Source organism: Rhizobium sp. NPDC090275, assembly GCF_044772225.1.
GTDB lineage: Bacteria > Pseudomonadota > Alphaproteobacteria > Rhizobiales > Rhizobiaceae > Rhizobium.
Genome location: NZ_JBIVYL010000014.1, coordinates 55,709 through 110,745, shown reverse-complemented (window position 1 = coordinate 110,745; position 55,037 = coordinate 55,709). Strand labels below are relative to the sequence as shown.

General features: G+C 62.2%; 59 protein-coding genes and 2 riboswitches (2 of these 61 running past the window's edge). Of the genes, 26 read left to right on the top strand and 33 right to left on the bottom strand.

The genetic code is table 11. The annotated features are described in order from the left end of the window. From ACIQUB_RS27950 to ACIQUB_RS27920, 7 genes are all read right to left on the bottom strand, one after another. On the bottom strand, positions 1–1,072 hold the 5' portion of the coding sequence (locus ACIQUB_RS27950; protein WP_113236619.1) for a multidrug effflux MFS transporter. 209 nt of this gene lie to the left of the window's left edge; the window shows 1,072 of its 1,281 coding nt (coding positions 1–1,072); it begins with the start codon at positions 1,070–1,072; the stop codon falls past the left edge of the window. Between the two features lie 46 nt (positions 1,073–1,118). After that, on the bottom strand, positions 1,119–2,324 hold the full coding sequence (locus ACIQUB_RS27945; protein WP_113236620.1) for a multidrug effflux MFS transporter: 1,206 nt from the start codon (positions 2,322–2,324) through the stop codon (positions 1,119–1,121). A gap of 142 nt (positions 2,325–2,466) precedes the next feature. After that, on the bottom strand, positions 2,467–2,802 hold the full coding sequence (grxD, locus tag ACIQUB_RS27940) for a Grx4 family monothiol glutaredoxin (RefSeq protein ID WP_018902196.1): 336 nt from the start codon (positions 2,800–2,802) through the stop codon (positions 2,467–2,469). A gap of 273 nt (positions 2,803–3,075) precedes the next feature. Then, positions 3,076–3,309 carry a BolA/IbaG family iron-sulfur metabolism protein gene (locus ACIQUB_RS27935; protein WP_018902199.1) on the bottom strand — a complete coding sequence of 78 codons (234 nt, stop codon included), beginning with the start codon at positions 3,307–3,309 and terminating at the stop codon, positions 3,076–3,078. Between the two features lie 20 nt (positions 3,310–3,329). Further along, positions 3,330–5,564 carry a phosphoribosylformylglycinamidine synthase subunit PurL gene (purL, locus tag ACIQUB_RS27930; protein ID WP_113236621.1) on the bottom strand — a complete coding sequence of 745 codons (2,235 nt, stop codon included), beginning with the start codon at positions 5,562–5,564 and terminating at the stop codon, positions 3,330–3,332. Positions 5,565–5,687: 123 nt separating this feature from the next. Further along, on the bottom strand, positions 5,688–6,254 hold the full coding sequence (locus ACIQUB_RS27925; protein ID WP_018902201.1) for an acyloxyacyl hydrolase: 567 nt from the start codon (positions 6,252–6,254) through the stop codon (positions 5,688–5,690). Positions 6,255–6,396: 142 nt separating this feature from the next. Further along, on the bottom strand, positions 6,397–7,815 hold the full coding sequence (locus ACIQUB_RS27920; protein ID WP_113236622.1) for a PLP-dependent aminotransferase family protein: 1,419 nt from the start codon (positions 7,813–7,815) through the stop codon (positions 6,397–6,399). An 81-nt stretch (positions 7,816–7,896) separates the two neighbouring features. Between ACIQUB_RS27920 and ACIQUB_RS27915 the strand changes: the two genes are divergently transcribed. Further along, positions 7,897–8,148 carry a DUF1127 domain-containing protein gene (locus ACIQUB_RS27915; protein ID WP_113236623.1) on the top strand — a complete coding sequence of 84 codons (252 nt, stop codon included), beginning with the start codon at positions 7,897–7,899 and terminating at the stop codon, positions 8,146–8,148. 23 nt (positions 8,149–8,171) lie between these two features. Here the strand turns inward: ACIQUB_RS27915 and ACIQUB_RS27910 are convergent, their stop codons facing one another. The 7 genes from ACIQUB_RS27910 to ACIQUB_RS27880 all read right to left on the bottom strand — a co-directional run bounded on the left by ACIQUB_RS27910 (position 8,172) and on the right by ACIQUB_RS27880 (position 14,035). Next, the gene (locus ACIQUB_RS27910; protein WP_112941608.1) at positions 8,172–8,570 is read right to left on the bottom strand and encodes a hypothetical protein; all 399 of its coding nucleotides are present in this window, start codon (positions 8,568–8,570) and stop codon (positions 8,172–8,174) included. Positions 8,571–8,618: 48 nt separating this feature from the next. Then, positions 8,619–9,290: a phosphoribosylformylglycinamidine synthase subunit PurQ gene (gene purQ / locus ACIQUB_RS27905; protein WP_113236624.1), complete on the bottom strand. Its 672-nt coding sequence runs from the start codon at positions 9,288–9,290 to the stop codon at positions 8,619–8,621. Further along, complete coding sequence (locus ACIQUB_RS27900; RefSeq protein WP_113236625.1) at positions 9,287–9,544, bottom strand: hypothetical protein; 258 nt, start codon at positions 9,542–9,544, stop codon at positions 9,287–9,289. The genes purQ and ACIQUB_RS27900 overlap by 4 nt, the downstream gene beginning before the upstream one ends. A gap of 19 nt (positions 9,545–9,563) precedes the next feature. Beyond that, positions 9,564–9,806, bottom strand: coding sequence for a phosphoribosylformylglycinamidine synthase subunit PurS (purS, locus tag ACIQUB_RS27895; RefSeq protein WP_018902207.1), 243 nt, complete (start codon positions 9,804–9,806; stop codon positions 9,564–9,566). A gap of 46 nt (positions 9,807–9,852) precedes the next feature. After that, the gene (gene purC, locus ACIQUB_RS27890) at positions 9,853–10,617 is read right to left on the bottom strand and encodes a phosphoribosylaminoimidazolesuccinocarboxamide synthase (RefSeq protein ID WP_018902208.1); all 765 of its coding nucleotides are present in this window, start codon (positions 10,615–10,617) and stop codon (positions 9,853–9,855) included. A 229-nt stretch (positions 10,618–10,846) separates the two neighbouring features. Next, complete coding sequence (locus tag ACIQUB_RS27885) at positions 10,847–13,078, bottom strand: putative bifunctional diguanylate cyclase/phosphodiesterase (RefSeq protein WP_402934356.1); 2,232 nt, start codon at positions 13,076–13,078, stop codon at positions 10,847–10,849. Between the two features lie 402 nt (positions 13,079–13,480). Further along, positions 13,481–14,035 (bottom strand): alpha/beta hydrolase, encoded by a 555-nt coding sequence (locus ACIQUB_RS27880; protein WP_026283685.1) that lies wholly within the window; start codon positions 14,033–14,035, stop codon positions 13,481–13,483. Between the two features lie 154 nt (positions 14,036–14,189). On the opposite strand from ACIQUB_RS27880, the gene ACIQUB_RS27875 reads away from it, so the two are divergent. Together ACIQUB_RS27875 and ACIQUB_RS27870 are read left to right on the top strand one after the other, a co-directional pair. Beyond that, positions 14,190–14,993 (top strand): DUF2189 domain-containing protein, encoded by an 804-nt coding sequence (locus ACIQUB_RS27875; protein ID WP_113236627.1) that lies wholly within the window; start codon positions 14,190–14,192, stop codon positions 14,991–14,993. Between the two features lie 71 nt (positions 14,994–15,064). After that, complete coding sequence (locus ACIQUB_RS27870) at positions 15,065–15,565, top strand: low affinity iron permease family protein (protein WP_289726509.1); 501 nt, start codon at positions 15,065–15,067, stop codon at positions 15,563–15,565. Between the two features lie 9 nt (positions 15,566–15,574). Here the strand turns inward: ACIQUB_RS27870 and purB are convergent, their stop codons facing one another. The 4 genes from purB to ACIQUB_RS27850 all read right to left on the bottom strand — a co-directional run bounded on the left by purB (position 15,575) and on the right by ACIQUB_RS27850 (position 19,290). Further along, positions 15,575–16,882, bottom strand: coding sequence for an adenylosuccinate lyase (purB, locus tag ACIQUB_RS27865; RefSeq protein WP_113236629.1), 1,308 nt, complete (start codon positions 16,880–16,882; stop codon positions 15,575–15,577). Positions 16,883–16,964: 82 nt separating this feature from the next. After that, the gene (locus ACIQUB_RS27860) at positions 16,965–17,453 is read right to left on the bottom strand and encodes a hypothetical protein (RefSeq protein ID WP_402934290.1); all 489 of its coding nucleotides are present in this window, start codon (positions 17,451–17,453) and stop codon (positions 16,965–16,967) included. A 37-nt stretch (positions 17,454–17,490) separates the two neighbouring features. Next, positions 17,491–18,168, bottom strand: a complete 678-nt coding sequence (gene rpe / locus ACIQUB_RS27855; RefSeq protein ID WP_113236630.1) for a ribulose-phosphate 3-epimerase — start codon at positions 18,166–18,168, stop codon at positions 17,491–17,493. A 39-nt stretch (positions 18,169–18,207) separates the two neighbouring features. Continuing rightward, complete coding sequence (locus ACIQUB_RS27850; protein WP_402934289.1) at positions 18,208–19,290, bottom strand: branched-chain amino acid ABC transporter substrate-binding protein; 1,083 nt, start codon at positions 19,288–19,290, stop codon at positions 18,208–18,210. Here ACIQUB_RS27850 and ACIQUB_RS27845 point away from each other — a divergent pair. Genes ACIQUB_RS27845 through ACIQUB_RS27835 form a run of 3 tightly spaced genes read left to right on the top strand, consistent with a single transcriptional unit; the run spans position 19,289 to position 20,280 of the window. Next, entirely contained in the window at positions 19,289–19,450 is a 162-nt protein-coding gene (locus ACIQUB_RS27845) for a hypothetical protein (protein ID WP_155947887.1), read from the top strand. The two genes, ACIQUB_RS27850 and ACIQUB_RS27845, sit on opposite strands and share 2 nt — an antisense overlap. A gap of 4 nt (positions 19,451–19,454) precedes the next feature. Next, on the top strand, positions 19,455–19,949 hold the full coding sequence (locus ACIQUB_RS27840; RefSeq protein WP_113236632.1) for a flavin reductase: 495 nt from the start codon (positions 19,455–19,457) through the stop codon (positions 19,947–19,949). Between the two features lie 13 nt (positions 19,950–19,962). After that, entirely contained in the window at positions 19,963–20,280 is a 318-nt protein-coding gene (locus ACIQUB_RS27835) for a TfoX/Sxy family protein (RefSeq protein ID WP_113236633.1), read from the top strand. A 25-nt stretch (positions 20,281–20,305) separates the two neighbouring features. Here the strand turns inward: ACIQUB_RS27835 and ACIQUB_RS27830 are convergent, their stop codons facing one another. The 4 genes from ACIQUB_RS27830 to ACIQUB_RS27815 form a co-directional block, all read right to left on the bottom strand. After that, positions 20,306–20,725, bottom strand: coding sequence for an NUDIX domain-containing protein (locus ACIQUB_RS27830; protein WP_113236634.1), 420 nt, complete (start codon positions 20,723–20,725; stop codon positions 20,306–20,308). Positions 20,726–20,729: 4 nt separating this feature from the next. Next, positions 20,730–22,244 carry a DEAD/DEAH box helicase gene (locus ACIQUB_RS27825; protein ID WP_018902221.1) on the bottom strand — a complete coding sequence of 505 codons (1,515 nt, stop codon included), beginning with the start codon at positions 22,242–22,244 and terminating at the stop codon, positions 20,730–20,732. A gap of 158 nt (positions 22,245–22,402) precedes the next feature. Continuing rightward, positions 22,403–23,710: a peptidoglycan DD-metalloendopeptidase family protein gene (locus ACIQUB_RS27820; RefSeq protein WP_113236635.1), complete on the bottom strand. Its 1,308-nt coding sequence runs from the start codon at positions 23,708–23,710 to the stop codon at positions 22,403–22,405. 125 nt (positions 23,711–23,835) lie between these two features. Continuing rightward, a complete protein-coding gene (locus tag ACIQUB_RS27815; protein ID WP_113236636.1) occupies positions 23,836–24,309 on the bottom strand; it encodes a peroxiredoxin in 474 nt (157 codons plus the stop codon). Between the two features lie 118 nt (positions 24,310–24,427). Here ACIQUB_RS27815 and ACIQUB_RS27810 point away from each other — a divergent pair, with 118 nt between their 5' ends. Further along, positions 24,428–27,826: a DUF3971 domain-containing protein gene (locus ACIQUB_RS27810; protein WP_113236637.1), complete on the top strand. Its 3,399-nt coding sequence runs from the start codon at positions 24,428–24,430 to the stop codon at positions 27,824–27,826. 446 nt (positions 27,827–28,272) lie between these two features. Here ACIQUB_RS27810 and tyrS read toward each other — a convergent pair whose 3' ends face one another. Then, on the bottom strand, positions 28,273–29,529 hold the full coding sequence (gene tyrS / locus ACIQUB_RS27805; protein ID WP_113236638.1) for a tyrosine--tRNA ligase: 1,257 nt from the start codon (positions 29,527–29,529) through the stop codon (positions 28,273–28,275). Positions 29,530–29,659: 130 nt separating this feature from the next. Here tyrS and ACIQUB_RS27800 point away from each other — a divergent pair, with 130 nt between their 5' ends. Together ACIQUB_RS27800 and ACIQUB_RS27795 are read left to right on the top strand one after the other, a co-directional pair. Continuing rightward, positions 29,660–30,784 carry an anhydro-N-acetylmuramic acid kinase gene (locus ACIQUB_RS27800; protein WP_113236639.1) on the top strand — a complete coding sequence of 375 codons (1,125 nt, stop codon included), beginning with the start codon at positions 29,660–29,662 and terminating at the stop codon, positions 30,782–30,784. Beyond that, positions 30,781–31,308 (top strand): GNAT family N-acetyltransferase, encoded by a 528-nt coding sequence (locus tag ACIQUB_RS27795; protein ID WP_113236640.1) that lies wholly within the window; start codon positions 30,781–30,783, stop codon positions 31,306–31,308. The genes ACIQUB_RS27800 and ACIQUB_RS27795 overlap by 4 nt, the downstream gene beginning before the upstream one ends. Here ACIQUB_RS27795 and ACIQUB_RS27790 read toward each other — a convergent pair. Next, entirely contained in the window at positions 31,305–31,982 is a 678-nt protein-coding gene (locus ACIQUB_RS27790; protein ID WP_018902229.1) for an alpha/beta hydrolase, read from the bottom strand. The two genes, ACIQUB_RS27795 and ACIQUB_RS27790, sit on opposite strands and share 4 nt — an antisense overlap. A 204-nt stretch (positions 31,983–32,186) precedes the next feature. Between ACIQUB_RS27790 and ACIQUB_RS27785 the strand changes: the two genes are divergently transcribed. The 13 genes from ACIQUB_RS27785 to ACIQUB_RS27725 all read left to right on the top strand — a co-directional run bounded on the left by ACIQUB_RS27785 (position 32,187) and on the right by ACIQUB_RS27725 (position 43,509). Beyond that, the gene (locus ACIQUB_RS27785) at positions 32,187–33,353 is read left to right on the top strand and encodes a cysteine desulfurase family protein (protein ID WP_113236692.1); all 1,167 of its coding nucleotides are present in this window, start codon (positions 32,187–32,189) and stop codon (positions 33,351–33,353) included. 164 nt (positions 33,354–33,517) lie between these two features. Beyond that, positions 33,518–34,987, top strand: coding sequence for a Fe-S cluster assembly protein SufB (gene sufB, locus ACIQUB_RS27780; protein ID WP_113236641.1), 1,470 nt, complete (start codon positions 33,518–33,520; stop codon positions 34,985–34,987). Between the two features lie 622 nt (positions 34,988–35,609). Then, positions 35,610–35,951: a GIY-YIG nuclease family protein gene (locus ACIQUB_RS27775; RefSeq protein ID WP_113236642.1), complete on the top strand. Its 342-nt coding sequence runs from the start codon at positions 35,610–35,612 to the stop codon at positions 35,949–35,951. Between the two features lie 45 nt (positions 35,952–35,996). Continuing rightward, positions 35,997–36,752: a Fe-S cluster assembly ATPase SufC gene (gene sufC / locus ACIQUB_RS27770; RefSeq protein ID WP_018902233.1), complete on the top strand. Its 756-nt coding sequence runs from the start codon at positions 35,997–35,999 to the stop codon at positions 36,750–36,752. Positions 36,753–36,776: 24 nt separating this feature from the next. Beyond that, positions 36,777–38,051, top strand: a complete 1,275-nt coding sequence (gene sufD / locus ACIQUB_RS27765) for a Fe-S cluster assembly protein SufD (RefSeq protein WP_113236643.1) — start codon at positions 36,777–36,779, stop codon at positions 38,049–38,051. 12 nt (positions 38,052–38,063) lie between these two features. Next, entirely contained in the window at positions 38,064–39,305 is a 1,242-nt protein-coding gene (locus tag ACIQUB_RS27760; RefSeq protein WP_113236693.1) for a cysteine desulfurase, read from the top strand. A 12-nt stretch (positions 39,306–39,317) separates the two neighbouring features. Continuing rightward, the gene (locus ACIQUB_RS27755) at positions 39,318–39,698 is read left to right on the top strand and encodes an SUF system Fe-S cluster assembly protein (protein ID WP_018902236.1); all 381 of its coding nucleotides are present in this window, start codon (positions 39,318–39,320) and stop codon (positions 39,696–39,698) included. 48 nt (positions 39,699–39,746) lie between these two features. Further along, a complete protein-coding gene (locus ACIQUB_RS27750; protein ID WP_018902237.1) occupies positions 39,747–40,022 on the top strand; it encodes a hypothetical protein in 276 nt (91 codons plus the stop codon). Between the two features lie 101 nt (positions 40,023–40,123). Further along, positions 40,124–40,309 (top strand): type II toxin-antitoxin system RelE/ParE family toxin, encoded by a 186-nt coding sequence (locus tag ACIQUB_RS27745; protein WP_113236645.1) that lies wholly within the window; start codon positions 40,124–40,126, stop codon positions 40,307–40,309. A 92-nt stretch (positions 40,310–40,401) separates the two neighbouring features. Then, positions 40,402–40,794, top strand: a complete 393-nt coding sequence (sufA, locus tag ACIQUB_RS27740) for a Fe-S cluster assembly scaffold SufA (RefSeq protein ID WP_113011327.1) — start codon at positions 40,402–40,404, stop codon at positions 40,792–40,794. Positions 40,795–40,956: 162 nt separating this feature from the next. Beyond that, positions 40,957–41,577: a LysE family transporter gene (locus ACIQUB_RS27735; protein WP_113236646.1), complete on the top strand. Its 621-nt coding sequence runs from the start codon at positions 40,957–40,959 to the stop codon at positions 41,575–41,577. Positions 41,578–42,334: 757 nt separating this feature from the next. Next, a complete protein-coding gene (locus ACIQUB_RS27730; RefSeq protein ID WP_402934354.1) occupies positions 42,335–43,009 on the top strand; it encodes a VIT1/CCC1 transporter family protein in 675 nt (224 codons plus the stop codon). 17 nt (positions 43,010–43,026) lie between these two features. Then, positions 43,027–43,509, top strand: a complete 483-nt coding sequence (locus ACIQUB_RS27725; RefSeq protein WP_113236647.1) for a GNAT family N-acetyltransferase — start codon at positions 43,027–43,029, stop codon at positions 43,507–43,509. A gap of 26 nt (positions 43,510–43,535) precedes the next feature. Here the strand turns inward: ACIQUB_RS27725 and ACIQUB_RS27720 are convergent, their stop codons facing one another. Together ACIQUB_RS27720 and ACIQUB_RS27715 are read right to left on the bottom strand one after the other, a co-directional pair. Then, positions 43,536–45,389 (bottom strand): ABC transporter ATP-binding protein, encoded by a 1,854-nt coding sequence (locus ACIQUB_RS27720; RefSeq protein WP_113236648.1) that lies wholly within the window; start codon positions 45,387–45,389, stop codon positions 43,536–43,538. Between the two features lie 74 nt (positions 45,390–45,463). Beyond that, positions 45,464–45,652 (bottom strand): hypothetical protein, encoded by a 189-nt coding sequence (locus ACIQUB_RS27715; protein ID WP_113236649.1) that lies wholly within the window; start codon positions 45,650–45,652, stop codon positions 45,464–45,466. Positions 45,653–46,010: 358 nt separating this feature from the next. Between ACIQUB_RS27715 and ACIQUB_RS27710 the strand changes: the two genes are divergently transcribed. Beyond that, positions 46,011–46,361, top strand: a complete 351-nt coding sequence (locus tag ACIQUB_RS27710; RefSeq protein ID WP_113236650.1) for an HNH endonuclease signature motif containing protein — start codon at positions 46,011–46,013, stop codon at positions 46,359–46,361. Here ACIQUB_RS27710 and ACIQUB_RS27705 read toward each other — a convergent pair. The 6 genes from ACIQUB_RS27705 to ACIQUB_RS27680 form a co-directional block, all read right to left on the bottom strand. After that, the gene (locus ACIQUB_RS27705) at positions 46,348–46,620 is read right to left on the bottom strand and encodes a DUF982 domain-containing protein (RefSeq protein WP_113236651.1); all 273 of its coding nucleotides are present in this window, start codon (positions 46,618–46,620) and stop codon (positions 46,348–46,350) included. The genes ACIQUB_RS27710 and ACIQUB_RS27705 overlap by 14 nt on opposite strands. Before the next feature lie 41 nt (positions 46,621–46,661). Next, positions 46,662–47,309, bottom strand: a complete 648-nt coding sequence (locus ACIQUB_RS27700) for an alpha/beta hydrolase (RefSeq protein WP_113236652.1) — start codon at positions 47,307–47,309, stop codon at positions 46,662–46,664. A gap of 366 nt (positions 47,310–47,675) precedes the next feature. Continuing rightward, positions 47,676–50,540, bottom strand: coding sequence for an aminomethyl-transferring glycine dehydrogenase (gene gcvP, locus ACIQUB_RS27695; protein ID WP_113236653.1), 2,865 nt, complete (start codon positions 50,538–50,540; stop codon positions 47,676–47,678). Next, on the bottom strand, positions 50,540–50,902 hold the full coding sequence (gcvH, locus tag ACIQUB_RS27690) for a glycine cleavage system protein GcvH (protein ID WP_113236654.1): 363 nt from the start codon (positions 50,900–50,902) through the stop codon (positions 50,540–50,542). The genes gcvP and gcvH overlap by 1 nt, the downstream gene beginning before the upstream one ends. Positions 50,903–51,247: 345 nt before the next feature. Continuing rightward, positions 51,248–52,384, bottom strand: coding sequence for a glycine cleavage system aminomethyltransferase GcvT (gene gcvT / locus ACIQUB_RS27685; RefSeq protein ID WP_402934271.1), 1,137 nt, complete (start codon positions 52,382–52,384; stop codon positions 51,248–51,250). A 71-nt stretch (positions 52,385–52,455) separates the two neighbouring features. Continuing rightward, a riboswitch (glycine riboswitch) is annotated at positions 52,456–52,536 on the bottom strand. 3 nt (positions 52,537–52,539) lie between these two features. Further along, a riboswitch (glycine riboswitch) is annotated at positions 52,540–52,627 on the bottom strand. 113 nt (positions 52,628–52,740) lie between these two features. Next, complete coding sequence (locus tag ACIQUB_RS27680) at positions 52,741–53,010, bottom strand: hypothetical protein (protein ID WP_018902329.1); 270 nt, start codon at positions 53,008–53,010, stop codon at positions 52,741–52,743. Positions 53,011–53,212: 202 nt separating this feature from the next. Between ACIQUB_RS27680 and ACIQUB_RS27675 the strand changes: the two genes are divergently transcribed. Continuing rightward, positions 53,213–53,371: a hypothetical protein gene (locus ACIQUB_RS27675; RefSeq protein ID WP_162737418.1), complete on the top strand. Its 159-nt coding sequence runs from the start codon at positions 53,213–53,215 to the stop codon at positions 53,369–53,371. Between the two features lie 23 nt (positions 53,372–53,394). Here ACIQUB_RS27675 and ACIQUB_RS27670 read toward each other — a convergent pair whose 3' ends face one another. Continuing rightward, positions 53,395–53,799 carry a hypothetical protein gene (locus ACIQUB_RS27670; RefSeq protein WP_113236656.1) on the bottom strand — a complete coding sequence of 135 codons (405 nt, stop codon included), beginning with the start codon at positions 53,797–53,799 and terminating at the stop codon, positions 53,395–53,397. A 205-nt stretch (positions 53,800–54,004) separates the two neighbouring features. Between ACIQUB_RS27670 and crcB the strand changes: the two genes are divergently transcribed. Continuing rightward, positions 54,005–54,382, top strand: coding sequence for a fluoride efflux transporter CrcB (gene crcB, locus ACIQUB_RS27665; protein ID WP_113236657.1), 378 nt, complete (start codon positions 54,005–54,007; stop codon positions 54,380–54,382). 112 nt (positions 54,383–54,494) lie between these two features. After that, positions 54,495–55,037, top strand: partial view of an RluA family pseudouridine synthase gene (locus tag ACIQUB_RS27660; protein WP_018902332.1) — the 5' portion only. The gene runs 450 nt beyond the window's last position; 543 of the gene's 993 nt are visible here — the first part of the coding sequence; it begins with the start codon at positions 54,495–54,497; its stop codon lies off the right edge, out of view.

Genomic DNA, 55,037 nt, shown 5'->3' with positions numbered 1-55,037 from the left:
AGGTCGCGGTACCAGCGAGGTTGCCCATCGGCTCCAGGCTGATCGCCGTGAAGTTGGTAGCGATCACGGCGAACATCATCAGCAGGATCGTGAACAGCGTGTAGGCCAGCGTGAAGCTTGGTGTGCCGCCGAGCGCCTTGAAGAAGCCGATCGCCGAGATGATGGTGAAAAGGATCATCGCGACGTGCGAGATACGGCGCATGCCGAACTTGCGCACGAAGAAGCCGTTGGCGAAGTTGGCGACCGCGATACCACCGGCAGTGGCGGCAAAGGCGATGGGAAGCCAATCGCCAAGGCCGTAGACCTCGCCGAAGACCTGCTGGACGGAGATCACGTAGGCGCTGATGACGGCGGTGAACATGGTCAGGCCGATCATGTAGCCGCAGGTGATCTTGTTGGTCAGAACCGTCTTGAAGCCGTCCACCACATTGCCGAAGGAGAGTGGGATACGCTCTTCGCGCGGCAGCGATTCCTTCAAACGAAGGGATGCCCAGATGAACAGGATGGCGCCGACGATGCCGAGCAGGATGAAGATCCAGTGCCAGTTGGCATAGGTGATGATCAACTGGCCGACGGAGGGAGCGACGATCGGCACGATCATGAAGACGATCATGACATAGGACATGACGCGCGCCATCTCGCGGCCACCGAAGCAATCGCGAACGACGGCCATGGTGGTGATGCGGACGGCCGCACCGCCGAGGCCCTGAATGAAGCGCATGACGAGCAGCATTTCGAAGCTGCCGGTGGCGGCGGCGCCGAACATGGCGAGCACATAGACCGCGAGGCCACCGAGCATGATGTTGCGGCGGCCGAATGTGTCCGACAGGCTGCCGAAAATGATCTGCGAGACGCCGAAGCCGAGGAAGAAGACGCCGATAACGAGCTGCGCGTCGTTGGCGTTGGCAACGTTGAGCGCATGGCCCATGGCGGGCAGGGCAGGCAGCATGCTGTCGATCGCCATGGCGACGCTTGCCGTCATGATGGCGATGGTGATGACGAATTCGAGGAAGCCCATGCCGATGCGGCTGGATCCCTGGTTTTCGGTGTGCGGCTTATGGGGCGGCGTCATATGATTGTCCTGAAATATAGATGTGTCTCAACCGTCGCATGCATGCTCAAACAGCCGGATTATGCGGCTGGAAGAGCTTTCCTTTCTCGGCGATCAGCACGAAAACGAGGCCAATGATAGAGACCGTGAAATAGCCGGCGACCATGGGAAGTGCGGTGCCGTTGAAGGCTTGGCCAATGCCGGCGCCGATCAATGCGCCGCCGACGGTGCTCATGAAGCCTAGGACCGACGAGGCGGTGCCTGCGACGTGACCGAGCGGCTCCATGGCAAGCGAATTGAAGTTCGAGCCGATCCAGCCGAAATTGAACATCGCCAGACCGAAGAAGCCGATGAACAGAAAGAACGGCATCGGATGCGGGCCGAATATCAGGGCTAGCAGCCAGACCGTGTTGATGGTGATGAAGGCAAGGAGAGCTCCATGCGACAGGCGGCGCATGCCGAACTTGCCGACAAGGCGCGAGTTCAGGAATGACGACATCGACATGAAGACCGCGACGCCGGCGAAGGCGAAGGGAAAATAGACGCCCAAGCCATAGATGCCGACATAGATCTGTTGCGCCGAGTTGATGAAGCCAAACAGCGAGCCGAAAATGAAGGTGCTGGCGATCGTGTAGCAGAGCGCGATGCGGTTCGTCAGAACCAGCTTGAAGCCGCCGAGCACCGATTTCGCGGTGAAGGGACGAATGTTTTCCGGACGCAGCGTTTCGGGCAGGCGGATATAGGCCCAGCCGGCGATGAGCGCTGCCATAACGGCGATGAACAGGAAGATCAGGTGCCAGCTACCGAACAGCATGATGATCTGGCCGCTGCCGGGCGCGATAACCGGAACGATCATGAAGACCATCATGATCAGCGACATGACCTCGGCCATCTGTCGGCCGCCGTAGATGTCGCGAACGATGGAGATGGTGATGACGCGGGTGGCCGCGGAGCCGAGACCCTGGATGAAGCGCAGGATCAGCAAGCCTTCGAAGGTGGGAACCAGTGCGCTGCCGAGCGAGGAACAGATATAGATGCCGATGCCGGCCAGCAGGGGAAGGCGGCGCCCGAAGCGATCGGACAGCGGACCGTAGATGAGCTGGGCAAAACCGAAGCCGAGAAGATAGCTGGAGACCACGAACTGGCGATGGTTTTCGCTTTCGACGTTCAGACTGGCGCCGATCTGCTGCAGCGCTGGCAGCATGATGTCGATCGCCAGCGAGTTGATCGCCATCAGGAAGGCGGCCAGCGCGATGAACTCACCCTTGCCCATGGGGATACGACCCACGTGCGCGGTTTGTGATGAATCTGTCACAATGTAATTCCCAAAAACAGGCCAAGGCGCTGTTCAGCACAGCGCCTCGGACTCAAAATACAGAAATGGAAACCGGGCGGACGCCCGGTGACCGGTCAGGTCAAGCGGCGCCGCGAACGGTTACGCCGTTTTCCTGGAAGTGCTGCTGCAATTCGCCAGCCTGGAACATTTCCTTGACGATGTCGCAGCCGCCGATGAATTCACCCTTGACGTAAAGCTGGGGAATGGTCGGCCAGTTGGAGTAATCCTTGATGCCCTGGCGGATTTCCGAATCAGCGAGCACGTTGACGCTCTTGTAGTCGACACCGATGTAATCGAGAATCTGCACGACCTGGCCGGAGAAACCACACTGGGGAAACTGCGGCGTGCCCTTCATGAAGAGGACGACGTCGTTGGTCTTGATTTCGTTGTCGATGAATTCGTTGATGCCGCTCATGGGACCTAATCCTTTCAACAGGCGAGTTAAAGGCCCGCCGTTTCAATCGTTAAGCTTAGATAGCATGTGACGACCGGAATTCCAGCAGGTGCGAACAAAAAAAGGAGGGCCCTATCGGTCTGATGTCCCGGCTGTTGCCGATCCGTTACGGATTGCGGTTCGTCAACCGTTGCGTGCTGTATGCGTTGGTGAAGAAGCCTGCCGCGTTCGCGGCTGAGAATCAAAGATGCCCGGCGGAACCGGGCATCTTTTAACAGGCTATGACGGCAGGCCTTATTCCGGCGCCGAGGTCTGCAGTGCCAGAGCGTGCAGAACGCCACCCATGTTGCCCTTGAGCGCGTCGTAGACCATCTTGTGCTGCTGCACGCGGCTCTTGCCGCGGAAGGCTTCGGCTACGACTTCGGCGGCGTAATGATCGCCGTCGCCGGCCAGATCACGGATGACCACCTTTGCGCCGGGGATGCCGGCCTTGATCATGTCTTCGATGTCACCGGGTTTCATGGCCATGGTCGATTACTCCTTGCGCATCATTCCGCGGCAGCGAGCGTGCCGCTGCCATCCATGAATTCAGGGAACCATGATTCATGGGCGTGGCGCAATTGCTGAATCGGCAGCGACAGCAGATCGTCGACGACAAGCGCGTCGCCCTCGACCGTGCCGAGGCGGCGGAACGGAACGCCCGCACCTTCGGCGTTGGCGCAGACGAAGCTGGCGACGTCGGCCGGAACGGTCAGCACGTAGCGCGCCTGGTCTTCACCGAACAGGAGCCCGTGGGTTTCGCCGCGACCTTCGCTGAGGCTGATCTTCAGGCCCTTGCCGGAGGACATCGCCATTTCCGCCAGAGCAAGCGCGAGGCCACCCGAGGAAATGTCGTGGCAGGCGGTTGCCTGGCCGTTGCGGATAACCGAGCGGACGAAGTTGCCGTTGCGGCGTTCGGCGAAGAGATCGACTTCCGGCGGCGGGCCGTCGGTGCTGCCGAGAATGTCGCGGAGATAGATGGACGAGCCGAGGTGGCTGCCGTCGGTGCCGATCATGATGACCTTGTCACCATCGGATGCGCTGCCGATGCGCGCCATCTTCTTCCAGTCACCAAGCAGGCCGACGCCGGCGATGGTGGGGGTCGGGAGGATCGCGACGCCGTTGGTCTCATTGTAGAGCGAGACGTTGCCCGAGACGATCGGGAAATCGAGCGCGCGGCAGGCTTCGCCGATGCCCTTCACGGCCTGCACCAGCTGGCCCATGATCTCGGGCTTTTCCGGGTTGCCGAAGTTGAGGTTGTCGGTCGCCGCCAGCGGCTCGGCGCCGGTCGCGGTGATGTTGCGCCAGCATTCGGCCACAGCCTGCTTGCCGCCTTCGAACGGATCGGCCTCGACATAGCGCGGCGTCACATCGGAGGAGAAGGCAAGCGCCTTGGTCGGATGCGTGTCGACGCGCACGACGCCGGCGTCGCCACCCGGCAGCTGCAGCGAGTTGCCCTGGATCAGCGTGTCATACTGTTCGTAAACCCAGCGGCGGCTGGATTCGTTGGGCGAGCCTACGAGCTGGAGCAGCGTCTGGCCGTAATCCTCGGGGGCTGCCACCAGATTGGCAGGGAGCGGTGCGCGCTTGTCGGCCTCGCGCCAGGGGCGGTCATATTCCGGTGCCTGGTCGCCGAGATCCTTGATCGGCAGGTCGGCGACTTCAACGCCCTGGTGCATGACGCGGAAGCGCAGGTCATCCGTGGTCTTGCCGACGATCGCGAAATCGAGGCCCCACTTGACGAAGATCGCCTTGGCGACCTCTTCCTTGGCGGGCTCGAGAACCATGAGCATGCGCTCCTGGCTTTCCGACAGCATCATCTCGTAAGCGGTCATCTGGTCCTCGCGCACCGGAACGGTGTCGAGATCGAGCAGGATGCCGAGGTCGCCCTTGGCGCCCATTTCGACAGCCGAGCAGGTGAGGCCGGCCGCACCCATGTCCTGGATGGCGATGACGGCGCCGGTCTGCATCAGCTCGAGGCAGGCTTCGAGCAGGCACTTTTCGGTGAAGGGGTCGCCGACCTGAACGGTCGGGCGCTTTTCTTCGATCGATTCGTCGAATTCCGCCGATGCCATGGTCGCGCCGCCGACGCCATCACGGCCGGTCTTGGCGCCGAGATAGACGACGGGCAGGCCGACGCCCTTGGCTTCGGAAAGGAAGATGCCATCGGACTTGGCAAGGCCGGCCGCGAATGCGTTGACCAGGATGTTGCCGTTGTAGCGCGCGTCGAACTCGACTTCGCCGCCGACCGTGGGAACGCCGAAGGAATTTCCGTAGCCGCCGACGCCGGAGACGACGCCGGAAACGAGGTGCTTCGTCTTCGGATGATCAGGCGAGCCGAAGCGCAGCGCGTTCATGGCGGCGATCGGGCGGGCTCCCATGGTGAAGACGTCGCGCAGAATGCCGCCGACGCCGGTCGCGGCGCCCTGGTAGGGCTCGATGTAGGACGGGTGGTTGTGGCTCTCCATCTTGAAGACGACGACGTCGCCGTCATCGATATCGACGACACCTGCATTTTCGCCCGGGCCCTGGATAACGCGCGGACCCTTGGTGGGGAGCGTGCGGAGCCATTTCTTGGAGGATTTGTAGGAGCAGTGCTCGTTCCACATGGCCGAGAAGATGCCGAGCTCGGTGAAGGTCGGCTCCCTGCCGATCAGATCCAGAATCCGCTGGTATTCGTCCGGCTTCAAGCCGTGGGCGGCGATCAATTCTGGAGTGATCGGGCGGGTATTGGAAATGGTCATGAGCTCTGCGAAGTCCCTGCCGTTGCGCGATTTCGGTGTCTTTAGCCTAAGTGGGTGCGGCGCGCGACAGAAAAAAGCCCGCTGTTCACAGAGAGCGGGCTTCGGAGTGCAATATCGGGAAGTTTAGAACTTGTAGCCGACCTGGATGCCGGCGCGCGTCATGCCGTTGTTCGGTCCGTCGCAGAGATTTGCGTGCGAGGAATGGGCAACCTGCGCCATGACATTCCAGTGCGCGTCGAAGCGATAACCGGCGCCGACATATTCGTGGAAGAGGAAGCGACAGCCGAGATCGGGGCCATCGGCGCTGTTATCGAGATCGCCATTGTGCCAGACACCGCCGAAGCCGGCTTCGGCGAAGACCTTTTCATTGAAGTTCACGGTCCAGGCCAAGCCGCCGAATATCTGCGTGGCTTCGCCTGACGTGCCGATCGAGGTGCCGAGGTTCAGGCGCGGACGCGCCAGCGTCTGCTTCCAGTCCGTTGCCGTATCCTGGCCGAATGGGTCGAAGAAAACCGTGACTTCGGGGAAGACGCCATCTTCGTGGCTGTGGCCGCCCTGGATCGACGCCGAGGCGCCAAAGCGCAGTTCGTCGAAGATCTTTTCATCCGCATGGGCCGAGACCGGCAGGAGCGAGATGTTTGCAAGAAGAGCCGCGAGGAGTAGTCCGCGGCCAGTCGATGCCGATGCCATGCTGTTCATTGTCATGCGCCGCCTTTGGTGCCGGCGCAGATCGCCGTCCTCACCGTAATTGGTAGCATGCAAATCGATTCGGTAAAGCGGACAGACGCTGAAAGCCCTAGATTTTAACGGGTGCGGCTGATCTGCAACAAGTCTAGACCTCACCGTCGTATCCGGCGCCGCCACTTTCAAGCAGGCGTCGAACTGTCATCAAACCTGCAACCATTTCCCCTCTGTCCTTGGGGGAGGAGAAGCTGATGCGCACGCGGTGGTAGACCTTGTCGGTGCGCGCCGCCTTGAACTCGTCTTCGTCGTCGATCAGCACGCCGTCGCGGAAGGCGGCGTTCTTGAAGGTGCCCGAGAGCCAGGGATCGGGAAGCTTCAGCCAGATGAACGGCACATGCGGATGCGAGACGAAATCGAAACCCTGAAGTGTTTCGCGTGCCAGCCGCTCGCGCCCTGAAAGCTCGGTGATGCAGGCCTCGCGGATATCATGCGCTTCTCCGCTCTCGACGAGCCGGGCGCAGGCTTCGGCCAGAATGAAGGGCAGACCGCCGGTGATCATCTTGTGGGTGACCTTGATGCGCTGCGCGAAATGCGGCGGGCAGGCGACCCAGCCGCCACGGATGCCGGCGGCCACCGATTTCGAAAGACCGCTGATCAGGAAGGTACGATCGGGCGCCAGCGAGGCGAGCAGCGGGTTTTCGTCGCCGGTCATGCCGCCATAGAGATCATCCTCGATCAGCCAGACCCCATGTCTTCGCGCGATCTCGGCGATCTTGGCGCGCCGCTCATGCGGCATGGTTGATAGCGTCGGGTTGTGGGCTGTCGGCATCAGGAAGGCGAGCTTCGGGTGCTGCTGCGAGCATAGCCGCTCGAAATCATCGGGAATGACGCCATGCTCGTCGGAATCGACCGTGATGGTCCGCCGGCCAAGGATGCGGGCGCTGCGGCTCACCTGCGTATAGCTGAGGTTCTCGAAGACGATCTTGTCGCCGGGCGATGATATGGCCGAGATCACCGCGATGGCAGCCGCGTGCGCGCCGAGCGTGGGGACGATGTTTTCGGTGTCGGGCGCCCAGTCGTTGCGCGACAGCCAGCGGCGTCCTGCCTCATACCAGTTTTTCGGGAAGACGCGTGAATAGGAGGAGATCTCGGCAAGCTGCTGCTCGCCGATATCGGCAAGGATGCGGCCGATGGCTTTGCCCTGGCCAAGATCAGGAGCCGCCGTCGTGTCGAAGCGGATCTTTCCCGATGGAGCGTCGATTGTCCTGGTGCCGCCGAGCGCAATCGTCAGCGGATCGGGCTGATTGCCCGGTGCCGTCTCTGCCCGGTCCAGCACATAGGTGCCGCGCCCGACTTCGCCCGCCACTAGGCCACGTTCGTGCACCAGTGCGTAGGCACGGCCGATTGTGCCGATTGTCACGCCGATATCATAAGCCAGATTGCGCTGCGGCGGCAGCTTGCTGCCTGCGGGCAGGGCGCCGCTGGCGATGGCGGATTCGATATTGTCCGCGAGACGCAGATAGACCGGGCCGGAACCGCGCGAGAGATCAGGGAGCCAATTTGTCATGATGACAATTTCCTAGATTGTCACCCTCGTCCTGTCAAGTCTATCAGGGTGAACGCATACAATCAGCGATCGGATAGTGAGATGTCAGTAGCGCCGGACTTCAGGAGAGACAATCGGCTCCATCAAGCCGAACAATTCCGCGATACGCCGAGGTTCAACCGGCACGATGTGTGGGCCGCTCTCGGCCGCGTTTGGGACAAGGTCGCGCTCTGGCAGCAGAAGCGGGCCAGCCGGCGCGTGCTCAGGGATTTGACGGATACAGAACTCCTCGACATCGGCATCAGCAGGGCCGATGCCGGCAAGGAAGTCGGCAAGTCGTTCTTCTGGGATTGAGGCTGTGCGAGCCTGAGGCTGGCTTAGCTGCAGCTCTTGTTGCCGCCGGCCCAGCGCGTGACATCGCCAGCGATCCGCGGGCGTGCCGGGCTGTCCATCATCGGGCCGAAGGCGTCGAGCTTGGAAGGGTTGCCTTCCGCCTGGACTACCAGCAGCGGCCGGCTTTCCGGGCTGCCCTTGTGGACGACGAGAATGCGCGGACGGCCTGAGAAGGAGTTGAGCTCCGGCGCCAGCTTGTAGGCGGCAAACGCCGCGTCGCCCGACTTGAACCAGCAATTGTTGGCGGCTACCGCCACACGTTCCATGGTCGACAGCGCGCTGCGGTCCTGGCTGGGTGCCGGTGTCTTGGATTGGCAAGACGCAACCAGTGCCGCGGTCGCGGCAATGGCGAGGACATGTGTCAGGGGAAGGTGAGGGCGCATCGATCTTGCTCCAGTGGACCGGATGAATGGCCTCATATCCGTTTAAGGTTAAGCAGCGATTACGTCGAGCGCGGAAGCGAACAACGCCCGGCCGTCGGAACCGCCATGGGCTGCCTCGATCAGGTTTTCCGGATGCGGCATCATGCCGAGCACGTTGCCGCCCTCGTTCATGACGGCTGCGATGTCGTTCAGCGAGCCGTTCGGGTTGGTGCCCTCGGCGTAGCGGAAGACCACCTGGCCGTTGCCTTCGATCTTCGCCAGCGTCTCGGCGTCGGCGAAGTAGTTGCCGTCGTGATGGGCGACCGGGCAACGGATGATCTGGCCCTTGGCATAAGCGCGGGTGAAATCCGTCTCGGCATTCGCGACTTCAAGCTTGATCTCGCGGCAGACGAACTTCAGCGAGGAATTGCGCATCAGCGCGCCCGGAAGCAGGCCGGATTCGACGAGGATCTGGAAGCCGTTGCAGACGCCCAGAACCTTCACACCCTTGTTGGCCTTCTCAATGATCGCCTGCATGACCGGCATGCGCGCCGCGATCGCGCCGCAGCGCAGATAGTCGCCATAGGAGAATCCACCAGGAATGACGATCAGATCGACATCGGGGATATCGGTCTCCGTCTGCCAGATCGTCACCGGCGTCTGGCCGGAGATCTTGGTGAGAGCGGCGATCATGTCACGATCGCGATTGAGGCCCGGAAGCTGAACGACGGCGGATTTCATGGGTGTGGTTCAAACCTTGCTTGTGCTTCTGCGAGTTCTCGAAGTTCGAGACGGTTTTCGATGCGTTCGAGGCGTTGGTCGTGACGGTCGAGCACGCTGTAGATGTTGTGGATGTCGTGATGCATGGACACTATCGTTCCGCGCATCGCGTTCATCTCTTCCTTCAATCCGCGCTGGCCGAATTTCAGCTCAGCAATGTCTGCATGCACGCGCTTCAGAAGTTCATACACCAGTTCACTGCTGATTTCAGCCATCGGACAATCTCCGCAACCACTAGTCGAGAGAAATAGTATAGTTCTCGATAACGGTGTTGGCGAGGAGTTTTTCGCACATGGCCTTGATGTCGCCTTCGGCCTTGGCCTTGTCGGTGCCTTCGACTTCGACGTCGAATACCTTGCCCTGGCGGACATGGCCGACGCCGTCGAAGCCCAGCGCGCCGAGCGCGCCTTCGATGGCCTTGCCCTGCGGATCGAGAACGCCGTTTTTCAGCGTGACGGTTACACGAGCCTTGATCACTTTGTCTTCCCTGCCTTTTTAGCGAATGTCTTGCTTAGCCGTTATGTTACTTGACGAGAACAGGACCGGTGCCGCGCACAGGCTCGTTCTCGTTGATGATGCCGAGGCGGCGCGCCACTTCCGAATAGGCTTCGAGAAGGCCACCCATGTCGCGACGGAATCGGTCCTTGTCCATCTTTTCCTGGGTGTCGATGTCCCAGAGACGGCAGCTGTCCGGCGAGATTTCGTCGGCGAGGATGATGCGCATCATGTCGCCTTCATAGAGGCGGCCGCATTCGATCTTGAAGTCGACGAGCTGGATGCCGACGCCCAAGAACAGGCCGGTCATGAAGTCGTTGACGCGGATCGCCAGCGCCATGATGTCGTCGAGCTCGGCGGGGTTTGCCCAACCGAATGCGGTGATGTGCTCTTCGGAAACCATCGGGTCTTCGAGCGCGTCCGACTTGTAGTAGAACTCGATGATCGAGCGCGGCAGGACCACGCCTTCCTCGATGCCCAGGCGCTTGGCCAGCGAGCCGGCGGCGACATTGCGCACGACGATCTCAAGCGGGATCATCTCGACTTCGCGGATCAACTGCTCGCGCATGTTGAGGCGGCGGATGAAGTGCGTGGGAATGCCGATCTTGTTCAGATGGTTGAAGATGAACTCGCAGATGCGGTTGTTCAGAACGCCCTTGCCATCGATGACTTCGTGCTTCTTCTTGTTGAAGGCGGTGGCGTCGTCCTTGAAGAACTGGATCAGCGTGCCTGGCTCGGGTCCCTCATACAGAATCTTGGCCTTGCCCTCGTAAATACGGCGGCGACGGTTCATTGCGATTGTTCTCTTGTCGTTGGCGCTCTTGGGATTAGCGCGAGTGGATCGATCTCGTGGCGTCCCCATAAAGGAAAAGCGAGGGTTTCACAATCCGCCTGTCACTCCTTCCCCGGATTCCGGTCTTCCGGAGCACCGATGCGAGAATCGAATGTCTAAGAAATGCATCCTACCCCGTTTCCCGGCTTAACAAAACGACCGCAGGTTCATGCCGGGGTTTTGCAGTGTTTTATTTGGAGGCGGTCGCCTTGCTCGGGTTGCGTGGCGTCGGCGTATGGGCGGCAGATGCCGCCTGGCGCCAGCTGGCGGCACGCACGAAGGAGGGGATCTGCATTGCCGGCATCGGGCGGGCCAGCGCATAGCCCTGCAGCACGTCGCAGCCGAGGTCGCCCAGGATACGCGCGTGCTCCATGGTCTCGACACCTTCGGCCGTCACCAGGATGCTCAAGGAGCGGCCGATTTCGATGATCGAGCGGACGAGCTTGCGCTGCTCGGACGAGGTCGGCAGCATGCGGATCAGTTCGCGGTCGATCTTCAGCGTCTTCGGGCTCAGCCTGAGCAGGCTGACGATCGAGGCGTGGCCGGTGCCGAAATCGTCGATCTCGATGTCGATGCCGAGGCGGCGGAACTGGCGGAGATTGGCGATGACGGCGTCGTCGCAATCATCGAGCGAAATGGATTCCAGAAGCTCGAAGGCGATGGTTCCAGGCACGATCTTCAGCGCCCGCAGCTTCTTGCCGAGCGCCGGATCGTCAAGTCTCCGGGAGGAGACATTGACCGCGATCTTTGGAATTACGATGCCTTCGCTTTCCCATGCGGCGCGATCGACAAGCGCCTGCTCCAGAATGACGCCGTCGATGGTCGCCACGACGTTGATGTCCTCGGCGATGTCGAGGAAGCGATCGGGGGCCAGCAGGCCGTGTTCGCGGTGCTGCCAACGGGCAAGCGTTTCGACGCCGGTTACGTCAAGCGTGCGGGCGTCGAATTGCGGTTGATAGAAGGGGACGAATTCGCGCCGCTCGAGGCCGATCAGGATATCGTCGGCCAATCGCTTGCTGGCGATCACCTGGCGGCGCGCGTCCTTGGAGAAGAACTCGTGCCGGTTCCTGCCGCCGCTCTTGGCGCGATAGAGCGCGATGTCGGCGTTGAGCAGGAGCTGCTTGCCATCGAGCATCGGGCCGCTGTCGGTGGCGATGCCGACGCTGGCGCCGAAGCGGCATTCGTGATGCTCGTAGCGGATCGGACGGCTGAGTTCGCGCACGATGCGCTCGGCCATGTTGGAGATCTTCTTCGGCGTCACATCGAGTGCGCAGAGCACCACGAATTCGTCGCCGCCGATGCGGGCCACGAAATCGCCCGGCCGAACGGTTTCGGTCAGCACAGATGCTGCGTGCTTCAGCATGGCGTCGCCGGCGCGGTGGCCGAGCGTGTCGTTGATCTGCTTGAAACGGTCGAGATCGATGTGCAGCACAGCGAGCGTATCGTCGCCGGTGCTTGCTCTCGTCGAATATTCTTCCAGCTTGCGGTCGAGGTAGCGCCGGTTCGGCAGCCCGGTCAAAAAGTCATGGAGGGCGAGATGCTCGATGCTCTCCTTGGCCGCCTCGAGTTCGCGGTTGTGGGCCTCAGCGAGGTCCTTGGCGCGCTGGAGTTCGGCGTTGAGCGCCACTTCCTCGGTCACATCCCAATTGGCGCCGATCAGCTTGCGGTGGCCGTTGCCGTCGATGAAGAAGGCCGCCTTGGCGCGGATGACGCGTTCGGCACCGTCGCCACGTATGATCCTGAATTCGTGCTGGAAGCCCGACTGGCGCTCGATGTTCTCCGCCACCGTCGCCTGCACCCTGTCCCGGTCGTCGGGATGCAGCGTTTCGGTCCAGACGTCGCCCTGCGAGGCGCGTGTCGGGTTCGTGATGCCGTAGATCCACAACAAGCGTGCGTCCCATTCGACAGTGCCGGCATCGAGATCGGATTCGAACACGCCGATCCCCGAGATGTCGAGCGCAAGATCAAGCCGCCGCGACATGTGCGCCAGCCGCTCTTCACCTTCCTTGCGGGCGGTGATGTCGGTGTCGGTGCCGACGAGGCGGGCAGGGGCGCCGTTTTCGTCCCATTCGACGCAGGCGCCGCGGCATTCGATCCAGATCCAGTGGCCGTTCCGATGCCGCTCGCGATATTCGAAGACACGGAAGTTGGGGTCTCCGGCGTTCTGCCGGTCGATCGCCTCAATCACGAAAGCGCGGTCGTCGGGATGGATCAGCGCGATCCAGGCGTCGTAGTCTCCATCCGCCTCTTCGTCGGGCGCCATGCCGCGCATGGTCTTCCACGTTTCGGAGTAATAGCGCGTTCCAAGCTTGAGGTTGTGATCCCACACGCCGAGATCCGAGCCGACTAGCGCGTAGTTCCAGCGGCTCTCGCGCTCGACCAGCGCGTCGGTCTCGCGTTCGGAAACATTCGCTGAAGCGATGCTGTCACCGCTTTTGCTCGAACCAACCGTCTGATCAGGCCTCTTCTTGGTCAATGCTCGCACTCGCTCGTCTGGCGTGTGTCAATTTGCTTATATTTGAATTAAGCCGAGCTTAATATCGGAGCAAACTTATTGCGCTGTCCAGTGCTCCCAAAGTCGTGCTCTCGGTCACATGCATCCGGCGGAGCAATCGCGGCGATGTCATTTGCCACGGCGGCACAACGCCCGCAAAATAGCTGTTCGGTGTTTTCCGCCCTATATGATGGGTATGGAGGAAAAACCATGGCTCAGGATTGGCCAATGTTCATCATGCAATGCGTCGTGCTCGCGGCGTTCGCGAGCGTGTTTTTCGTGCGCGGCGAGGGCGACTGAGTTCTATCCGCGTGGAGATGCGAGCGCGTTCTAGCCCTTCAGACGGCTGAGGAACTGCGCGAAGACCATCGTGCCCTCAGGCCACGGCCCGTGACCGGAATCGGCGTTGATGTGACCGGACTCTCCCGCATCCACCAGCAATGAGCCCCAGCTTGCGGCGATCTCGTCGGCATGCTCGTAAGTGCCGAAGGGATCGTTGCGGCTGGCGACCGTGACGCTCGGGAACGGCAAGGGCTCGCGCGGGTAGGGGCCGAAGGTCATCAGGTGCTTCGGGCGGATGTCGGGGTTGGTGACATCAGGCGGCGCCACCAGGAAGGCGCCGGCGACCGGTTTCTCGAATTGCGGGATCGCATGCAGAAGCGACGGCACGCCGAGCGAGTGGGCGACAAGCACCACCGGGCGGGTCGATTTATTGACTTCCTCGGCAATCCGCGCGGCCCAATCCTCGCGCACGGGCTTGGACCACTCCGCCTGTTCGACGCGGCGCGCGGTGCTGAGTTTCGCCTCCCAGCGGCTCTGCCAGTGGTCGGGGCCGGAGTTGGTGTAACCGGGGATGATGAGGATTTCGGCGTCTGAAGCTTTCATGGTGCCGCCGATGTGAGAAGGCGCGGCGATAAAGTCAAGGGAAAGCAGGACAGCTCGGCCAATTTTTGTTATGTTAGCGCATTGCCGGTCGCGTTCGATGTCGGCACCGCCGATGCTTTCGCCGCTGGCCTCAATGGCTGAGGAGGAGAAAGCCATGACGGCATTTCACGTCATGTCCGGCGCGGACGATGTCTATTCGCGCCCGGTCATCAATAAAATTGGCCTTGCCGACGTCTTCAACGCCATCCGGCTCGGTATGGCGGATTTCAGGGAAAAACCATCGCATTACGTGTTCCTGTGCCTGATGTATCCGATCGCGGGCATTTTTCTTGCGGTCGCCACGTCGAGCGCCAATCTGCTGCCGATGATCTTTCCGCTGATAGCGGGCTTCGCCCTGATCGGGCCGCTGGCCGCCATTGGTCTCTATGAGATCAGCAGGCGGCGGGAGGCTGGGATGGACAGTTCCTGGCGGCACGCCATGGAAGTGACGCGGTCGCCGGCCTTTCCTTCGATCGTCACCGGCGGGCTGATGCTGTTTGCCTTCTTCGTCGTCTGGCTGGTGGCCGCGCAGACGCTCTATCTCAATGTGCTGAGCGACGTGTTCCCGCGCTCGATGTCAGCCTTCTTTTCCGAGATTTTCGGCACAACGGAAGGCATGCAGCTGATCATCTGGGGCAACCTGATCGGGTTCGGCTTTGCGCTGATCGTGCTGGCGACGACCGTCGTTACCTTTCCGATCCTGCTCGACCGCGACATCGGCCTCGTGGCCGCCATGGAGACGTCGCTGCGGGCGACGTTCGCCAATCCGGTTCCAGTCCTGTGCTGGGGGCTGATCGTCGCGGTGTCGCTTGCCGTCGCCACCATCCCACTCTTCGTCGGGCTGGCGCTGGTGATGCCGATCCTCGGTCATTCGACCTGGCACCTCTATCGCAAGCTGGTGGCGCCGCCGATCGTATGACCGGATGATCCACCACGGAACACAATGCCTTCCTTGGAGTTTGACTGGTGCAAGCTTTGAGGGAGGCAAACATGGCAGACACGCAGCATATCTTCATGCGCTTTTCGGCGAAGACGTCGGAATGGGCGGGCAAGCCCGTGACCTTCGTCCTTGCTCTGATCCTGGTGATCCTCTGGGCCGTGACGGGGCCGTTCTTCGATTATTCCGAGACGTGGCAGCTGGTGATCAACACCGGCACGACGATCATCACCTTTCTCATGGTGTTCGTGCTGCAGAACGCCCAGACGCGCGATACGCGCGCCATCCAGGCGAAGCTCGACGAACTGATCCTGACGAGCCATGCAGAGAACCGGTTCATCGGTATCGAGAACCTCGACGAGGACGACCTGAAGCATCTCGATCGGCTGGTGGCCAAGGCTGCGAAGGGCGGGCAGGCGGAGAAGCAGGCGGCGGCCGATGCCGCGCCGAAATCTACGAAGACGGCTACCGCCGTGCGCAAGAAGATCGATGCCGCGCGTTCACAGAAGGACAAACGAAAAGCGGCGCCCCGAAAGGCGCCGCAGAAGAGTTGATCAGGTCGATCAGCTATTGGCGAAGACCCGATTGAAGATCGTGTCGACGTGCTTGGTGTGGTAGCCGAGGTCGAACTTCTCGCGGATTTCCTCTTCCGACAGAGCGGCGCGCACTTCGGCGTCGGCAAGCAGTTCCTCGAGGAAGTCGGCGCCCTTTTCCCAGACCTTCATGGCGTTGCGCTGTACCAGACGGTAGCTGTCCTCGCGGGACACGCCGGCCTGGGTGAGCGCCAGAAGCACGCGCTGGCTCATGACCAGTCCCTTGAACTGGTTCATGTTGCGCAGCATGTTTTCAGGATAGATCACCAGCTTCTCGATGACGCCGGCCAGACGGTTCAGCGCGAAATCCAGCGTGATCGTCGTGTCTGGGCCGATGGTGCGCTCGACGCTCGAATGACTGATGTCGCGCTCATGCCAGAGAGCGACATTTTCCATGGCCGGGACAACCGACATGCGCACGAGGCGGGCGAGGCCCGTCAGGTTTTCGGTGAGTACGGGGTTGCGCTTGTGCGGCATGGCCGACGAGCCCTTCTGGCCAGGGGAGAAGAACTCCTCGGCTTCGAGCACTTCGGTGCGCTGCATGTGGCGGATTTCGATGGCGACGTTTTCGATCGACGAGGCGATGACGCCGAGCGTCGCGAAGAACATCGCGTGACGGTCGCGCGGAATGACCTGGGTCGAGATCGGCTCGGCGGCGAGGCCGAGCTGCTCGCACACGTATTCCTCGACGCTCGGGTCGATATTGGCGAAGGTGCCGACAGCGCCCGAGATCGCGCCGGTCGCGACTTCGGCACGGGCGGCGACCAGACGATCGCGGTTGCGCTTCATTTCAGCGTAGAAGCGCGCGAAGGTCAGACCCATCGTGGTCGGCTCGGCGTGGATGCCGTGGCTGCGGCCGATGCGGACCGTGTCCTTGTGCTCGAAGGCGCGGGTCTTCAGTGCTGCGAGAACGCGGTCCATATCGGCAAGCAGAAGGTCGGCTGCGCGCACAAGCTGGATGTTGAAGGTGGTGTCCAGCACGTCGGAAGAGGTCATGCCCTGATGGACGAAGCGGCTGTCGGGGCCGATGAATTCGGCGAGGTGCGTCAGGAAGGCGATGACGTCGTGCTTGGTGACGGCTTCGATCTCGTCGATGCGGGCGACGTTGAATTCGGCGACCGAACCCTTTTCCCAGATGGTGCGCGCGGATTCCTGCGGGATGACGCCGAGGTTGGCGAGCGCGGTGCAGGCATGAGCCTCGATCTCGAACCAGATACGGAACTTGGTTTCGGGCGACCAGATGGCGACCATTTCAGGTCGGGAGTAGCGCGGGATCATGGCTTCCTGCTTTCGTTCGTAAGGAATGTTGGCGTTCTAAAGGGGAATGTTGGCGCCCGTGTAGCAAAGACGCGCGGCAATCTCAACGCATGCGTTTCGCAAGCGCGAAACTCGTTGCCAGCAGGCAGACGAGCCCGAGGGGGACGAAGAGCCGCAAACCGAGCACCATGAACTGGTAGACGGAGCTCGCGCCGGTAAAGATGAGCTGGAAAAACCAGATCACAGATCCTCCCGGCGCATGCCAGCGCGAGTAGAAAACCCGGTAGTCCATCGCGAAGAGAAACGCCGTCATCAGGATGGTGCAGGCCGCAAGCGCCACGAAGAAGGCGGCGAAGCGCGTCTCGATCCGGCGCTTATGCGCGAAGAAGCGGCCGAGCATCAGCGCAAAGGGCCAGGCAAGCAGGCCGCCGGCGAAATAGAGGATCGCGAGATCACTGAGGTGGCTGGTCTCCAGGCCGTTGCGCAGATAGAGCGTGCTCATCGCCGAGGCCAGCATCTGGAGAGCCCAGAGCGGCGCGCCGATGAGCACGGCGGAGTAGGGCGGGTACGCAGCCCGAAACCGGTCTCCCATCAGCGACACGCCGCTCCCGATACTACTTTGCCCGATCTTATTTGGATTGCCCTTCAGCCGCCGTTCGGAGCGCCGAAATCGCCTGCTTGTAGGCCTCGACCGAGCCGCCCTTGAAGATGGCGGAGCCGGCGACGAGCACGTTGGCGCCCGCCTTGCCGATCATAGGCGCGGTTTCGATCGTCACACCACCGTCGACCTCGAGGTCGATCGGTCGGTCACCGATCAGCGACTTGGCGGCGGCGATCTTGTCGGCCATGGCGGGAATGAACTTCTGGCCGCCGAAACCGGGATTGACCGACATGATGAGGATCAGGTCGATATCATCCAGCACGTTTTCGAAGACGGAGAGCGGCGTTGCCGGATTGAGGGTGACGCCGACCTTCTTGCCGAGATTGCGCACGGTCTGCAGCGAGCGGTGCAGATGCGGGCCGGCCTCGGCGTGGATGGTGATCCGGTCGCAGCCGGCCTTGGCGAAGGCTTCGAGATAGTCGTCGACGGGCGCGATCATCAGGTGGCAGTCGAAGGTGGCGTCGGTGTAGGAGCGCAGCGACTTGATGACGTCGGGGCCGAAGGAAATATTGGGAACGAAGTGACCGTCCATGACGTCGAGGTGGATCCAGTCGGCGCCGGCCGCGGTCACGTCGCGCACCTCCTGGCCGAGCTTGGCGAAGTCGGCGGCCAGAACGGATGGCGCGATGCGGATGGGCTGGGTCATTGTCTCTCTCCGTTGAAGTCGCCTGGGATCAAGCAGGCTTTATTGCGCCGGCGCGTTGAAGGGGACGAATGCCCCGGAGCGCCATTGCATCAGCTGGTAAGGGTTTTGCGACAGCTCGTGGCCGGCGTCGAAGGTGATCTGGCCGAGCACGGTGTCGAAGGGCATGCCGCCGAGGTGCTGGGCGACTGGTCGCTCATCGCTTGCAGCCGCCTGCACCGCCTTGATCGCGATCTCGACCGCGGCATAGGCCGGCAGGACATAGCCTTCCGGCTCGACGCCTGCGGCGCGCAGCGCGACTTCAGCGGGCGATGCATCGGCGCGGGCGGTATAATCGGGGAGCGTCACGGCCAGCACGCCGTCGGCGAGTGGCAGCGGCTGGTCGGCTGCGCGCATTCCGTCACCGCCCATCAGGTCGAGCGCGATCTTTTCGGCCTTGGCGTCGCGGGCGATAATCGAGACGTCGCTGCGGTCGCCGCCGATGAAGACCTTGGTCGCGCCCGCTCTCTTGAGCCGGCGAACGAGTGCAATCTGCTGCTCCTGGCCGGGGCGGTATGTGTCGGTGAAGACAGGCTTCAGGCCGTTCTGCTCCAGCGCGTTGCGCACGGCTTCAGTGAGTTCGCGACCGTGGATCGTGCCGTCCTCGACGAGCGCGATGGGGCTCGATGCCCAGTCGCGCAGGATAACCTCGATGATCTTCGCGGCTTCGGCGCCATCGGCGGGCGCAAGGCGAAATAGCGGCCAGCCGTTCTTCAGCGCATCTTCCATGAGAATGCGGGAGCGCACGGAGACGGTGATAGCAGGGATGTTGGCGTCCTTCAGCTTGGGGAGCGCGCCGTCCAGCGTCTGGCTGCAGAGGAAGCCGATAGCGACCTGGACTTTGGCTGCGATCAGCGCATCGGCAACGGCGCCGCCGCTATTGTCCTCGCAGGGCTCGTTGACGGTGACGATGGTGTCTCCATCCTGGCGAATCTTCGCCTCGGCGCCGGCGACGATCTCAGCGCCCAGCGGCGCGAAACTACCCGTCTGCGGGGCGACGACGCCAATCGTCACGCCGGCTGCATGGCATTCCCCGGCTGCGACAAGCAGCAGCGGCAGAAGACCTAAGCAACGCGAGATAGTCATGAAAGATGCACGCCCCAACCGTTTATTCCTGCTCTTTTATCCGTCCGGAATGGATCGTCAAAGAAAAACGCGCGGATTGGTCGCTTTTCGGCATCGGTTTGTAGAAAAGATAACCTATGACCGTCATAATGCGCGCGAAATGCGTGTGTTCGTGGAGTGAAATTTTGTTGAGCAAGCAACCGATCGATCCCGGCCTTTACAGGGACGCGATGAGCCGCTTCGGCGGGCACGTTCAGTTGGTGACGACCGCGGTCGGCGACCAGCGGCGCGGGGTGACGATCACGGCGGCCTGCTCCGTCTCGGACAGCCCGGCGACGGTGCTGGTCTGCCTCAACAACAGCAATCCGAAGAACGAGATCTTCTTCCGCAGCGGCATCTTCGCGCTGAATACGCTCGGCGCGCATCATCAGGCGCTGGCCGACGCGTTTTCCGGGCGCACGAAGATGGAAGACGGCGATCGTTTCTCGACGGGCCGCTTCGACAAGTTGGTCACCGGCGCGCCTGTGCTGATGGACGCGCTCGCCTCCTTCGATTGCCGGGTGATGGAGATCAAGGAGATGACGACGCATCACATCATCTTCGGCGAAGTCATGGCGGTGCGGTTCGACGAGGCGAAGCCGGCGCTGTTCTACATGAACCGCGATTACTACACTCTGTAAGACGGGCACGATCATGGACGCGGCCGAAATCGAAGAGATGTTTCAGGGGCTTGGTCCCGTTACGATCAAGCGCATGTTCGGCGGCAAGGGGATCTATCACCTCGGTCGGATCATCGCGCTTGAGTTTCGCGGCGACATGCTTTTGAAGGCCGATGACGTCAGTTCGCCCGCCTTCGCCGAGGCCGGCGCCAGCCAGTGGACCTATGAGGGAAAGACCGGCAAGCCGGTGAAGATGCCGTACTGGTCGATCCCCGACGACGCCTATGACGATCCGGAGCTGATGGCGGGATGGGTGCGGCTGGCTTACGAGGCGGCGATGCGGGCGGAGTGACCGGCCGCGCTTTCCAAATGCAATTCTAGAACTGTTCCGGGCCGAGATGGCCGATGGCGGCCGCAGCAAAGGCTGAGAGCGGTTGCGGCAGATCGTTGCGCGCGAACCAGCCGAAGTCCGACAGCTTGTCGGGCTCGGTCAATGCAGGCTCACCGGTATAGTCTTCTGCGATATAGAGAAGCGAGATCCAGTGCTGGCGGTCGGCGTCGCTGATCACCTCGGTCTGGCCGAGAAGGCTGACATGGCCGATTTCAAGGCCGCTTTCTTCCTCGGCCTCGCGTTTTGCCGCCTGTTCGGCCGGCTCCATATGATCCACCTTGCCGCCCACAATGCTCCAGTGGCCGGCTTCGGGCGCCTTGACGCGCTTGTAGAGGAGGATCTTTCTGTGGCGCAGGATTACCAATCCTACGCCGAGACCCGGAAAATCAATGCCGGGGCTGCCCATGCTATCAGATCTTGGCGTTTGCCGTGATCAGCATGAAGGCGGGGATGTCGTCGCCGAAGCCAACTGGCGTCGGGCCGTCATCATGGTCGCGGTAGCGGCGGCGGTCACGATTGTCGTCGTTAGCCGGATAAGGGCGGCGGTCGCGCGCGTTGTTGTTCTGCCTGTTGTTTTCTGCTTTGCGCTCTTGCTTCACGCTTTCGACCCTTGCTGGTGCGGCTTGTACCGGTGCGGCTGCTGTTTCGATCGTCTCGACGCCATTATCCTCGGCGGCGATATCAGATTTATGACCCGAACGATTTCTGCCGCGGCCACGGTCCTTATCCCGCTCACGGCCGCCCTTGCGACGCGAGCGATCGTCGTCACGGCTCGGCTCGGCCGGCGGCAACGACGAGAGATCGCCATTGTGCCATTCGATCTTCTCACCGATCAGCTTTTCGATCGCGTCGGTGAACTTCTGGTCGCGGCTGGTGACGATGGTAAAAGCAGAGCCTGCACGGCCTGCGCGGCCGGTACGGCCGATGCGATGCACGTAGTCATCCGCGTGGATGGGCACATCGAAATTGAAGACGTGACTGACATCGGGGATGTCGAGACCACGAGCTGCGACGTCGGAAGCCACCAGAAGCTGGAGCTGGCCGTCGCGGAAATTCTGCAGCATGGTCGTGCGCGAACGCTGATCCATGTCGCCATGCAGCGCGCCGACGGAGAAGCCGTGGCGTTCCAGCGAGCGGAACAGATCGGCGACGTCCTTCTTGCGGTTGCAGAAGATGATGGCGTTCTTCAGCTCTTCCTGGGCACGGATGAGGTCGCGCAGCGTCGAACGCTTTTCGTAATCCTTGCCATGCGCCGCGACGAAGCGCTGCGTGATGGTCTTGGATGCGGAAGCGGGCTTGGCGACTTCGACGCGTTCCGGGTTCTGAAGGAAGCGGTCGGCCAGCTTCTGGATTTCCGGCGGCATGGTGGCCGAGAAGAACAGCGTCTGGCGGGTGAACGGGATCATCTTGGCGATGCGTTCGATATCGGGAATGAAGCCCATGTCGAGCATGCGGTCGGCTTCATCGATGACGAAGATTTCGACGCCGCTCATCAGCAGCTTGCCGCGCTCGAAATGGTCAAGCAGGCGGCCTGGGGTGCAGATGAGGACATCGGCGCCACGCTCGAGCTTGCGATCCTGCTCTTCGAACGAAACGCCGCCGATCAGAAGCGCGACATTGAGGCGGTGGTTCTTGCCGTATTTCTCGAAGTTCTCAGCCACCTGGGCGGCGAGTTCGCGGGTCGGCTCGAGGATTAGCGTGCGCGGCATGCGAGCGCGGGCGCGGCCCTTTTCCAGCAGCGACAGCATCGGCAGAACGAAGGAGGCGGTCTTGCCGGTGCCCGTCTGTGCGATGCCGCAAATGTCGCGGCGCTGAAGCGCAAACGGAATCGCGCCAGCCTGAATAGGTGTTGGCACCGTGTAGCCCGCGTCGGTGACAGCGGAAAGCACTTTTTGGCTCAAGCCAAGATCAGCAAATGTCGTCAAAGGGAAAACTGTTTCCGTTCCGGTTCGGCCAGGCTCAGGCTTGAGTCGGCGGGATTGCATGCCGCAATGCAGCGCCACATAGGCTGAAACGGTTGAGAAGTCAAGGAACCGGCGCGGTCTCAGGGTTGTTGAGGTAAAACCACCGTTAGCGGGATCGTTCAGTTTATATAGCTGGCGAGTTTCGTGCCGGCGCTGATGAAGTAGATCGGGTCGACAGCACGCCCATTCTGGCGCACTTCGTAATGCAGATGCGTGCCCGTGGAGCGGCCGGTGCTGCCGGCGAGACCGATCGTATCCTCACGGCCGACTGTGTCGCCGACCTTGACCAGAATTTCGGACATGTGGCCGTAGCGGGTGGAGATGCCGTTGCCGTGGTCGATCTCGACCATGTTGCCATAACCGCCGGTCCAGCCGGCCGTGACCACCTTGCCGGGCGCGGTCGGGCGGACCTTTTCGCCGGGTGCGAAGCGGAAATCGACGCCGGAATGCAGTGCCAGCCGGCCGATGAAGGGATCGCGGCGGTTGCCGAAGGGACTGGTGATTTCCTTGCCGATGGCGGGGTTCTGGAAGGGAAGCGACGAGGCGGTGTTGCGCACGGTTTCAAGCCGGGTGAGGGCGGTGTCGAGCTGTGCCAGCGAATTGTCGAAGTCGTCGCCGCTCTCGGGCTCGACATAGGGGCCGCCGACGGCGCTGTCCGCGTCCGGCTTGACGCTCGCCGTCTCCGCGGGGACGCGGATCTGGAAACGGGTCAGCACGTTGGAGATCGCAGCCGACGCGTCCGTTGCATCCGTCGTCAGCTGGCTGACGCGATCGCGCTGGCGCTGCTCAATCCCCTTGAGGGAGAGCGTCACCTTGGAGAAGACGCGGTCGGCGCGGTCGCCCATGGTTTCGCGGGCCGGCACGTAGGAGAGCGTCGAGTTGTCTGGCGTCACGTCAGCCGGCGTTGCGTCGCCGGCGAGTTGCCGCTCGATCGCCTGCATGGCGGCGGGCAGCTCGGCGCGCTTACCTTTGGTCTCAGGCGCATAGGCGGAGGCGGGCGTTTCGGTCTTGGCGTCGAGGCCGGAACTTTCTGCGCGGTCGAGCAACTGGCCGAGCTTGCCGCGGCGCGAGGTCAGCGCCTGCTGCTGCTCCATCAGCTTGTCGACCTTGTCTTCCACCACCTGCTGGTCGAGCAGCTGGCGGGAGGTGACGCGATCGACCTGGGCGCGCAGTGCCGCGATGCGATCCTCGTAGTCATGCTGCATGCGCGCCTGGCGCGCCATGGTTGCGCCGATCAGGTCGTCGCGGAGCACGAGATAGGAGGTGGCGAGCAGGTAGCCGATGGCGAAAACGCCGACGAAGCAGACCGCGATTGCCGCCATCCACGGCTTGACGGTCAGGTGACGAACCCGATCGCCGCTGGCAAGGATCAGGATATGTTCCTGTTTTTGCTTGCCGAATACGCCGTTCTGCTGTGTGTGCGCCACGGAGACTCTCCCAACTCACGGACCTGCCTGAATTGGGTCGATTACACACTGTTAAGGTTAATAAAGCCTTAGATTTGGCCTTATTCAACGCATGGGCGAATTCTTGGAGTTTACTCTCGCTACACTCAAGGGGCGAGATTCTTGACCGCCGTCAGCACGGTTTCGGCGTGTCCGGCGACCTTGACCTTCTGCCAGATCGTGGCGATCGTACCGTCAGGACGGATCAGGAATGTCGTGCGCTCGACGCCCATATACGTGCGGCCGTACATGCTCTTCTGCTTCCAGACGCCATAGGCCTCCAGCGTAGTCTTTTCTTCATCGGCCGCAAGCGTCACGCCGAGCTTGTGCTTCTTGATGAAGCGGTCATGGCAGGCGGCCGAATCCGGCGACATGCCGATGACAGCGGCGCCGGCTTGTTCGAACTCGTCGGCAAGGGCGGTGAAGGCAATCGATTCGGTCGTGCAGCCGGATGTGTCGTCCTTCGGATAAAAGAAAAGAACCAATGCCTTGCCGCGGAAATCCGTCAGCTTCACGCGTCCGCCGCCATCGCGCGGGAGATCGAAGTCGGGCGCGCTGGAGCCGATGCTGAGTTCCGCCATGGGGAAACCTTTCTTTTGCCGGGTTTGTGGATAAGAGGTGATTTGCCAGATATATATTGGACAAATCACCGTCCAGCCAGTCTGGTCCAATCACAGAACAGGGAGACAGGCGAGGCGCATGTCGGCGATCCGCGGCGAGAAGGTTAGATTCCGCAAGAAAGATATCGTCGCGCTGCACGATCTTCCCTCGGCGCGAACGGAAGATCCGCTGATCGTGCATTGCCCGCCGACGCGCTCGCGCATGCGCCGGACCGCGGGGCTTGCCGGCGGCTGCATCGGCGTGCTGATCTTCATCATCGCCGCCATCATCTTCACGGTCGAAAGCGGCATTTTCGACGAGCCCTTGTCGCGGCAGGCGCAATCGGCGCTGAATTCGGCGATCGGGCCGCGCTACCGGGCCGAGGTCGGCTCCACGGTCATTCGCTTCACCTCCAACATGCGGCTGGCGCTCGAGGCGCGCGACGTCAACCTGATCGACGAGAAGAGCGGCCAGCACATGTCGACCACAGGCGCCATGCGCATGGCGCTCGATCCGCTGCAGCTTTTCCGGGGACGCATCGCGATCGCGCAGGTGGAAGCGCAGGATATCGCGCTCGACACCGCGCTTCTGCCCTCCGGCGATCCGGTCAAGCTTGATAATCTCAGGATCGACCAGATCCCGGCGGCGATGGATAAGGCCTTCGAGCAGCTGGATATTCTCGACGGTTTCGTCGATCGCGGCGGCACCAAGTCGATCAAGCTTGAGGGGCTCGACATCAAGCTTGCGGATACCGACAACGGGCCGCTTTCCATCGTCGTCAACAGCCTGGTCTTCTCCAGGAACGCTCAGAGCGCACTACAGCTCGACGGCGAGGTCGCGATCAACGGCCGCGTCACGACGCTGCATATCGGCACCGAAAAGACCGATGGCCGCACGTCGCGGCTGACGGGTGAACTTGCCGGCGCCGACCTTGCGCCGTTCACCCTCAAGCGCAATGCGATCGGCGAAATCCGCCAGGGCGTCGACAGTCTCGCCGATACGATCATTTCAGCGGAGCGCGGCGGAGAGACGTCCAAGCCGTCGCTTGCCGCTACCGTCAATCTGCAGCCCGGCAATTTCTACATGGACGGCGAGGCGCAGCCGCTGACCGGCGGGCGGGTCAATCTCGCCTATGATTTCACCAAGCAATCGCTTGAGATCGCGCGCTCGCAGCTGCAGTTCGGGCCGACGATCGTGCCCTTCAACGGCGCGCTGATCGACCTCGACAAGATCGACCCGACCGCCGAAAAGGGTTTTGGCATCGATCTGCTCGTCAGCGGCGGTACAGCGGCGCCTGTTACATCAGGCGAGCAGCCGCTGGCCTTCGATATCCAGGCAACCGGCCGCTATTTCGTCGGCGCCCGCGAATTGCAATTCCCCAACATGGCGGTGTCGAGCCCGGCCGGATCGCTCTACGGCTCGCTGCATGTCCGCTTCGGCGGCAAATCGCCCGAGATCAGTTTTTCCGGCCAGTCGCAGCAGCTGCAGACCACTGCGGTGAAGCAGCTCTGGCCGTTCTGGATGGCGTCGAAGGGGCGCGAGTGGGTGGAGCGCAATCTCTATGGCGGCGTGGTCAGCAATGCGTCGATCGATGTCTTCATTCCCTTCGACCGGCTGGAAGAGGCTATCGGCAAGGGGCTGAAGCTGGACGAGAACCAGATCAAGATCGCCTTCGACATTGCCGGCACCCGCATGAACGTCACCGGTGACATCCCGCCGATCCGCGACACCAGCGCGCATTTCCAGCTGGCTGGGCCGAAGGCGACGATCTCGATCAAGAGCGGCAAGTCGTTCTTCCCATCGGGGCGCACCGTCGATGTTGGCGAGGGCACCTTCATCCTGCCGTCGACCTATGAGAAGCCGCTGATGGCGGAGCTTAACCTGCCGATCTCGGGTGCGGCCGACGCGATCGGCGAGTTGCTGACCTTCAAGCCCATCCAGGTGCTGCAGCGGGCCGGCTTCGTGCCCGAGGACCTGAAGGGCAATGTGAAAGCCTTGGTACAGGCGCGGATCGGGCTGATCGCCTCGCAAAACCCGCCGCCGGTCGAATGGAAGGCGACGCTGCAGCTGCAGGATCTCGACGTCGCCAAGGCGATATCGGGGCGCAAGATCACCAATCTCGACGGCGTTCTAACCGCCGATCCGAAGCAGGTGGTTCTCGACGGCAAGGGCGACATCGACGGCGTTCCGGCGACCATCAAGCTGGTCGAGCCGACCGACAAGTCCTCCGACATCCAGCCGCAGCAAAGCGTGACGGCGACGCTCAGCAACGATCAGCGCGAGAAGATCCTGCCGGGTCTCTCCGATATCATCGATGGCCCGATCAGCGTCGAGCTCGACCGTATCGACAAGGATCGCCAGTCCGTCTCGCTCGATCTCGGCAAGGCGCGGCTCGATCTGCCCTGGATCGGCTGGTCCAAGGGGAGCGGCATCGGCGCCACCGCCGATTTCGAGATTTCCGGCCCCGACGACAATCTGCAGATCAAGAATTTCGTGCTGAAGGGCGATGGATTTGGTGCTACCGGCGCCCTGTCGCTCAGCAAGGGCAATCTGCAGAAGGCGGATTTCGACAGCGTGAAACTGTCGTCGCTCGACAATTTCGCGATCTCGCTTCGTCGTTCGAAGGGCGGCATGGACGTTTCGGTCTCTGGCAGCAGCGCCGACGTGCGTCCGGTGCTGGCGCGGATCAAATCGGGCAGCGGCGACAAGGGTGATGGTTTGTCGAAGAGCGACAGCAGCATTTCGCTGAAGGGCAAGCTCGACACGGTCGTCGGCTTCAACGACGAAAAACTGCAGAATGTGCAGATCAATTATGCGGCCCAAGGCAGCCGCATTCAGTCGGTCAGTCTGTCCGGCGTCACCGGGAGCGGCGAAGCGGTCGTCGCGCGGACGCAAGGCGGCGGTGTCATCAACATCACCAGCGGCGACGCCGGCGCCGTCTCGCGCTTCGCCGACCTCTACCAGCACATGCGCGGCGGCCTGCTCAACCTTGCCATCCGGCTCGGCGCCGGCGACGACTGGGACGGCTCGGTCGACGTGCGCCGCTTCTCGATCGTCAACGAGCAGCGCCTGCATTCGATCGTCTCGACGCCCGTCGGCCAGGAACAACGCAGCCTGAACGCGGCCGTCAAGCGCGACATCGACACATCGGCGCAACGGTTCCAGCGCGGCTTCGCGCGCATCTTTTCAAGAGATGGAGTCGTCAGCATCGAGAACGGCGTGGTGCGCGGCGATCAGGTCGGCGCGGTGTTCCAGGGCGCGCTGCGCGACGTTCGCGGCAACATGGACATGAACGGCACCTTCATGCCTGCCTACGGCCTGAACCGCCTCTTCGCCGAACTGCCGATCATTGGGATCATCCTCGGCAACGGCACCGACCGCGGTCTGATCGGAATCACCTTCAAGCTGACAGGCAAACTCGACGCGCCGAATCTGACGATCAACCCGCTGTCGATCATCGCGCCCGGGGTGTTCCGGAATATTTTCGAGTTTCAGTGAGGTGGGGCCGAGGCGTGCGGGCGTCGGGAGTGACTGTCGCTAACTCATTGAAGCGACGGGGTTTTTTCACTTTCGACGTCATCCTCGGGCTCGTCCCGAGGATCTAAGCACGTGGCCTAGAGTGCGACGGTGATGGCGCTTGCGATGCGGGTCCAGCTGCCGCCGATCGTTGGAAGCGCGCGCCAAGTGTCCACTCACGTCGAGCAAGTGGAGCTGTGGTTAGATCCTCGGCACAAGGCCGAGGATGACGGTGGAGCTAGTGGCGCCTGTCTCTAAATCATTGAAACGACGTCATTTCCCCTTCCGCGACGTCATCCTCGGGCTCGTCCCGAGGATCTAAGCACGTTGCCAGGAACGCAACGTCGATGGACCTTCCCGCCACCCGCGCAACAAAAAAGGCCGACGTTTCCGCGCCGGCCTTTGTCAACGTCCGAAACTACCCGCCCTCAAGCAGCCGGGCGGATCAGGATGTGTTTCTTCTTGCCGAGCGACAGCTTGATCACGCCGTCGGCGGTCACTTCACCGCCGCCGATGAGCTTGCGCTCGTCGCTGACGGCCTGGTCGTTGATGCGCACGGCGCCGCCCTGGACGTGGCGGCGGGCTTCGCCGTTCGACGCTGCGAGGCCGGCGCGGACGATGAGGGCGAGCAAGCCGATGCCGGCGTCGAGTTCGGCGGTGGGCACGTCGATCGAGGGGAGGTTGTCGGAAAGCGCGCCTTCCTCGAAGGTCTTGCGGGCCGTTTCGGCCGCCTGTTCGGCGGCGGCGCGGCCGTGCAGGATCGCGGTGACCTCGGTCGCCAGGATCTTCTTGACCTCGTTGAGCTCCGAGCCGGCAATGGCCGACAGGCGGGCGATCTCGTCCATCGGCAGCGTCGTGAAGAGCTTCAGGAAGCGCGGGACGTCGGCGTCCTCGGTGTTGCGCCAGTACTGCCAGAAGTCATAGACCGGCAGCAGGTCGGCGTTGAGCCACACCGCGCCCGAGGCGGACTTGCCCATCTTGGCGCCCGAGGACGTGGTCAAGAGCGGCGAGGTCAGCGCGTAGAGCTGATCGGTCCCCATGCGGTGACCGAGGTCGATGCCGTTGATGATGTTGCCCCACTGGTCGGAGCCGCCCATCTGCAGCCGGCAATCGTAGCGCTTGGCGAGCTCGACGAAGTCGTAGGCCTGCAGGATCATGTAGTTGAATTCGAGGAAGGACAGCGAGTGCTCGCGGTCGAGGCGCGTCTTGACGCTGTCGAAGGAGAGCATGCGGTTGACCGAGAAATGACGGCCGACGTCGCGCAGAAATTCGAGGTAGTTCAGCGAGCGCAGCCACTCGGCGTTGTTGATCATCAGCGCCGGATTGCCCGACTTGCCGTAGTCGAGGTAGTTGGCAAAGCAGCTCTTGATCGAGGCGATGTTCTCCTCGATCGTGTCGACCGTCATCAGCTTGCGGGCCTCGTCCTTGAAGGAGGGGTCGCCGACCATGCCAGTGCCGCCGCCCATCAGCGAGATCGGACGATGGCCGGTCTGCTGGAACCAGTGCAGCATCATGATCTGGGTGAGGTGGCCGACATGCAGGCTCGATGCCGTCGGGTCATAGCCGATATAGGCGGTCACGGTTTCCTTGGCGAGCAGGGCGTCGAGGCCGGATTCATCGGAGATCTGATGAATGAAGCCACGCTCTTTCAGCGTGCGGAGGAAATCGGATTTGAACTCGGTCATGACCTTTTGCTTTCGGATCAGGATTTTCGGATTGGCTATTGTTGAAGCAACGCGGCGCGTTTAGCACTGTTTTCTCGCACAGTCACCATTTGGTTGATTGGCTCGTTTATTTGTAGATTATCGAGGGACAATGGGGAAAATCCTGACAGCGATCGGCCTGATGAGCGGCACCTCGATGGACGGGATCGACGCGGCGCTGCTTGAGACCGACGGCGAAAACATCATCCGCCGTGGCCCGAGCCTCTACGTGCCCTATGACGACGATCTGCGTAGCCGCTGGAAGCTGGCATTGCAGACGGCCAAGGCCGTGGTCGAGCGCGGTGACCGGCCGGGTGACCTTGCTGACGCCGAACGCGTGCTGACGCTTTGCCATGCCGCCGTGGTCAAGTCCTTCCTGGCTCGCCACAACCTCAATCCTGATGATATCGACCTCATCGGCTTTCATGGCCAGACCGTGCTGCACCGGCCGGATGCGGGTGTCACCGTGCAGATCGGCGACGGGCCGCTCTTGGCGTCGGAGACCGGCATCGACGTCGTCTACGACATGCGTGCCAACGATATGGTGCATGGCGGGCAGGGCGCGCCGCTGATCCCCGTCTATCACGCAGCCCTTTCGGCCAACCTGCCCGATGGTTTCGCGGCGCCCGTTGTCTTCGTCAATATCGGCGGTATTTCGAACCTCACCTATGTCGGCGCTGACGGCGTGCTTTCGGCTTTCGATAGCGGGCCGGGGAACATGCTGATCGACCAATGGGTCGAGGTGCATACCGGCTGGGCCTACGACCGCAACGGCGAGACGGCGAGCCGTGGGGCGGTGGTGCCGGATCTGGCGCACCGCTATCTTTCGAGCCCGTTCTTCTCCGGCAATATCAGGCGCTCGCTCGACCGTGGCGATTTCCTGCCGCCGGAGAACGGCGAGGTGTCGCTGGAGGACGGCGCAAGGACGCTGGCGCATGTCACCGCCGCCTCGATCGTCAAACTCGCCGATCACCTGCCGCAACCGCCTAGGACATACGTCGTCTGCGGCGGCGGGCGGCTCAATCCTGTCATCATGGGCGAGTTCGCTGACTTGGCTGCAGCAAAGGGTGCCCGGGTCGTCTCGGCGGAGATGGCCGGCTTCGACGGCGGCGCCATGGAGGCGGAGGCCTGGGCTTATCTGGCGGTGCGCTCCGTCAGCGGACTGCCGCTGACCTTTCCCGGCACGACGGGCGTTTCGGCGGCTGTGACCGGTGGCGTGATTGCGAGGAAGCCATGAACGATACTGTTATCCTGCGGACACCCCGGCTCGTCTTGTCCATGTGGGGGCAATACGACGTCCATCTGTTGCAATTGTTGCATTCGACCATAGAGACCACCCGCTATCTCTCGGGTGCCGCACCCTGGAGCGCTGCCAAGGCGCAGGAGCGCTTCATGAGCTTTTTTGGCGAGCAGGCGCGCGATGGCGTCACCAAATACAAGGTCACCAGCCTCGACGACGGCCGCTTCATCGGCCGCGCCGGCTTTTCCCGTTATGGCGGAGATCGCGGCGAATTCGAACTCGGCTATTCGCTCCGCCACGAGGAGTGGGGCAAGGGCTATGCGACGGAATTGGGGAAGGGGCTTGCGGACTGGTTTTTCGACAAGCGATTCGCTGACCAGTTCATCGCATTCACGCATCCAGACAATGCGGCGTCGCAGCGTGTGCTCACGAAAATCGGCATGCGAAGCCGCATGCCGATGATCATTGACAATATGTCCTGTCCGACGTTCGAACTGACCGCCGAGATGCGCCAGGCTTAGCGGATGCGCTTGGCGGCCGGTTCCGGCACCAGTTCGCCGTTGAGGCGGCGGTCGAGGTAGTCCTCGCATTCGCCCATCAGCGTTTCCACCTGGCCGTTGAAGAAGTGGTTGGCGCCCGGCACCGTGCGGTGGGTGATCAGGATGCCCTTCTGGGTCTTCAGCTTCTCGACCAGACCGTTGACATCCTTCTCCGGTGCCACCTTGTCGGCGTCGCCGTTGATGATCAGGCCAGACGACGGGCAGGGGGCGAGGAAGGAGAAGTCGTAGGTGTTGGGCTGCGGCGCGATCGACATGAAGCCTTCGATCTCCGGGCGGCGCATCAAGAGCTGCATGCCGATCCACGAGCCGAAGGAATAGCCGGCGACCCAACAGGTCTTCGAATCAGGATGCAGGCTCTGTACCCAGTCGAGCGCGGAGGCCGCATCCGAGAGTTCGCCAGCGCCGTGGTCGAATTCGCCCTGGCTGCGGCCGATGCCCCGGAAGTTGAAGCGCAATGTCGTGAACCCGCGCTTCTGGAACATGTAGAAGAGCTGGTAGACGATCTGGTTGTTCATCGTGCCGCCGAACTGTGGGTGCGGGTGCAGGATGAGGGCAATCGGCGCGCTCTTTTCCTTGGAGGGCTGGTAGCGGCCTTCAAGGCGGCCTGCGGGGCCGTTGAAAATGACTTCGGGCATCGGTACTCCGGCTTTTATTTCTCGCGTTCGCGCTGCGCAGACTTGACGGACGTTGTCAGCTTTTCTAAAACGCAGTTTAGAACAATTCGAAACTTGCATGGCAATCCACGCAGTGTTGGATGTGTCATAAGGCAAGCCCGGCTGACTTTTCAAGGAAAATGCACCGGCTTGCCACGCAAGAACCAAGCGCAGGACGAAAAGATCATGGCGCCGGCCCGGCTCTATCTCGATTGGAACGCGACGGCACCGCTGCATCCCGCAGCGCGCGACGCGGTTCTGCGGGCGCTTGATATGTTCGGCAATCCAAGTTCGGTTCATGGCGAGGGACGCGCGGTGCGCGCCGCGATCGAAGGCGCACGCCGTCAGGTGGCGGCCCTTGTTGGCGCCGATCCCGCCCATGTCGTCTTCACGAGCGGCGCCACCGAGGCTGCCAACATGGTGCTGACACCGGATTTCCGCATGGGCCGCACGCCGATGGCGATCGGCCATCTCTATCATTCGGCGATCGAGCATCCGGCGATCCGCGAAGGTGGACGCTTCGCGAAAGACCGCACGACCGAGATCGCGGTGACGGCCGATGGCGTCGTCGATCTCGATCACCTGGAGGGCCTTCTGGCCGGCCACGACAAGTCGACCGGCCTGCCGATGGTCGCCGTCATGCTCGTCAACAACGAGACGGGCGTGGTGCAGCCGGTGGCCGAGGTGGCGAAAATCGTGCAGGCACACGGCGGTCTGCTTGTGGTTGATGCCGTGCAAGCGGCGGGCCGGATCGCGCTTGATATCAATGCGCTCGGCGCCGATTTCATCATCGTCTCCTCGCACAAGATCGGTGGCCCTAAGGGCGCCGGCGCGCTTGTGTCGCGCGGCGAAGTGCTGATGCCGAGGGCGCTGATCCATGGTGGCGGGCAGGAGAAGGGTCACCGCTCGGGGACCGAGAATTCGCTTGCCGTCATTGGCTTCGGCGCGGCTGCCGAGGTGGCCGTGCGGGAATTCGACGAGCGCAATGCCCGCATCTCCGCTCTGCGCGCGCAGTTGGAAGACGGAATGCGCAACGCCGCGCCCGATGTCGTGATCTACGGCGCGGATCAAAAGCGTGTCTCCAACACCACCTTCTTCACGCTGCCGGGGCTGAAGGCGGAGACAGGGCAGATCGCCTTCGATCTCGAAGGTGTGGCGCTGTCTGCTGGGGCTGCCTGCTCGTCCGGCAAGGTCGGCGAGAGCCATGTGCTGGTGGCGATGGGGCGAGATCCCAAGCTGGGGGCGCTCAGGATGTCGCTCGGTTTTTCGACGACGGACGAGGATATCGCCAGGGCCATCGCCACATTCACGAAGATAGCCGCGCGGCGCAAGCCGGCGGGCGAGGCGGCGTGATTGCCTGATAAAGCGTCACGACCGCCTGATAAATTTGCGAAAACGCAAATTTCCACTTGCCATTCGGGCTGAAAAGTCCCCTTTGGCCACTTACATAAGGGGCAACAAAAATTGCCCGAACGACAAGCTGCCGGACCTTTTCTCCGGCGAGATTGGAGAACGATATGCCCGCCGTCCAGGAAACGGTCGATCGCGTCCGCGAGATTGACGTCGATCAGTACAAATACGGTTTCGAGACGATCATCGAAATGGACAAGGCACCCAAGGGCCTGTCCGAGGATATCATCCGTTTCATCTCTGCGAAGAAGCAGGAGCCGGAATGGATGCTCGAATGGCGCATGGACGCCTACAAGCGCTGGCTGACGCTCGAAGAGCCGACCTGGGCTCGCGTCGATTATCCGACGATCGATTTCAACGACATCTATTACTACGCCGCGCCGAAATCGACGCCGGGTCCGAAGTCGCTGGACGAGGTCGATCCTGAAATTCTCAAGGTCTATGAGAAGCTCGGCATTCCGCTGAAGGAACAGGAGATCCTCGCCGGCGTCGAACGGCCGAAGATCGCCGTCGACGCGGTTTTCGACAGCGTTTCCGTCGTCACGACCTTCAAGGAAGAGCTGAAGAAGGCCGGCGTGATCTTCATGTCGATCTCGGAAGCTATCCGCGAGCATCCCGATTTGGTGAAGAAGTATCTCGGCTCGGTCGTTCCGACCTCCGATAACTACTATGCGACGCTGAACTCGGCTGTCTTCACCGATGGTTCCTTCGTGTTCATTCCCAAGGGCGTTCGTTGCCCGATGGAACTGTCCACCTACTTCCGCATCAACGAGAAGAACACCGGCCAGTTCGAGCGTACGCTGATCATCGCTGAAGAGGGCGCCTACGTTTCCTATCTCGAAGGCTGCACCGCGCCGCAGCGCGATGAAAACCAGCTGCACGCGGCAGTGGTCGAACTCGTCGCTCTCGACGACGCCGAGATCAAGTATTCGACGGTCCAGAACTGGTATCCCGGCGATGCGCAGGGCAAGGGCGGCATCTACAACTTCGTGACCAAGCGCGGCGATTGCCGCGGCGCGCGTTCTAAGATCTCGTGGACGCAGGTCGAAACCGGCTCGGCGATCACCTGGAAGTACCCGTCCTGCATCCTGCGCGGTGATGATTCCAGGGGCGAGTTCTACTCGATCGCCGTGTCGAACGGCCATCAGCAGATCGATTCGGGCACCAAGATGATCCATCTCGGCAAGAACACGTCGAGCCGCATCGTCTCGAAGGGCATTGCCGCCGGCGTCTCGCAGAACACCTATCGCGGCCAGGTCTCGGCACACCGCAAGGCATCGAACGCGCGCAACTTCACGCAGTGCGATTCGCTTCTGATCGGCGACAAGTGCGGCGCCCACACGGTGCCCTACATCGAGGCGAAAAACTCGACCGCGCAGTTCGAACACGAGGCCACCACCTCGAAGATCTCCGAGGACCAGAAGTTCTACTGCCTGCAGCGCGGCATTCCCGAAGAAGAGGCGATTGCCCTGATCGTCAACGGCTTCGTCAAGGAAGTGCTGCAGGAACTGCCGATGGAATTCGCCGTCGAAGCGCAGAAGCTGATCAGCATCTCGCTTGAGGGTAGCGTGGGGTAATTTGAGGCGGCCGGCACTGTGCGACGGCGAACTCGCTTCGCGCACGGCGTCATCCTCGGGCTTGTCCCGAGGATGACGCCGGCTAGGAATTCGACGGTGGTGGACTTGTCCACGACGGTTGCGGCAAATGGAGACGTGGTTAGATCCTCGGGACAAGCCCGAGGATGACGACCGTAAAAGTTGGTGCAGGGAGACGATGATTGGCGTTGGGCGTTTCGCTTTTCTCCAACGTCATCCTCGGGCTTGTCCCGAGGATCTGTTGCCGCCGGCCAGGAATTCGACGGTGGTGGACTTGTCCATGACCGTTGCGACAAGCGGAGACGTGCTTAGATCCTCGGGACAAGCCCGAGGATGACGGTGGTAGAGGTTGGTGAGGGGTGACAATGGTTGGCGATGGCGAATGTAGCCTTGCCGCGATGTCGTCTCTGGGGTGGCGGCAAGGTCGCCTCGCGCTCGGCGTCATCCTCGGGCTTGTCCCGAGGATCTGCTGCCGCCAACCGGGAATTCGACGGTAGTGGATTTGTCTACAACCGTTGCAACAAATGGAGACGTGCTTAAATCCCCGGGACAAGCCTGAGGATGACGACCAAAAGAAACGAGATCGGCCGTAAGGGGCGTAAGGATGAGTGGCTTTGTCTACATGATGTCCGATAAGCCGCGCGGGGTGATCTACACGGGTGTCACCAGTGATCTGCATGATCGCAGCTGGGAGCACCGAAACGAAGTGCATGAAGGGTTTACGCGGAAGTATCGAGCGAAGAATCTTGTCTGGTTTGAGCGCCATCCGAACATCGTGTTGGCGATACAGCGGGAGAAGTCTTTGAAGCGTTATCTGCGTGAATGGAAAATCAAGCTGGTAGAGAGCTTGAACCCGACCTGGGCCGACCTCTACGAGCGGATCGATGACATCGAGAATGCCTATCGGCCGCATCCGGATACGGTGCAGTGGTCGGATTACAATTGAGTGCTCGGCGGTCCTTTAAACCGCTGCATGAACAGGAAGAACACAATGCTTGAAATCAAGAACCTGCACGCCCGCATCGCCGAAGATGGCACCGAGATCATCAAGGGGCTGAACCTCACCGTGAAGGCCGGCGAAGTGGCTGCCATTATGGGGCCGAACGGCTCCGGCAAGTCGACGCTTTCCTACATCCTGTCCGGCCGAGACGATTACGAAGTCACCGAGGGCGAGATTCTCTATAACGGCGAGAGCATTCTCGAGCTTGACCCGGCCGAGCGCGCCTCCAAGGGCATCTTCCTGGCCTTCCAGTACCCGGTCGAAATTCCCGGCGTCGCCACCATGCAGTTCCTGAAGGTCGCGATGAACGAGCAGCGCAAGGCCCGCGGCGAGGAAGAGCTGAAGACGCCTGATTTCATGCGCCTCGTGAAGGATGCGGCCGCCAAGCTGCAGATCAACACCGAGATGCTGAAGCGTCCTCTCAACGTCGGCTTCTCTGGCGGCGAGAAGAAGCGCGCCGAGATCCTGCAGATGGCGCTGCTCGAGCCGCAGCTTTGCATCCTCGACGAGACCGACAGCGGCCTCGACATCGACGCGCTGAAGATCGTGGCCGACGGCGTCAACGCGCTGCGCTCGCCCGATCGGGCCACCATCGTCATCACCCACTACCAGCGCCTGCTCGACTACATCGTGCCGGATACCGTTCACGTTCTCTACAAGGGCCAGATCATCAAGAGCGGCGACAAGACGCTGGCGCATGATCTGGAAGCCAACGGTTATGCCGACATCATCGGAGCGGCGGCCTGATCTAGGCGGAAAGGAACTGGTCGCATGAACATGCAGACGACGACCCGCCTGACCGCCGCGGAAGCGGCACTGATCGAGGCGTTCAACAACCAGATCGGCGAACTGCCGGGCGACGGCGCCGTGATCGCCATTCGCGACCGGCTGCTCGACGACCTGAAGACATCGGGGCTGCCGACGCGCCGCGTCGAGGCCTGGCACTACACAGACCTGAAGACGCTGCTGCGCGCCGTGCCCGCTCAGGCCGGCGATGCCGGCTCCGACGCCCGCGATCCGCTGGTCGAGGGTTCGGCGGTGCTGCCAGTGATCCAGGGACGTCCTGATCACAAGGCGCGCGCCGGCGATCTGGTTCTCTCGAGCTATGCCGAGCAGCTGTCGAACGGTTCGGCCGCCAATGGCCTTGGCGCGCTCGACAAGGACGACGCGGTCGGCCGGATCAATGGCAGCTTCGTGCGCGACGGTTACGTCATCGAGGTGCCCGCCGAGACCGTGCTGGAAGAGCCGCTGGAAATCCAGTTCGTGCATGCCGGCGGTCAGACGCATACGCGCCTTCCCGTCAGCATCGGTTCCGCCGTCAAGGCGACCGTGATCGAACGTCACCTGTCGGTGGCATCGGATGCGGCACTGGTCTCGCATGTCAGCGACGTCGCAGTCGGTGAAGGCAGCGAAGTGACCTGGATCATCGTCCAGCAGCAGGGCGCCGACGACACGCATCTTGGCCAGATCCGCATCGATCTCGGCGCAGATGCCAAGCTGAAGCTGTTCGTCATCAATGCCGGCGGCCAGCTGGTGCGCCAGGAACTGCACATCAAGGTGACGGGCGAGGGCGCAGACCTGACGCTGCGCGGGATAAACCTGCTCGGCGCCGAGACGCATACCGACGTGACCATGGTGCTCGGCCACAACGTGCCGCATACCGGCTCGACCGAAATCATCCGCAACGTCGTCTTCGACCGCGCCAAGGGTGTGTTTCAGGGCATGATCCGGGTCGCACCCGACGCGCAGAAGACCGACGCGAAGATGGCGTGCAACACGCTGCTCATGTCCGACGACGCCGAATTCTCGGTGAAGCCGGAACTCGAGATCTTCGCCGACGACGTGCAGTGTGGCCATGGCGCCACCGTTGCCGATATCGACCATAACCATCTCTACTATCTGATGGCCCGTGGCATTCCGGAGAACAAGGCGCGCGCCATGCTGGTCAACGCCTTCGTTGCCGAGATCGTCGAGGAACTGGAAAACGAAGCCCTGGTCGAGGCGCTGGAAGGCGTGATCTCGGCCTGGCTCGAAAAGCACGCCTGATCGGACGAGATGATGGACAAGATAGTGCCCGCAACCGCCTATGACGTCGAAGCCATTCGCAAGGATTTTCCGATCCTTGCGAAGGAAGTGTACGGCAAGCCGCTGGTCTATCTCGACAACGGCGCCTCGGCCCAGAAGCCGCAGGTGGTGATCGATGCGATCAGCCATGCCTATTCCAACGAATACGCCAATGTGCATCGCGGCCTGCACTTCCTGTCCAACGCCGCTACCGAAGCCTATGAAGCCGCGCGCGAAAAGGTGCGCCGCTTCCTGAACGCGCCTTCGGTGGACGATATCGTCTTCACCAAGTCCTCGACCGAGGCGATCAACACGGTCGCCTATGGCTGGGGCATGCCCAATATCGGCGAGGGCGACGAGATCGTCATCTCGATCATGGAGCACCACTCCAACATCGTGCCCTGGCATTTCATCCGCGAGCGGCAGGGCGCCAAGCTGGTCTGGGTTCCCGTCGACGACGAGGGCGCGTTTCATATCGAGGCGTTCGAAAAGAGCCTCACGGAGCACACCAAGCTCGTCGCCATCACGCATATGTCGAATGCGCTGGGCACCGTCGTTCCGGTGAAGGAGATTTGCCGGATCGCGCATGAGCGCGGCATTCCCGTGCTCGTCGATGGTTCCCAGGGCGCTGTCCACATGCCTGTCGACGTGCAGGATATCGATTGCGACTGGTATGTGATGACCGGCCACAAGCTCTACGGTCCCTCGGGGATCGGCGTGCTCTATGGCAAGAAGGATAGATTGAAGGCGATGCGGCCGTTCCAGGGCGGCGGTGAGATGATCTTCGAGGTCACCGAGGATGCCGTCACCTACAACGACCCGCCGCACCGCTTCGAGGCCGGCACGCCGCCGATCGTCCAGGCGATCGGGCTCGGCTATGCGCTCGACTACATGGACAAGATCGGTCGCGAGGCGATCGCCAGGCACGAGGCTGATCTGGCGGCTTACGCCACCGAGCGGCTGCGTGACATCAATTCGCTGCGTGTCATCGGCAATGCGCCGGGCAAGGGCGGGATCTTCTCCTTCGAGATCGAGGGGCTGCACGCCCATGACGTCTCGACCGTGATCGACCGGCGCGGCGTTGCCGTCCGGGCCGGCACGCATTGCGCCATGCCGCTCTTGAAACGCTTCGGCGTCACCTCCACATGCCGTGCATCCTTCGGCATGTACAATACCCGCGCCGAGGTGGATGCCTTGGCCGACGCGCTGGAATATGCGCGCAAGTTCTTTGCATAAGGAGTGGTCCGCATGAGTTTGGACGACAGCGAACAAAAGATCGACGTGCGCGAAGGCATCGTGCATTCCAGCATTCCCGAAGATGAACTGGCGCGCCTCAGCGACGACGTCATCATGGCGTTGAAGACGGTCTACGACCCGGAGATTCCCGCCGACATCTTCGAACTCGGGCTGATCTACAAGATCGACATCGAGGACGACCGCATGGTCAAGATCATGATGACGCTGACGGCTCCCGGCTGCCCCGTCGCCGGCGAAATGCCCGGCTGGGTCGAAAACGCCGTCGGTTCCGTCGAGGGTGTGTCGGGCGTAGAAGTGGCGATGACCTTCGACCCGCCGTGGACGCCGGACCGGATGTCGGAAGAGGCGCAGGTGGCTGTCGGCTGGTATTGATCGGCCGTTTCGACTAGCATGATGCTTTCTGGCAATGAGGTGCACACGATGGGTCGCCTTGAGACAATCAGCATTGAGTTGACGCCGGAGATGGCGGATGCCGTTGATGCGGCTGTCCGCTCCGGCCGCTTCGGTTCGACAGCTGATGTCGTGTTGACCGCGCTCGATCAGTGGCATTCCGACCGGCTGGTTCATGGTTACACACCCGAGGAATTCGAGCGGCTGATCGAAGAAGGGGAAGCCAGCGGCGACCCGATCGATGGGCCCGAGGCGATGCGTGAGATACGCGCGGAATTCGAGAAAGAATTCGGGCTCAAGGATTGATGGCCTATCGCCTTCAACCCAAGGCGAGGGCCGACATTCGCGCGATCATATCCTATATCGGACAACGCAATCCTCACGCCGCGCTGGCGTGGTAGGACAGCATGACGGAACTGTTCGAACTGCTGGCAACTCATCCGCATTCGGGTGTTCCATATGCGACGGACAAGTATAGCGTCCGCATCGTGCCACGAGGAAATTACGTGGTGGTCTATAGAGTGCGGGATAGCGATGTTGTCATCCTGCGCGTCATCCATGCCGCTCGCGATTGGCCGAAGCAGATGCGGTGAAGTCGGCCTGTTGATCGATCGCGTGGGAGCGACTACATATTTGTAATGGAAGCACCGGACCTTGACCCCGGTTGCGGAAGGAGAATGGGCCTATGGGCTTTGCAGTCATGAGCATGACCGACACCGCGGCTGCGCGGGTGAAGGCGATCGTCGAGAATTCGGGACCGGAGGCGAAGGGAATTCGTGTCGGGATCAAGAAGGGCGGTTGCGCGGGGATGGAGTACACCATCGATCTCGTCACAGAACCCAATGCCAAGGACGATCTGATCGAGCGCGATGGCGCCAGCGTGTGGATCGAACCGTCGGCAGTTCTCTATCTGCTCGGCACCGAAATGGGCTTCGAGCAAACGACGCTGCGCTCCGGCTTCACCTTCACCAATCCGAACCAGACGTCTGCTTGCGGCTGTGGCGAATCGGTCGAGTTGAAGCCCGCCGATCTTGCTGCCTTGGCCGCGCGCGGCGATGCCGTGGTGCCGGCGCGGTAAACAGGGCGAAGGCGGTCGCTCTTTGCCGCCATTCAATCTCTGCCGGTATTTTACATCGGCTTCGGCTCACGGGCATTCTGTCTTGAGCATTTCGTCACAGGCCGCCGGTTTCGGCGGCTTTTTTCGTTGCGGTGCGCGCCAGAGCGTTTAAGACCGCATCCCATGCTTCTGCTGTTTCTCAAGGGCGCCGTGCTGGGTGTCATCATCACCGCGCCGCTTGGGCCGATCGGCATGCTGTGCATCAACCGCACGCTGGAGCGCGGCTTCCTGGCCGGCTTTTCCTGTGGCTTGGGAACGGCGATCGGGGACGCCAGCTACGCGCTGGTGGCGGTGACGGGGATTGCCGTCTTTGCCGAGACCATGTCGATGGCGACCTTGCCTTTGGCGATCGGCGGTGGATTGCTGCTTTTGTTTCTCGGCTGGCGCGGGCTGACGCACGATCCGGTCGAGGCGGCCGAGATCCGGGCAGGCGGGCTGCTCGCCACCACGGTCGCGACTTTTCTGCTCACCATTTCCAATCCTGCGACGATTCTTTCCTTCGGAACGCTGTTCGCCGGTTTCGGCCTGCTCGACGAGACGAGGCCCTTCAGTTCGGTTGCAATCGTCGGCGGCGTGTTTGCGGGGTCGCTCGCCTGGTGGTTCTTCCTGAGCGGCGCCGTCAGCCTGGCGCGACACAGGTTGTCGGAGAATTTCACGACGAAGGTCATGCGGGCGACGAGCTGGCTTCTGATAGCCTTTGGTGTCGTGGCGCTCGGTTCGGCGGCATATACGCTACTTGGATGATCATGCAATCACCGCGGCATGACTTTTCTCCGGCAGGTTTTACCCCCGGTTGATACGGCATCTGATCGGACGGGGCGCCAAAAGCTGCCTCGTAAATAGTTTAGTTTATTGACACCTTCCGGCGCCCCGTTCGGCGGTCTGCTATCGTGTCCTGGTTCCTTTACCGGGTGGTCGGCATCTTTTCAGAGATATGCTCGCGGGATTGTTCTTGTTCTTGAGGCTTTCGCTCCCCGGGCATCCCGAAGGGCCGTCTTGATCGGCGCCGAGAGGGCCTCCGCGGACCTGTCGCCCGCGGCACCCCGGCGCCGTTCCGCAAAACCCTTTCGGGCTCAACGGTCGGCCAGTCGCCGTCCCTTATGTGCATAGGCGCGTGGTATCGGCGAACCGACCTGCGCACCCGCACACCAACTCTTCGCTGGCGGGACCATTCCGCGACGCCCCTCGTTTCACCCTGCGTCAGGGGCTTCCCGAAAGCGCCGGTCCCGCCTCGCCGGTAACGCAACCGGTGTATCCGAAGACGGGACGGGGTGAGTGTGACATCGGATATGCAAGCGGGGATGAAGACGCGGCCAAGCTGCTGATTTCTTTGCAGCCAAGCACGTTTTTATCATCATCACATTGGCTCACGAGAGGCTTCCTTCAGGCGCACCATGAATAGCCGTTGATCCCGCGCAATGAAGAGATCGGGCATTTCGACCATAGTTTGCCGTCGCACCCCGGCAGGGCGACGCGTGAGGTTGCCGGTTGGGACGATGCCGTGATGCTGAAGACGATCTCATCCATCTTCGACGATCTCGATCCCGGCGACGCGCTTGCCGAAGTGCTCTTCGGGCTGATCATGGCGCTGACCTGGACGGTGGGCTCGCGGCTGGTGATGCAGGAGGAGGGGCTGGATGTTCGGGGGCTGATCCTCTCCACGCTCGGATGCAATGTCGCTTGGGGCATTATCGACGCGGTGTTGCGCATTCTGGGGACGACGTTTTTCAGGAGCAGGCGGTTGCATCTGTTTCGGCAGATCAGGGGCGCCAGGGATGAAGCCTCAGCACTCGCCGTGATCCGCAACGAGTTTCCGACGGAGGGGACGGCGCTTGCCGTCGATAGTGCCGATGCGGAGGCGCTCTATCGATCACTGCTGGCGCTTGCTATCAGGTCCGAACCATCGAGGGTTTCGGTGACGGGAAGCGATCTGCGTGCGGCGGTGGCGGTGTTTTTCCTAGTCGCGACCACGGCCATTCCCGCGGTGATCCCATTCTTTCTAATCGACAGTCCAGAGCGCGCGTTGAGGGTCAGCAATCTGCTGCTGATCGGGCTTCTGTTTCTCACCGGCTATGCCTGGGCGAGCTTTTCCGGCGGGCGGCCGCTTTATGCGGGGGTGACCATGACGTGCCTTGGGCTGATGATGGTCGGCATTGCCGTGGCGCTGGGTGGCTGACAGTGGGAGACAGTGCCGTGGCTTCGGATATCGAAATAAGCGAACTTTTCGGGCTTGAGGAGATCGTGACGATCTATTCCCTGTTTCGGCAGGTTCACACGCTCGACGAAGCGTCGTTTCGGGCGCGGCTTTCGGCCATGTGCGCGCAGGGCAATTATCGCTGCATTGCCGCCTATGTGGAAGGCCGGATGGTCGGCGTGGCCGGCTTCTGGATCGGCACGCAGCTCTGGTGCGGGAAATACATCGAGGCCGACCATGTGGTGGTCGATGCAGATGTTCGCGGTATGGGGATCGGGGCGCGGCTGATGGCGTGGATCGAGGCGGAGGGCGAGCGTGAGGCGTGCGCGCTGTTTCGGATAGCGGCGGTTCTTTCCAACCTGGACGCAAGACGTTTCTATGCGCGCAACGGCTTTTTCGATGACGGGATCCTGATGGCGAAGGCGCTGAGCCGAGGCGCCGCCGCCTTTCCGGAGTATGTGGCTCGGCGGGATGGCGATTGATGCTTGCGGCGTGAGTGCGGAGGGATCTAGCCGATCTCCTCGGGAATGAAGCCACCGGTCTGGCGTTTCCAGAGGCGGGCGAAGAGGCCGTCACTCTCCGCCAGTTCCGCCGGGCTGCCTTGTTCGACGATGCGGCCCTGATCGAGCACGACGATGCGGTCCATCATGGCGATGGTGGAGAGGCGGTGGGCGATGGCGATGACGGTTTTGCCGCGCATCACCAGATCGAGCTTTTCCTGGATCGCGGCCTCGGATTCGCTGTCGAGCGCCGAGGTCGCCTCGTCGAGAACGAGGATCGGCGCGTCCTTCAAGAGAACGCGGGCGATCGCCACGCGCTGGCGCTGGCCGCCGGAGAGCTTGATGCCGCGGTCGCCGACATAGGCGTCGTAGCCCTTGCGGCCGTCCGCGTCGCGCAATTCGGCGATGAAGGCGTCGGCGCTCGCCGTTTCCGCAGCCTCCTCGATCTCGGCACGTGCGGCCTCCGGCCGGCCGTAGCGGATATTGTCGCCGACCGACCGGTGCAGCATCGCCACGTCCTGCGCGATGACGCCGATGTTGCGACGCAGGCTTGCCTGCGTGATGTCGCGGATGTCCTGACCGTCGATGCGGATGGTGCCGGAGCCGATGTCGTAGAAGCGCAGGAGGAGGCTCACCAGCGTCGTCTTGCCGGCGCCGGAGAGGCCGACGAGGCCGACTTTTTCGCCGGAAAAAACTGATAGCTGGAGTTTTTCGATGACGGGTTTGCCGGTCTTGTAGGCGAAACTCACGTCGTCGAAGCGGATTTCGCCTCGGGTGACGTCGAGATCGACCGCACCTTCGCGGTCGGTGATGGTGGGTGGCGTCGTCATGACGGGCATGGCGTCCTTGATCGTGCCGATCGCCTGGAAGATCTGCTGGCCCATCTGCAGGAAGGTGAAGGTGTGGCCAGATAGGCGGTGGAGCACGTAGATGGCGCCGACGAACTCGCCGATGGTCAGGAACTGATGCACGAGGCCGGTGAAGCCGATCGAGACCAACGCCAGCCAGAGTAGCATGTTCAGCGCCACGACGATGAGCTCGGAGGTGCGATAGATGCGTTGCTCGCTATGCTGAGTGCTGACCGACTTGCCGATGACGCGGCGTATCGCGCCGGCCTCGCTGTCTTCGGCGGCGAACTGCTTGATCATCTGCATGTTGGTGTAGAGATCGGTGATGGCGCCGGCGACGAGGCTGCGCTGCTTGGCGGTGCTACGCGAGCGCTCGGTGAAGACGGGGGCCATCTTGACGGCGAGCGCGACGTTGAGCGCCATCCAGATGGCGGCGGGCAGAGCGAGCTGCCAGGAGAGCGCGCTCAGCAACACCACCGAGCCGACCATCTGCAAGAGGAACCGCGGGATCGACTGGAAGGCCGCGATGATCTGCTGCTGCACGGCCGAGGACACCTGCTGCAGCCGCGAGGCGACCTGACCGGCATAGAGATCGTGGAAGAAGGCGAGATCCTGCCGCTCCACCGCCTTGTGCCCCTGCCACTGGATGGCGGCGGGCATGCCGACGCCGAGCGTGTGCGAGGTCAGCGTGTTGACGAGAAACGAGGCGATCGGCATGGCCGGGAAGATCAGCAGCCCGAGGAAGGTCAGGAACGGCCATTCGTCGCGGAGGAAGGGTGCCGCGCCCTTTTGCGTGACGCCGTCGACGATGACGGAGAGGCCCCAGACCATGGTGAGGTTCATCGCCTCGATGGCCATGGATGAGAGCGCCAGCGCGATCAGCACGCCTCGGAACATCATGATGAAGTGCAGGAGGACGGCGACCGGTCCCTTCGACGGCAGTGGCCGGTAGGGGATGTCGAGCGGCCGGATCAGGCGCTCGAAGGGGCGGTAGATTGCATCTGAAATCGACATCGGCTCTCGGGTGTGTTGGGGGATGACGGGCTCACTCGAACAGTCCCGATGGTTGGCATGTCTTGAGGTGGTGACTAGCGGCGGCGCACGAGGAGTTCGTAGGCGGCGAAGGCGAGCGACATCAGTGCGAAGACGCCGATTGCCAGCGGATAATTGACCGGCGCGTCGGCGTCGAAGAACTTCGGCAAGCCGATGACGGCGGTGGCGGATATCAGGGCGGAAAGCGCTGTTTCCTGGGCGATCATGCTGACAACAGGCGACATGCAGTGCCCCCTCGGCTGTGTGAACGGCGGCGTGAACATGCGGACAGAGAAAAGATTAGAGCAATCTCAGCGGGTATCAAGCGTTTGCGGCGCCGTACTTGGCGCGCGGTGCGTGCATGTTTTCGCTGTGGAGGCTGGCGGCGCGGTAGGATGTTTCATTCAGTGACGCCGCCTCGGATCCGCCTGGACTTTGCCACAGCATCCGCTTGCTGTCTCTCGACATCTCGCTTAACCTCCTCTGGCACACATCAGAGTGAACGCCTTATGGCCACGTCTGTTGCCCACCCAAGGTGGCCGAGTGCAGGTACGCTCATATGAGCCGAGCAACTTCTGGATCCTTATGATCGCAGGAGTTTGCATGTCGAAAAAAATCCAAAAACTGAGAAATAGGGCTTTCGTCGCGCAAGGCGGGCTTTGTTGGTATTGTGGCTGCACGATGCGGAATGACGGCTTGCATTCGCCGCTAATGTGCACGGCGGAGCATCTGATTGCACGGTCGGACGGTGGTCGCACTACGGCCGTGAACATCGTCGCAGCCTGCCGTTACTGCAACGCGGGTCGCCACCGGCAAGAAACCGTGCTTGCGCCGGAACACTTCAAGCAGTTCGTCATGGGGAGGCTGCGGAAAGGCAAATGGCGTGGTGAGCAGCGTCGGCCGAAGGCGAAGCCTGCTACCCAGTCGGCACCAATTGGGCTCAATCCTTCTTGATGTCAATGCCGGCTTCGATGGCGGCGGCGATGAAGGCCTTGCGGGCGTCGTCATTGGTGCGCTTGCCCTTGATGACGTCGGCGCAGACGAGAAGCGCCTTGTCGAGCGCGGGGCCGTCTTCCGTCGGCCAGTCCTCGATCATCGCCCATGAAGCGGCCTGGGTGGTTGCGATGGTCACATACTGGCCGGGTTCTTCGAGCGCCAGCATGACGGGCTGCGGCCAGGGCTGCTGGGTGAGATCGCCGTCGGATTTTGCCATGAGACCGGTCGCCTGTTGTCTGTTGTCGCGTGGCGGCCTGCTTAAAGCGGCGGACGGGTGTGGGCAAGCGGAAAGACGCGGGATGTGAGCCATTGCTTGATGATGGCGGGTTCGTCGTCGTGGAGATTGTGGTCGGTGGGTGATGAATGGCTGGTGACGTCGGCGCCGGCCGCCTGGAATTGCCTGGTGATTGCGACGGCATCCTCGGGGGAGCGGCGGCTGTCACGGTCGCCGGAGAGGATGAGGATGGGCTTGGTCGGCATGTGCGGGACGATCGCATCAGGATCGGGCGAGAGCGGGCGGATGAGGATGGCGCCGGCCGCGATGTCGGGATCGCGGATCATCAGGGATGCGGCGATGATGGCGCCGTTGGAGAAGCTGAGGAGGATGGGTGGGCGGGCGATCAGGCCGGTCTCGATTGCGGCCTGGATGAAGGTGTGCAGGCGCTCGGTCTGAAGCACGAGGTCAGCCTGATCGAGGGTGCGGTCGGGGTTGCGGCGGAAGAAGGCGTAGCCGCTCTCCCAGGGGATGGGGCCGCGCAGCGACAGGTATCGCCAGCCGGGGGCGGCGGTTTCCGCCAGCGGCAGAAGTTCGGTCTCGTCGCGGCTGCTGCCGTGCAGGAGGAGGAGCGGTGGGCGGGTGTCGGTGGTTGAGGTCGTGCGGTAGCGGAAGCCTTGGAGATGGGGCATGTCGGCTTCCTGGTGTCGGTTGGGTTTTTGGTCCACGATCGTTGCGAGTGTGGTTGACCCTTCGTCTGACGTTTCCCGGACGTTAGCATCCCCACGGCGTCATCCTCGGCCTCGTGCCGAGGATCTAAGCACGTCGCTCGGAATTCAAGGGGGCGGATGAATTGGCTTGGGTGCCGGCGGGTGGGTTTGTCCATTGCCGTAGCGGGTTGCGTGGGCGTCGGCAGATCCTCGGCACAAGACCGAGGATGACGACCGAGAGAGGTATTGCGCTTCCAGATCAATAGGTTGGCGCCTCACCGCTTCCGCGACATCTTCTCCCAAAACACCAAACGCCCGGACAAAGCCGGGCGTTTCGATCTCGTGTCCTTACTCGGCCGCTTCGGCGTAGGCTTCCAGCGGCGGGCAGGTGCAGATCAGGTTGCGGTCGCCGAAGACGTTGTCGACGCGGTTGACCGGGGACCAGTACTTGTCCACGCGGAAGGCGCCGGGGGGGAAGCAGGCCTGTTCGCGCGAATAGGGGCGATCCCATTCGCCGACGAGGTCTTCGACCGTGTGCGGGGCGTTCTTCAGCGGGTTGTTGGTCTTGTCCGAGCGACCTTCCTCGATGTCGCGGGCTTCCTGGCGGATCGCCAGCATGGCCTCGCAGAAGCGGTCGAGTTCGGCCTTGGTTTCCGATTCCGTCGGCTCGATCATCAGCGTGCCGGCAACCGGCCAGCTCATGGTCGGGGCGTGGAAGCCGCAGTCGATCAGGCGCTTGGCGACGTCGTCGACGGTCACGCCTGCGCTGTCGACCAGCGGGCGGGTGTCGATGATGCACTCATGCGCCACGCGGCCGGCCTCGGACTTGTAGAGCACGTCATAGGCGCCCTTCAGCCGTGCGGCGATGTAGTTGGCGTTGAGGATCGCCACCTTGGTCGCCTGCGTCAAGCCTTCGCCGCCCATCATCAGGCAGTAGCTCCAGGAGATCGGCAGGATGGATGCCGAGCCGAAGGCTGCCGCCGATACGGCACCCGAACGACCGTCGGTTTCCGGATGGCCGGGGAGATGGGCCGCCAGGTGCGACTTGACGCCGATCGGGCCCATGCCGGGACCACCGCCGCCATGCGGGATGCAGAAGGTCTTGTGCAGGTTGAGGTGGCTGACGTCGGAGCCGATGTCACCAGGGCGAGACAGGCCGACCATGGCGTTCATGTTGGCGCCGTCGAGATAGACCTGGCCGCCGTGCTTGTGCACGAGATCGCAGATCTCCTTCACCGTTTCCTCGAACACGCCATGCGTCGAGGGGTAGGTGATCATGCAGCAGGAGAGGTTCTCCGAATACTGCTCGGCCTTGGCGCGGAAATCGTCGAGGTCGATGTCGCCGTTTTCGCGAACCTTGACGACAACGACCTTCATGCCGACCATCTGGGCGGATGCCGGGTTGGTGCCGTGCGCAGACGTCGGGATCAGGCAGACGTCGCGATGGCCGTTGCCGTTGGCGATGTGGTAGTTGCGGATCGTCAAGAGGCCCGCATATTCGCCCTGCGCGCCGGAGTTCGGCTGCATGGAGAAGGCGTCGTAGCCGGTGACGGCGCAGAGCTTTTCCGTCAGGTCGTCGATCATCTCGCGATAGCCGAGCGCCTGGTCAGCCGGCACGAAGGGATGGATATCCGAAAACTCTGGCCAGGTGATCGGCAGCATTTCCGCCGTGGCGTTGAGTTTCATCGTGCAGGAGCCGAGCGGGATCATCGAGCGGTCGAGCGCCAGATCGCGATCCGACAGGCGACGGATGTAACGCGTCATCTCGCTTTCGGCACGGTTCATGTGGAAGATCGGATGCGTCAGGTACTCGCTGGTGCGCGCGAGGCCCTTGGGCAGGCGATAGCTGGGCTCGAAATCCGCCACGGCGAAGTTGCCGCCGAAGGCGCGCCACACGGCTTCCAGCGTCGCCGGGCGGGTGCGCTCGTCGAGGCTCATGCCGATCTTGGTGGCGCCGACCTTGCGCAGGTTGACGCCTTCGGCAACGGCGGCGCGCAGGATGACGCCCTGCATGTGGCCGACATCGACGGTGATGGTGTCGAAGAAGGTCTCGGGCTCGATGGTGTAGCCGAGCTTCTCCAAACCCTTGGCCATCAGCACGGCCTTCTGGTGGACCTGCTGGGCGATCGCCTTGATGCCCTTGGGCCCATGGAAGACCGCGTACATCGAGGCCATGACGGCGAGCAAAACCTGCGCGGTGCAGATGTTCGACGTCGCCTTTTCGCGGCGGATGTGCTGTTCGCGGGTCTGCAGCGACAGGCGATAGGCGCGGTTGCCACGCGCATCGACGGAGACGCCGACGAGACGGCCGGGCATGGAGCGCTTGTGGGCGTCCTTGACCGACATGTAGGCCGCGTGCGGGCCGCCGTAGCCGACGGGAACGCCGAAACGCTGCGACGAGCCGATGGCGATGTCGGCGCCCATTTCGCCGGGCGACTTCAGAAGCGTCAGCGCCAGGATGTCGGCGGCGACGATGGCGATGGCGCCGGTCTGGTGCAGGCGCGAGATCAGGCCGGTGAAATCATGCACATGGCCGTGCGTGCCCGGATACTGGAAGATGGCGCCGAAGACGTCGACCGGGTCGAGATCGGTGAAGGGGTTGCCGATGACGACACTCCAGCCAAGCGGCTCGGCGCGGGTCTTGATCAGCTCGATCGTCTGCGGATGGCAGGCGGCGTCGACGAAGAAGGCCTTGGCCTTCGACTTCGAGACGCGCTCGGCCATGGCCATGCCTTCGGCGGCAGCCGTCGCTTCGTCGAGCAGCGAGGCGTTGGCGACGTCGAGGCCCGTCAGGTCGCAGATCATCGTCTGATAGTTCAGGAGCGCCTCGAGGCGGCCCTGGGAGATTTCCGGCTGGTAGGGCGTATAGGCCGTGTACCAGGCCGGGTTTTCCAGGATGTTGCGCTGGATGACCGGCGGCGTGATCGTGCCGTAATAGCCCTGGCCGATCAGCGAGGTCAGGACCTTGTTCTTGTTGGCGGTTTCGCGCAGCTTGTCGAGCGCCTCGCGCTCCGTCATCGGCGCGCCCCAGAGGAGCGGCGCCTTCTGGCGGATGGAGGGCGGGACGGTCGCGTCGATCAGCCCGTCAAGGCTGTTATAGCCGATGACCTTGAGCATATCGGTCATCTCTGATGGAGATGGGCCGATGTGACGACGATTGGCGAAGTCGTAGGGCTGGTAGTCGGTAAACTGGAATTCCGTCGGCGTCGTCATTACGCGGTGAGCTCCTTGTAGGCCGCTTCGTCGAGCAGGCTATCGGCATCGGCGGCGTTGGCGAGCTTCAGCTTGAAGAACCAGCCGGCGCCCTGCGGGTCGGAATTGACGAGAGACGGATCGGCGACGATGGCCGGGTTCACTTCGGTGATCTCGCCGGCGAGCGGGCAGTAGACATCCGAGGCGGCCTTGACGGATTCGACGGTGGCCGCGTTGTCGTTCTTGCCGAAGGTGGCGCCGACTTCAGGCAGTTCCACGAACACCAGATCGCCGAGCTGCTCGACGGCATAGGTGGTGATGCCGACGGTGGCGACACCAGCTTCGATCTGCAGCCACTCGTGTTCTTCGGTGAATTTCAGCATGGGATTATCCTCTCTGGGGAATGGGGTGTTTGGTGGAAATAGGTGCTTTGTTTTGGTTGGCGTGGTGGCGCGTGGCGGTTGCTGGCTGAGGTGGTGCCGTGTGGCGCCCCCCTCTGGCCTGCCGGCCATCTCCCCCACAGGTGGGGAGATTGGCTGGGCTCACCCACTCGCTCCACGCTCACGGTTTGGCAAGGCGCTTGCTCCGGGTCGATCTCCCCCCTTGTGGGGGAGATGCCCGGCAGGGCAGAGGGGGGTAATCCTCGCGCAACGCCAGCGACGGCGGCCTGCGAACAGTGCGCCTGGATAGGCAATGCAACGATATGGATCGCCGCCGCGCTCATGGTCTTATCGCTTGTAGGTCGGAGCGACGAAGGGAAGTGCGGCGACCGTGACCGGCAGGTACTTGCCGCGAACCTCGGCGTAGACGACCGTTCCGACGTCGCTAGAGGCCACCGGCACGTAGCCCATGGCAACGGGGCCTTCGGCGCTCGGGCCGAAGCCGCCTGAGGTCACTTCGCCGATCTCGGTCTTGCCTTCAGCATCGGCATAGAGCTTGGCGTGACCGCGCACCGGCGCCTTGCCGTCGGGCTTCAGGCCGACGCGGCGGCGGGTGGCGCCGTGGTCGAGTTCTAAGAGGATGCGCTCAGCGCCCGGGAAGCCGCCGGCGCGGGCGCCGCCCGATTTGCGGGCTTTCTGGATGGCCCAGACGAGGGCTGCCTCGACGGGGGTCGTGGCGGTGTCGATGTCGTTGCCGTAGAGGCAGAGGCCGGCTTCGAGGCGCAGGCTGTCGCGGGCGCCGAGGCCGATCGGCTCGACGTCGGGATGCTCAAGCAACCGCTTGGTGACATCGATGGCCATGTCCGAGGGGATCGAGATCTCGTAGCCATCCTCGCCGCTATAGCCGGAGCGCGAGACGAGACAGGAGACGTCGTGCAGACGGCAGTGGCGCACGTCCATGAACTTCATGGCGGCGACATCGGCCCAGAGTTCGGCCAAGGCCTCGACGGCACGCGGACCCTGCAGCGCGATCAGCGCGCGGTCGAGAACCGTGATGTCGCAGGTGTCGGAGAGGTGCTTCTTGAGGTGCGCGACGTCCGCATCCTTGCAGCCGGCGTTGACGACGACGAAGAGGTGGTCGTCGAGATGGGTGATCATCAGGTCGTCGAGGATGCCGCCGTTTTCATCGGTGAAGAAACCGTAGCGCTGGCGTCCCTCGGCCAGCCCGAGGATATCGACGGGAACGAGGCTTTCGAGCGCAAGTGCGACGTCCTCATACTTGCCCGACTTCGCCTTGATGACGACCTGGCCCATGTGGGACACATCGAAGAGACCGGCGGCTGCGCGGGTCTGCAGATGTTCCTTCATGACGCCGGCCGGATATTGCACCGGCATGTCATAGCCCGCAAACGGCACCATGCGGGCGCCGAGCGACAGATGCAGGTCATGCAGCGGGGTTTTCTTCAGGGCAGCAGTATCGTCCAAGGACGCCTCCGGTGTTTGCGCGTGGGTTCCATGCGCGGGCTCAAATATTCGGGCGCGGTTGCGCCTTGTTTCGAGCCCCCTCTGTCTGTTTGCCTGAGATTGTTATCCCTTCGGCGCGCGTTTCGAAAACGCGTCTCTCCAGAGTTCCGTCTGCCCCTTGCTGGTCCTTTTGCCTGAGAGTTTCCGGGGCGGTTGCTCCTTCGGCACCGGCTGCGACGAGCCGACTTCTCCCAACAAGGTTGAGCGCAATTATCTGGCGATGGCGGTGCTTGGCAAGGGGGAATGTCGCCGGCGAGCAATTTTTTGTCGCGGTCTTCTTCGCCGGTCGAATTTCGGATCGATCGGGACGGGTGGTCTCAGTCTTCTTCGTAAAGCTTGAGAGCCTGCTGCAGGGCGGCCTGCGGCTGGCGCTGGCCCATGGTCATCAGGTCGAGCGCGACTTCGGTGGAGTTGATGACGGCGGCCGATTCATCCGTATCCTGGCCGGCATCGGTCCGGCGCTTGATGTCGGCCACCTTGCGGGCATCCTTGGCGGCGGTGCTGGCGGAGACGCGCGGGGGAATGCGCAGCGCTTCAAACGCCGCGGCTGCCGTACTTGCCGAAATGGAACCAACCAGAACTGTCATGTGACAGATTTAGGACAGCGGGCCTTCCTGGCCTGCTAAGAATATCGCTAAAATATTACCTATTGTGATGGTTCTTGCGCTGGATTCGGGTTTTTAAGCTATAGCGCAAATGTAGTGCGCCTCTATATCTGTCTCATTGCCTCGTTACTTCTTGCATTACTCAACAACAGAATAGTGCCGGTCCTTCAAAGGAGGAGTTCAGATGCGCCGCTTTCATTCGCTTGCCCTGGCTGGAGCACTTGTCGTCACCGCCTTCATAGCGACGGCCTGCACCTCGACGGAGCAAAGCCGCAATCCCCGCATGCCGCTGAACTCGGCTTGCGCCTATGGCTTCGACAATGACCGGCCGTGCAGCTATTGAGGCTGCGGTGAGCTGCCCGCCGGTTATTCGATATAGAGGTCTACCAAGGCGTTGCGCCTGTCCTTGTCGATGACGACGAAGAGGTGGCCTCCGGCGGGTCCAAACTGATCATCATCGGCGCGATAGATGTAGTTCGCCTTGAATGGTGTGAATTCGGAGCGGAGGTCGTTGTCGATATAGTCCACGCTCTGAGAATTGCGGCGGGCCTTTTCGCCGGAGAAACGCCAGCCGGCCAGCATCGATGCCATGTCGTTAGGCTCGATCTCGAAGCCACATGTTACTAGCGCATCCGTTATGACGAATGGCCCTGTGCATTTGATATTCTGCGCCGATGCGGGAAGTTCCTTGATCTTCAGCATCGAACGAAGTTGCCCGGGCGCTTCATCATAGAGTGCCATCGCAGTGAGCGATACGATCACCAGCACCATCCACGCCGACGCTGCGTGCAGCCATTTTCGTCGTATCGCCAATCGCAAGTCCTCGAGGTTGGGCCATTGTCGCAATCATACGTTGCCATTACTGTATGGCCCATCAATCCTGCAGTTAAGATTAGAGTGAATTGTTGACGGAGTGGGCAGCGAGCAGAGGACGCTGTCAATTGGCAACGCATCGGGCCTGCGCTACAGAAGCTGTATGATCCAGGCTCTTCTCGTCGCGGTCGGCGGCGCCATCGGTTCCGTGCTTCGCTATTTTGTCGGCCAGTGGTCGTTGCGGCTGATGGGGCCGGGCTTTCCGTGGGGGACGCTTGTCGTCAACATTGTCGGCTGTTTCGTGATCGGGGTTTTCGCGGAGCTGATCGCGCGGCGCTTCAATGCGTCGAACGAATTGCGGCTGCTGTTGATCACCGGCTTTCTCGGCGGCTTCACGACGTTCTCTGCCTTTTCGCTGGATGCGATCTCGCTGATCGAGCGTGGGGCGATGGTGTCGGCAGCGGTCTATATGGTGGCGAGTGTCGGGCTGTCGATGGCGGCTGTTTTCGCCGGGCTTGCGATCATGCGGGCGTTGATCTGAGAGGGGGATCTGACGTCCTCTGAGATTCAGGTTTCCGTTTTTGCGTAAAATGCTCTAAAGCCAGCGGCAAAGGCCGCGCCTGGTGCCGGCAACTCTTTCCGAAAGTACAGACATGGCTGGCATTGAACATATTACCGTCGAAGCCGACGAGGCGGGCATGCGCCTCGATCGTTGGTTCAAGATCCACTATCCCGGCCTCGGATTCGGTCCGCTGCAGAAGCTGATGCGCTCCGGCCAGGTGCGTGTCGATGGCGGTCGCGTGAAGACTGATGCGCGTGTGCAGCCGGGGCAGGTGGTGCGCGTGCCGCCGCTCGATGTCGACGCCAAGAAGGCCGGGCCGATCGCCAGCCACGATCTGAAGCATGGCGGCGACTACGAGCTGCTGCAACGCATGGTGCTGCATGAGGACGACAAGGTGATAGTGCTCAACAAGCCGGCCGGCCTTGCCGTGCAGGGCGGTTCCGGCGTGACGCGCAACATCGACAAGATGCTGGAGGCCTGGACGAGCCCGAAGGGCGAGAAGCCGCGGCTGGTGCATCGTCTCGACCGCGATACGTCGGGCGTGCTCGTCATCGCCCGCACGCGCGGTGCCGCGCAGAAGCTGACGGCGGCGTTTCGCGAGCGCGACACCAAGAAGACCTACTGGTCGCTGGTC

Coding starts and splice junctions, on each gene's coding strand:
- ACIQUB_RS27945 (WP_113236620.1), bottom strand. CDS start 2,324: ATGGGCAAGGGTGAGTTCATCGCGCTGGCCGCCTTCCTGATGGCGATC.
- grxD (WP_018902196.1), bottom strand. CDS start 2,802: ATGAGCGGCATCAACGAATTCATCGACAACGAAATCAAGACCAACGAC.
- ACIQUB_RS27935 (WP_018902199.1), bottom strand. CDS start 3,309: ATGGCCATGAAACCCGGTGACATCGAAGACATGATCAAGGCCGGCATC.
- purL (WP_113236621.1), bottom strand. CDS start 5,564: ATGACCATTTCCAATACCCGCCCGATCACTCCAGAATTGATCGCCGCC.
- ACIQUB_RS27925 (WP_018902201.1), bottom strand. CDS start 6,254: ATGGCATCGGCATCGACTGGCCGCGGACTACTCCTCGCGGCTCTTCTT.
- ACIQUB_RS27920 (WP_113236622.1), bottom strand. CDS start 7,815: ATGACAAATTGGCTCCCTGATCTCTCGCGCGGTTCCGGCCCGGTCTAT.
- ACIQUB_RS27915 (WP_113236623.1), top strand. CDS start 7,897: ATGTCAGTAGCGCCGGACTTCAGGAGAGACAATCGGCTCCATCAAGCC.
- ACIQUB_RS27910 (WP_112941608.1), bottom strand. CDS start 8,570: ATGCGCCCTCACCTTCCCCTGACACATGTCCTCGCCATTGCCGCGACC.
- purQ (WP_113236624.1), bottom strand. CDS start 9,290: ATGAAATCCGCCGTCGTTCAGCTTCCGGGCCTCAATCGCGATCGTGAC.
- ACIQUB_RS27900 (WP_113236625.1), bottom strand. CDS start 9,544: ATGGCTGAAATCAGCAGTGAACTGGTGTATGAACTTCTGAAGCGCGTG.
- purC (WP_018902208.1), bottom strand. CDS start 10,617: ATGAACCGTCGCCGCCGTATTTACGAGGGCAAGGCCAAGATTCTGTAT.
- ACIQUB_RS27880 (WP_026283685.1), bottom strand. CDS start 14,035: ATGAAAGCTTCAGACGCCGAAATCCTCATCATCCCCGGTTACACCAAC.
- ACIQUB_RS27875 (WP_113236627.1), top strand. CDS start 14,190: ATGACGGCATTTCACGTCATGTCCGGCGCGGACGATGTCTATTCGCGC.
- ACIQUB_RS27870 (WP_289726509.1), top strand. CDS start 15,065: ATGGCAGACACGCAGCATATCTTCATGCGCTTTTCGGCGAAGACGTCG.
- purB (WP_113236629.1), bottom strand. CDS start 16,882: ATGATCCCGCGCTACTCCCGACCTGAAATGGTCGCCATCTGGTCGCCC.
- ACIQUB_RS27860 (WP_402934290.1), bottom strand. CDS start 17,453: ATGGGAGACCGGTTTCGGGCTGCGTACCCGCCCTACTCCGCCGTGCTC.
- rpe (WP_113236630.1), bottom strand. CDS start 18,168: ATGACCCAGCCCATCCGCATCGCGCCATCCGTTCTGGCCGCCGACTTC.
- ACIQUB_RS27845 (WP_155947887.1), top strand. CDS start 19,289: ATGAAAGATGCACGCCCCAACCGTTTATTCCTGCTCTTTTATCCGTCC.
- ACIQUB_RS27850 (WP_402934289.1), bottom strand. CDS start 19,290: ATGACTATCTCGCGTTGCTTAGGTCTTCTGCCGCTGCTGCTTGTCGCA.
- ACIQUB_RS27835 (WP_113236633.1), top strand. CDS start 19,963: ATGGACGCGGCCGAAATCGAAGAGATGTTTCAGGGGCTTGGTCCCGTT.
- ACIQUB_RS27830 (WP_113236634.1), bottom strand. CDS start 20,725: ATGGGCAGCCCCGGCATTGATTTTCCGGGTCTCGGCGTAGGATTGGTA.
- ACIQUB_RS27815 (WP_113236636.1), bottom strand. CDS start 24,309: ATGGCGGAACTCAGCATCGGCTCCAGCGCGCCCGACTTCGATCTCCCG.
- ACIQUB_RS27810 (WP_113236637.1), top strand. CDS start 24,428: ATGTCGGCGATCCGCGGCGAGAAGGTTAGATTCCGCAAGAAAGATATC.
- tyrS (WP_113236638.1), bottom strand. CDS start 29,529: ATGACCGAGTTCAAATCCGATTTCCTCCGCACGCTGAAAGAGCGTGGC.
- ACIQUB_RS27800 (WP_113236639.1), top strand. CDS start 29,660: ATGGGGAAAATCCTGACAGCGATCGGCCTGATGAGCGGCACCTCGATG.
- ACIQUB_RS27795 (WP_113236640.1), top strand. CDS start 30,781: ATGAACGATACTGTTATCCTGCGGACACCCCGGCTCGTCTTGTCCATG.
- ACIQUB_RS27790 (WP_018902229.1), bottom strand. CDS start 31,982: ATGCCCGAAGTCATTTTCAACGGCCCCGCAGGCCGCCTTGAAGGCCGC.
- ACIQUB_RS27785 (WP_113236692.1), top strand. CDS start 32,187: ATGGCGCCGGCCCGGCTCTATCTCGATTGGAACGCGACGGCACCGCTG.
- sufB (WP_113236641.1), top strand. CDS start 33,518: ATGCCCGCCGTCCAGGAAACGGTCGATCGCGTCCGCGAGATTGACGTC.
- ACIQUB_RS27775 (WP_113236642.1), top strand. CDS start 35,610: ATGAGTGGCTTTGTCTACATGATGTCCGATAAGCCGCGCGGGGTGATC.
- sufC (WP_018902233.1), top strand. CDS start 35,997: ATGCTTGAAATCAAGAACCTGCACGCCCGCATCGCCGAAGATGGCACC.
- sufD (WP_113236643.1), top strand. CDS start 36,777: ATGAACATGCAGACGACGACCCGCCTGACCGCCGCGGAAGCGGCACTG.
- ACIQUB_RS27760 (WP_113236693.1), top strand. CDS start 38,064: ATGGACAAGATAGTGCCCGCAACCGCCTATGACGTCGAAGCCATTCGC.
- ACIQUB_RS27755 (WP_018902236.1), top strand. CDS start 39,318: ATGAGTTTGGACGACAGCGAACAAAAGATCGACGTGCGCGAAGGCATC.
- ACIQUB_RS27750 (WP_018902237.1), top strand. CDS start 39,747: ATGGGTCGCCTTGAGACAATCAGCATTGAGTTGACGCCGGAGATGGCG.
- ACIQUB_RS27745 (WP_113236645.1), top strand. CDS start 40,124: ATGACGGAACTGTTCGAACTGCTGGCAACTCATCCGCATTCGGGTGTT.
- sufA (WP_113011327.1), top strand. CDS start 40,402: ATGGGCTTTGCAGTCATGAGCATGACCGACACCGCGGCTGCGCGGGTG.
- ACIQUB_RS27735 (WP_113236646.1), top strand. CDS start 40,957: ATGCTTCTGCTGTTTCTCAAGGGCGCCGTGCTGGGTGTCATCATCACC.
- ACIQUB_RS27720 (WP_113236648.1), bottom strand. CDS start 45,389: ATGTCGATTTCAGATGCAATCTACCGCCCCTTCGAGCGCCTGATCCGG.
- ACIQUB_RS27715 (WP_113236649.1), bottom strand. CDS start 45,652: ATGTCGCCTGTTGTCAGCATGATCGCCCAGGAAACAGCGCTTTCCGCC.
- ACIQUB_RS27710 (WP_113236650.1), top strand. CDS start 46,011: ATGTCGAAAAAAATCCAAAAACTGAGAAATAGGGCTTTCGTCGCGCAA.
- ACIQUB_RS27705 (WP_113236651.1), bottom strand. CDS start 46,620: ATGGCAAAATCCGACGGCGATCTCACCCAGCAGCCCTGGCCGCAGCCC.
- ACIQUB_RS27700 (WP_113236652.1), bottom strand. CDS start 47,309: ATGCCCCATCTCCAAGGCTTCCGCTACCGCACGACCTCAACCACCGAC.
- gcvP (WP_113236653.1), bottom strand. CDS start 50,540: ATGACGACGCCGACGGAATTCCAGTTTACCGACTACCAGCCCTACGAC.
- gcvH (WP_113236654.1), bottom strand. CDS start 50,902: ATGCTGAAATTCACCGAAGAACACGAGTGGCTGCAGATCGAAGCTGGT.
- ACIQUB_RS27680 (WP_018902329.1), bottom strand. CDS start 53,010: ATGACAGTTCTGGTTGGTTCCATTTCGGCAAGTACGGCAGCCGCGGCG.
- ACIQUB_RS27675 (WP_162737418.1), top strand. CDS start 53,213: ATGCGCCGCTTTCATTCGCTTGCCCTGGCTGGAGCACTTGTCGTCACC.
- ACIQUB_RS27670 (WP_113236656.1), bottom strand. CDS start 53,799: ATGGTGCTGGTGATCGTATCGCTCACTGCGATGGCACTCTATGATGAA.
- crcB (WP_113236657.1), top strand. CDS start 54,005: ATGATCCAGGCTCTTCTCGTCGCGGTCGGCGGCGCCATCGGTTCCGTG.